Origin of the sequence: Paenibacillus sp. J14 (assembly GCF_000518465.1) — a bacterium.
Lineage (GTDB): Bacteria > Bacillota > Bacilli > Paenibacillales > Paenibacillaceae > Fontibacillus > Fontibacillus barengoltzii.
The window spans coordinates 1-57,671 of sequence record NZ_JADQ01000006.1 but is presented as its reverse complement, the minus strand read 5'-3'; the positions used below and the strand labels follow the sequence as shown (position 1 = coordinate 57,671).

At 52.3% G+C, this 57,671-nt stretch carries 48 protein-coding genes and 1 tRNA gene (1 of these 49 running past the window's edge); 12 read left to right on the top strand and 37 right to left on the bottom strand.

Annotated features, from left to right (window positions below):
* Together M891_RS0102510 and M891_RS0102505 are read right to left on the bottom strand one after the other, a co-directional pair.
* Positions 1-648, bottom strand: partial view of a GerAB/ArcD/ProY family transporter gene (locus tag M891_RS0102510; RefSeq protein ID WP_028537705.1) — the 5' portion only. It extends 459 nt beyond the left edge of the window; only the first 648 of its 1,107 coding nucleotides appear in the window; the start codon lies at positions 646-648; its stop codon lies off the left edge, out of view.
* Positions 645-2,225: a spore germination protein gene (locus M891_RS0102505; protein ID WP_232228272.1), complete on the bottom strand. Its 1,581-nt coding sequence runs from the start codon at positions 2,223-2,225 to the stop codon at positions 645-647. Before M891_RS0102505 ends, M891_RS0102510 begins: the two co-directional genes overlap by 4 nt.
* A 188-nt stretch (positions 2,226-2,413) precedes the next feature.
* Between M891_RS0102505 and M891_RS0102500 the strand changes: the two genes are divergently transcribed.
* From M891_RS0102500 to M891_RS0102485, 4 genes are read left to right on the top strand one after another with little or no spacing between them, the layout of a single operon-like run.
* A complete protein-coding gene (locus M891_RS0102500; RefSeq protein WP_028537703.1) occupies positions 2,414-4,012 on the top strand; it encodes a spore germination protein in 1,599 nt (532 codons plus the stop codon).
* Positions 4,009-5,202: a Ger(x)C family spore germination protein gene (locus M891_RS0102495; RefSeq protein ID WP_028537702.1), complete on the top strand. Its 1,194-nt coding sequence runs from the start codon at positions 4,009-4,011 to the stop codon at positions 5,200-5,202. Before M891_RS0102500 ends, M891_RS0102495 begins: the two co-directional genes overlap by 4 nt.
* 13 nt (positions 5,203-5,215) lie before the next feature.
* Entirely contained in the window at positions 5,216-5,431 is a 216-nt protein-coding gene (locus tag M891_RS0102490) for a hypothetical protein (protein ID WP_028537701.1), read from the top strand.
* A gap of 28 nt (positions 5,432-5,459) precedes the next feature.
* Positions 5,460-6,587, top strand: coding sequence for a GerAB/ArcD/ProY family transporter (locus M891_RS0102485; protein ID WP_028537700.1), 1,128 nt, complete (start codon positions 5,460-5,462; stop codon positions 6,585-6,587).
* 3 nt (positions 6,588-6,590) lie between these two features.
* On the opposite strand, the gene M891_RS0102480 is transcribed toward M891_RS0102485, so the two are convergent.
* Positions 6,591-7,367 carry an ABC transporter ATP-binding protein gene (locus M891_RS0102480; protein ID WP_009225964.1) on the bottom strand — a complete coding sequence of 259 codons (777 nt, stop codon included), beginning with the start codon at positions 7,365-7,367 and terminating at the stop codon, positions 6,591-6,593.
* A 146-nt stretch (positions 7,368-7,513) separates the two neighbouring features.
* Here M891_RS0102480 and M891_RS0102475 point away from each other — a divergent pair, with 146 nt between their 5' ends.
* Entirely contained in the window at positions 7,514-8,353 is an 840-nt protein-coding gene (locus tag M891_RS0102475) for a GNAT family N-acetyltransferase (RefSeq protein WP_028537699.1), read from the top strand.
* A gap of 57 nt (positions 8,354-8,410) precedes the next feature.
* Here the strand turns inward: M891_RS0102475 and M891_RS0102470 are convergent, their stop codons facing one another.
* Positions 8,411-10,135, bottom strand: a complete 1,725-nt coding sequence (locus tag M891_RS0102470) for an ABC transporter ATP-binding protein (RefSeq protein WP_028537698.1) — start codon at positions 10,133-10,135, stop codon at positions 8,411-8,413.
* Positions 10,136-10,338: 203 nt separating this feature from the next.
* Here M891_RS0102470 and M891_RS0102465 point away from each other — a divergent pair, with 203 nt between their 5' ends.
* Together M891_RS0102465 and M891_RS0102460 are read left to right on the top strand one after the other, a co-directional pair.
* Entirely contained in the window at positions 10,339-11,202 is an 864-nt protein-coding gene (locus tag M891_RS0102465; protein WP_016311916.1) for a class I SAM-dependent methyltransferase, read from the top strand.
* Positions 11,203-11,205: 3 nt separating this feature from the next.
* The gene (locus M891_RS0102460) at positions 11,206-11,976 is read left to right on the top strand and encodes an RluA family pseudouridine synthase (protein ID WP_028537697.1); all 771 of its coding nucleotides are present in this window, start codon (positions 11,206-11,208) and stop codon (positions 11,974-11,976) included.
* Between the two features lie 80 nt (positions 11,977-12,056).
* Here the strand turns inward: M891_RS0102460 and M891_RS0102455 are convergent, their stop codons facing one another.
* Positions 12,057-12,467 carry a MarR family winged helix-turn-helix transcriptional regulator gene (locus M891_RS0102455; protein WP_028537696.1) on the bottom strand — a complete coding sequence of 137 codons (411 nt, stop codon included), beginning with the start codon at positions 12,465-12,467 and terminating at the stop codon, positions 12,057-12,059.
* A 119-nt stretch (positions 12,468-12,586) separates the two neighbouring features.
* Positions 12,587-13,654: a branched-chain amino acid aminotransferase gene (locus tag M891_RS0102450; RefSeq protein ID WP_028537695.1), complete on the bottom strand. Its 1,068-nt coding sequence runs from the start codon at positions 13,652-13,654 to the stop codon at positions 12,587-12,589.
* A gap of 151 nt (positions 13,655-13,805) precedes the next feature.
* On the opposite strand from M891_RS0102450, the gene M891_RS0102445 reads away from it, so the two are divergent.
* Positions 13,806-14,726, top strand: a complete 921-nt coding sequence (locus M891_RS0102445; protein WP_028537694.1) for a LysR family transcriptional regulator — start codon at positions 13,806-13,808, stop codon at positions 14,724-14,726.
* On the opposite strand, the gene M891_RS0102440 is transcribed toward M891_RS0102445, so the two are convergent.
* The 6 genes from M891_RS0102440 to M891_RS0102415 all read right to left on the bottom strand — a co-directional run bounded on the left by M891_RS0102440 (position 14,709) and on the right by M891_RS0102415 (position 22,411).
* On the bottom strand, positions 14,709-15,002 hold the full coding sequence (locus M891_RS0102440) for an RNA polymerase alpha subunit C-terminal domain-containing protein (protein ID WP_028537693.1): 294 nt from the start codon (positions 15,000-15,002) through the stop codon (positions 14,709-14,711). The two genes, M891_RS0102445 and M891_RS0102440, sit on opposite strands and share 18 nt — an antisense overlap.
* An 80-nt stretch (positions 15,003-15,082) precedes the next feature.
* The gene (gene parC, locus M891_RS0102435) at positions 15,083-17,521 is read right to left on the bottom strand and encodes a DNA topoisomerase IV subunit A (RefSeq protein ID WP_028537692.1); all 2,439 of its coding nucleotides are present in this window, start codon (positions 17,519-17,521) and stop codon (positions 15,083-15,085) included.
* A 13-nt stretch (positions 17,522-17,534) separates the two neighbouring features.
* Positions 17,535-19,520 carry a DNA topoisomerase IV subunit B gene (gene parE, locus M891_RS0102430; RefSeq protein ID WP_028537691.1) on the bottom strand — a complete coding sequence of 662 codons (1,986 nt, stop codon included), beginning with the start codon at positions 19,518-19,520 and terminating at the stop codon, positions 17,535-17,537.
* A 76-nt stretch (positions 19,521-19,596) separates the two neighbouring features.
* On the bottom strand, positions 19,597-20,586 hold the full coding sequence (locus M891_RS0102425) for an ABC transporter permease (protein WP_028537690.1): 990 nt from the start codon (positions 20,584-20,586) through the stop codon (positions 19,597-19,599).
* Entirely contained in the window at positions 20,579-21,565 is a 987-nt protein-coding gene (locus M891_RS0102420; RefSeq protein ID WP_198032011.1) for an ABC transporter ATP-binding protein, read from the bottom strand. The genes M891_RS0102425 and M891_RS0102420 overlap by 8 nt, the downstream gene beginning before the upstream one ends.
* 42 nt (positions 21,566-21,607) lie before the next feature.
* Positions 21,608-22,411, bottom strand: a complete 804-nt coding sequence (locus M891_RS0102415) for a GDSL-type esterase/lipase family protein (protein ID WP_028537688.1) — start codon at positions 22,409-22,411, stop codon at positions 21,608-21,610.
* Positions 22,412-22,586: 175 nt separating this feature from the next.
* Between M891_RS0102415 and M891_RS0102410 the strand changes: the two genes are divergently transcribed.
* Positions 22,587-22,659, top strand: a tRNA-Lys gene (locus M891_RS0102410).
* A 157-nt stretch (positions 22,660-22,816) separates the two neighbouring features.
* Here M891_RS0102410 and M891_RS0102405 read toward each other — a convergent pair.
* The 10 genes from M891_RS0102405 to M891_RS26050 all read right to left on the bottom strand — a co-directional run bounded on the left by M891_RS0102405 (position 22,817) and on the right by M891_RS26050 (position 33,741).
* Positions 22,817-23,323 (bottom strand): DUF4178 domain-containing protein, encoded by a 507-nt coding sequence (locus tag M891_RS0102405; protein ID WP_028537687.1) that lies wholly within the window; start codon positions 23,321-23,323, stop codon positions 22,817-22,819.
* Between the two features lie 33 nt (positions 23,324-23,356).
* Positions 23,357-24,028, bottom strand: a complete 672-nt coding sequence (locus M891_RS0102400; protein ID WP_016311904.1) for a PspA/IM30 family protein — start codon at positions 24,026-24,028, stop codon at positions 23,357-23,359.
* 568 nt (positions 24,029-24,596) lie between these two features.
* Positions 24,597-25,142 (bottom strand): CAP domain-containing protein, encoded by a 546-nt coding sequence (locus tag M891_RS0102395; protein WP_309599144.1) that lies wholly within the window; start codon positions 25,140-25,142, stop codon positions 24,597-24,599.
* A gap of 146 nt (positions 25,143-25,288) precedes the next feature.
* A complete protein-coding gene (gene mglC, locus M891_RS0102390; RefSeq protein ID WP_028537685.1) occupies positions 25,289-26,299 on the bottom strand; it encodes a galactose/methyl galactoside ABC transporter permease MglC in 1,011 nt (336 codons plus the stop codon).
* A 22-nt stretch (positions 26,300-26,321) separates the two neighbouring features.
* Entirely contained in the window at positions 26,322-27,827 is a 1,506-nt protein-coding gene (locus M891_RS0102385) for a sugar ABC transporter ATP-binding protein (RefSeq protein WP_028537684.1), read from the bottom strand.
* Positions 27,828-27,995: 168 nt separating this feature from the next.
* A complete protein-coding gene (locus M891_RS0102380; RefSeq protein ID WP_028537683.1) occupies positions 27,996-29,033 on the bottom strand; it encodes a galactose ABC transporter substrate-binding protein in 1,038 nt (345 codons plus the stop codon).
* A 273-nt stretch (positions 29,034-29,306) separates the two neighbouring features.
* The gene (locus M891_RS0102370) at positions 29,307-30,296 is read right to left on the bottom strand and encodes a substrate-binding domain-containing protein (RefSeq protein WP_028537682.1); all 990 of its coding nucleotides are present in this window, start codon (positions 30,294-30,296) and stop codon (positions 29,307-29,309) included.
* A complete protein-coding gene (locus M891_RS0102365) occupies positions 30,293-32,083 on the bottom strand; it encodes a sensor histidine kinase (RefSeq protein WP_051416809.1) in 1,791 nt (596 codons plus the stop codon). The genes M891_RS0102370 and M891_RS0102365 overlap by 4 nt, the downstream gene beginning before the upstream one ends.
* Complete coding sequence (locus M891_RS26055) at positions 32,080-32,766, bottom strand: helix-turn-helix transcriptional regulator (protein ID WP_332258758.1); 687 nt, start codon at positions 32,764-32,766, stop codon at positions 32,080-32,082. The genes M891_RS0102365 and M891_RS26055 overlap by 4 nt, the downstream gene beginning before the upstream one ends.
* A gap of 9 nt (positions 32,767-32,775) precedes the next feature.
* Positions 32,776-33,741 (bottom strand): response regulator, encoded by a 966-nt coding sequence (locus M891_RS26050; protein ID WP_332258757.1) that lies wholly within the window; start codon positions 33,739-33,741, stop codon positions 32,776-32,778.
* A gap of 213 nt (positions 33,742-33,954) precedes the next feature.
* On the opposite strand from M891_RS26050, the gene M891_RS0102355 reads away from it, so the two are divergent.
* The gene (locus M891_RS0102355) at positions 33,955-34,545 is read left to right on the top strand and encodes a hypothetical protein (protein WP_036645887.1); all 591 of its coding nucleotides are present in this window, start codon (positions 33,955-33,957) and stop codon (positions 34,543-34,545) included.
* A 251-nt stretch (positions 34,546-34,796) separates the two neighbouring features.
* Here the strand turns inward: M891_RS0102355 and M891_RS0102350 are convergent, their stop codons facing one another.
* From M891_RS0102350 to M891_RS0102305, 10 genes are all read right to left on the bottom strand, one after another.
* On the bottom strand, positions 34,797-35,501 hold the full coding sequence (locus tag M891_RS0102350; RefSeq protein ID WP_028537680.1) for an ABC transporter ATP-binding protein: 705 nt from the start codon (positions 35,499-35,501) through the stop codon (positions 34,797-34,799).
* Complete coding sequence (locus M891_RS0102345; protein WP_028537679.1) at positions 35,498-36,307, bottom strand: ABC transporter ATP-binding protein; 810 nt, start codon at positions 36,305-36,307, stop codon at positions 35,498-35,500. Before M891_RS0102345 ends, M891_RS0102350 begins: the two co-directional genes overlap by 4 nt.
* Complete coding sequence (locus M891_RS0102340; RefSeq protein WP_028537678.1) at positions 36,304-37,599, bottom strand: branched-chain amino acid ABC transporter permease; 1,296 nt, start codon at positions 37,597-37,599, stop codon at positions 36,304-36,306. Before M891_RS0102340 ends, M891_RS0102345 begins: the two co-directional genes overlap by 4 nt.
* Before the next feature lie 10 nt (positions 37,600-37,609).
* A complete protein-coding gene (locus M891_RS0102335) occupies positions 37,610-38,593 on the bottom strand; it encodes a branched-chain amino acid ABC transporter permease (RefSeq protein ID WP_028537677.1) in 984 nt (327 codons plus the stop codon).
* Positions 38,594-38,631: 38 nt separating this feature from the next.
* Complete coding sequence (locus M891_RS0102330) at positions 38,632-39,846, bottom strand: branched-chain amino acid ABC transporter substrate-binding protein (RefSeq protein WP_036699235.1); 1,215 nt, start codon at positions 39,844-39,846, stop codon at positions 38,632-38,634.
* Between the two features lie 294 nt (positions 39,847-40,140).
* Entirely contained in the window at positions 40,141-40,596 is a 456-nt protein-coding gene (locus tag M891_RS0102325) for a GNAT family N-acetyltransferase (RefSeq protein ID WP_016311890.1), read from the bottom strand.
* Between the two features lie 116 nt (positions 40,597-40,712).
* A complete protein-coding gene (locus tag M891_RS0102320) occupies positions 40,713-42,506 on the bottom strand; it encodes an ABC transporter ATP-binding protein (RefSeq protein WP_051416815.1) in 1,794 nt (597 codons plus the stop codon).
* 59 nt (positions 42,507-42,565) lie between these two features.
* Positions 42,566-44,335, bottom strand: coding sequence for an ABC transporter ATP-binding protein (locus tag M891_RS0102315; protein WP_028537674.1), 1,770 nt, complete (start codon positions 44,333-44,335; stop codon positions 42,566-42,568).
* A 252-nt stretch (positions 44,336-44,587) separates the two neighbouring features.
* Positions 44,588-48,301 carry a dynamin family protein gene (locus tag M891_RS0102310; protein WP_028537673.1) on the bottom strand — a complete coding sequence of 1,238 codons (3,714 nt, stop codon included), beginning with the start codon at positions 48,299-48,301 and terminating at the stop codon, positions 44,588-44,590.
* Between the two features lie 159 nt (positions 48,302-48,460).
* Entirely contained in the window at positions 48,461-49,453 is a 993-nt protein-coding gene (locus M891_RS0102305; protein WP_028537672.1) for a helix-turn-helix transcriptional regulator, read from the bottom strand.
* Positions 49,454-49,610: 157 nt separating this feature from the next.
* Here M891_RS0102305 and modA point away from each other — a divergent pair, with 157 nt between their 5' ends.
* The gene (gene modA / locus M891_RS0102300; RefSeq protein WP_028537671.1) at positions 49,611-50,426 is read left to right on the top strand and encodes a molybdate ABC transporter substrate-binding protein; all 816 of its coding nucleotides are present in this window, start codon (positions 49,611-49,613) and stop codon (positions 50,424-50,426) included.
* Positions 50,427-50,432: 6 nt separating this feature from the next.
* The gene (gene modB, locus M891_RS0102295; RefSeq protein ID WP_028537670.1) at positions 50,433-51,110 is read left to right on the top strand and encodes a molybdate ABC transporter permease subunit; all 678 of its coding nucleotides are present in this window, start codon (positions 50,433-50,435) and stop codon (positions 51,108-51,110) included.
* A gap of 107 nt (positions 51,111-51,217) precedes the next feature.
* Here modB and M891_RS0102290 read toward each other — a convergent pair whose 3' ends face one another.
* The 5 genes from M891_RS0102290 to M891_RS0102270 form a co-directional block, all read right to left on the bottom strand.
* Positions 51,218-51,496 carry a hypothetical protein gene (locus M891_RS0102290; RefSeq protein WP_028537669.1) on the bottom strand — a complete coding sequence of 93 codons (279 nt, stop codon included), beginning with the start codon at positions 51,494-51,496 and terminating at the stop codon, positions 51,218-51,220.
* 30 nt (positions 51,497-51,526) lie between these two features.
* On the bottom strand, positions 51,527-52,204 hold the full coding sequence (gene nth / locus M891_RS0102285; RefSeq protein ID WP_009225928.1) for an endonuclease III: 678 nt from the start codon (positions 52,202-52,204) through the stop codon (positions 51,527-51,529).
* A gap of 112 nt (positions 52,205-52,316) precedes the next feature.
* Positions 52,317-55,037 (bottom strand): S-layer homology domain-containing protein, encoded by a 2,721-nt coding sequence (locus tag M891_RS0102280; protein ID WP_028537668.1) that lies wholly within the window; start codon positions 55,035-55,037, stop codon positions 52,317-52,319.
* 74 nt (positions 55,038-55,111) lie between these two features.
* Positions 55,112-55,708 carry a GerMN domain-containing protein gene (locus M891_RS0102275; protein ID WP_028537667.1) on the bottom strand — a complete coding sequence of 199 codons (597 nt, stop codon included), beginning with the start codon at positions 55,706-55,708 and terminating at the stop codon, positions 55,112-55,114.
* A gap of 25 nt (positions 55,709-55,733) precedes the next feature.
* Positions 55,734-57,200, bottom strand: a complete 1,467-nt coding sequence (locus M891_RS0102270) for an N-acetylmuramoyl-L-alanine amidase family protein (RefSeq protein ID WP_028537666.1) — start codon at positions 57,198-57,200, stop codon at positions 55,734-55,736.
* Between the last annotated feature and the right edge of the window lie 471 nt (positions 57,201-57,671).

Sequence of the window (57,671 nt, the reverse complement as noted above, 5' to 3'; positions counted from 1 at the left end):
CTTCGGCTTGTTGAGGATTGAATTATAGAACAATAAAATCTCAAACCCGAGAAATGAAAAGGTCGACTCCTTGGAAGTTATCACCAACTCCCGCCAATCGGTCACAAAAAACGGCATTAGGTTATGGAAATCAAAATGGCTGATATTCATCAATAATAAGACGAAGATCAGCATGATCACGATGGGTAAAAACAATGTATTTAACCGGAACAAGGTCACACTAGGTCCGGATACGCCATAGATGAGCACTAGGAGAAAGACGAGGCTGACGATCTCTACCGGTGTCCGATCGAACAAGTAAAGGCGCGAAATGCTTGCAACGCCTCGGGTCTCATAAGCCACGAATGCTAACATATATACAGCGAACATAAGAGTGATCAGGAGGGCCAGCGGCTTTCCGATGACCGCACCGCCGATTTCATACAGGTTCTGCTTTGGAAATCGGCTGATGAGCTTGGCGACAATCCACGAAAAGAATATGGCACCAACACCGCCGATGAGAATCGATACCCACCCATCAACAGAATGTGTCTTTTGTACGATGATACGCGGCAAAGTAAGCAACCCGAAACCAATGACCATATTCGCAACGGAGGCGAACACTTCATAGGTGCCTACTTCTCGATCTCCGTACTCAAAGGACTTCATGTACCGCCCTCCCTACTTCCCATCCTGGATTCATCTTTGGTTTGCAAAAATTGAGGCCGCTTCGACAACATCGGTAACGGGGCTCGAATGATCATATCCCGCCAGTCGCGATAGAAGCTGGGGGACAACGGTGTAAAATATGGAACCCCGAAGCTATTTAATCTCGACAGGTGAATGCAGATCATAATGAGGGTCAAGATGATCCCGTACAGCCCAAACATGGAAGCGGCAAGCATAATAATAAACCGCAAGATACGGAAAGCAATACCTGCGCTGTAGGCAGGGATGGCAAAGGAAGACATAGCCGTCACTGCAACGACAATGACCATAATTGGACTGACAATCCCTGCCTGCACCGCCGCTTCGCCGATGACCAGACCGCCTACGATCCCGATCGTTTGCCCGACCGGCTTGGGCAGGCGGACCCCGGCTTCACGGAGCAGTTCCAACGTTAATTCCATGAGAAAGGCTTCAATGACAGCTGGGAACGGCACTCCTTCCCGAGCTGCCGCAATCGAAAAGGCCAGCTTGGAAGGAATCATCCCCTGGTGAAAGGACACCAAGGCGATATAGAGTGATGGAAATGTCAGCGAAATAAAAACTGCGGTATACCGTAGGATCCGGATTAATGATCCGATCAGCCAACGCTCGTAATAATCTTCCGGCGACTGAACCAGAGATACAATGGTTGTTGGCATGATTAAGGCAAACGGCGTTCCGTCCAGCAAAATTACAACTTTACCTTGAAGAATGGCAGAAGTCGCCTTATCCGGACGTTCCGTATGCAGGATCAGAGGGAACGGTGACAAGAAGCTGTCTTGGATGAGTTGCTCAATTGTCCCGCTCTCCGGTGCATCGTCGATGTCGATCGATTCGACTCTTCGTTTCACCTCTTGGATCAGCTCAGGGTGCACAATATTATCAATATAAGCGATGACGAGCCCTTTCTTTCCCCGTTCACCGATACGGTAGGTATCGATTCGCAGCTTCGGATCACGGATCGCCCGCCGAAGCAGGATAATATTCGTCTCTATGCTCTCGTTAAATCCTTCACGCGGGCCGCGGACCAGCGATTCTGTCTCGGGTTCCTCCACACCGCGCCCTGTCCATTGCTTACTGCCAATCAGCAGCACCTGATCCACACCATCGATAAACAACGCGGTATCTCCGGACAGCACGCCAACGAGAATATCATCGAGAGATTGCGTTAATTTATATTTTTGTACCGATAGAAATTGCTTGTCCAGCCGCTGGTACAATTCTTGTCCGGTGATAGATTCTGAGCGTTCAAAGGCGGAATACGCCTGCTGGATGGATGTAACGATATGATCGTTGATCATTTTCAAATCTGCCAGACCAGCAATACATACGATGGCGCATACAGGAGCTCCTTCCGCGCCGCTAATAAACCGGGTTACTAAATCATCTGGAGCATCTAATACACGAACAATTTGTGCAACCGATTCATGCACGTTCCGTCCGGTGAAGTTACCATCCGAAGCGCTTCCTTGCGAACCCCCGCTTTTTCGGAGAGGGCTGCGCTTGTTGTGAGTATTCCGGAACATTATTCTTGGCATGAGAACCCTTCCCCACTCGACTAATCCTGTTGATGATGTCGTTACCCTTTATTACCAACTTGCTTCAAAAATAATCTCGTTTCGATTGATGTTGGTCTTCACTCCGGTTTTGCCAAAAAATTAGTATATTTCTCCTGTCAACGGTGCATCTTAACTGGGAATAGTCGGCTAAGGAAGGAGGTAGTTCCATGCCCATCATTAGAAAGCTGCAGCGTCGAAAACACTCCCTCGGGGGGAAGTCAGGCAAAACACCGACACTCCCCCCAAGCCGCACGGATGCGCCAGCCCTCTCTAACGATCAAAGCTTACAAGCTCGGTTAGAGTGGATGAAGCAGGTGCTTAAGGATAGCTCAGACATCATCTATCGCGAATTTACGATCAGCTCGGGTCAATCGTGTGCCCTCGTCTATGTTCGCGGAATGATTGCACAGGAAACGGTCCAGCAATTTATCGTTCGCAGTCTACAGCGAGAATCCGCGTTGCTGCAGGAGAAAAATATTTATCAGTTCCTGTTCGAGGATAAGGCATTAAGCGTATCTACAGCTACCGTCATCGATGACTTAAATCAAGCGATTCAAGCCATCCTGAACGCCGAAGCTTTGCTGATGATCGACGGGGATAAGCGGATGTTGACGTTCTCCATTTCCGCTTACCCGACGCGCAGTATTGATGAAGCTCCCAACGAATCTGTCATCCGCGGGTCTAGAGAAGCCTTCATCGAGGACTTGGAGAAGAATTTGACCATGATTCGCCGCCGGATTAAAAGTCCACATCTGAAAACCCCGACGGTCAATAAAGGTCGGGAAACTCGAACCAGTATTGTGCTGGCTTATATGGAGAACATATGTAAGCCGGAATTGCTGAAAGAAGTGCAGCGTCGCATGTCCAATATCGATATGGACGGAATTCTGGGTTCCGCCTACGTGGAAGAAATCATCGAGGACAACCCTTACACGCCTTTTCCGCAACTTCAGTACACAGAACGACCTGACGTCGTCGTCGCAGCGATTTTGGAAGGAAGAATCGCCATCATTGTAGATGGTTCACCGATCGCATTGCTCGCTCCGGTGACCTTGCCGATGCTGCTGCAATCGGCGGAGGATTACTATCAGCGTTATGTCGCAGCGAACTGGATTCGCTGGATTCGTTATTTTTTCGTAGTTGCTTCTTTAACTCTGCCGTCCATTTATATCGCAGTCACCACGTTTCATCCGGAAATGATCCCTTCCCAGCTGCTGATTACGATCGCTGCTTCACGGGAGATCGTCCCCTTTCCGGCACTATGGGAAGCCTTTGCGATGGAACTTGCGTTTGAAGCGCTTCGTGAAGCTTCCATTCGAATTCCAAAATCGGTCGGGCAAGCCGTATCCATTATCGGCGCCTTGATCATCGGCACAGCTGCAGTTCAAGCTGGGATCGTCTCAGCGGCCATGGTGATCATCGTCTCCTTAACGGGGATCGCTTCGTTTATCATCCCCCATTTCGATTTAGGCTTGGCGTTTCGATTGCTCCGTTTTCCGATTATGATCCTAGCCTCCATGTTTGGGTTGTACGGCGTCACCTGCGGGTTAATCCTGATTTACATCCATTTGGTCAATTTGGAATCTTTTGGACTTCCCTATTTATCCCCGATTGCTCCGCTCATGGGCAAGGATTTGGGAGATACGTTCATTCGGGTTCCTTGGTGGAAGATGCACAAACGACCGATGCAACTCTCGAACAACGAAAACCGGCAAAACTCAAATCCTCGCAGTTGGGTAAAAGAGAAGAAAGGTGATTTCGAGTGACGAGAATCCACCGCGCTATCGCAACAGCAACATTGATTATCTTGCTCTTCATTGGCGTTGGCGGATGCTGGTCCGCTCAGGAGCTTAACAACCGTGCGTTTGTGAACACGGTACTCATCGATCGGACGGAGGACGGGCAGGTGGAATTGACCGTAGGCATTCCGCTCCCGAACCGGATGATTCCCGGGGAAGCCGGCGGGACGGGGCAACACCAAGGGGATCCGTTTAGCTTTATAACTAGACGAGCAGAAAACCTAAGTCAGGCTTTAAATCTACTTCAAATTGACGTGCCTCGGAACATCACTTTTGGTCAAACCCGCATCGTTGTGGTAGGCCGAAGAGAGGCGGAGCATGGCTTGGACGAAGTTGTTGAATTTGTCTTCCGTCAGCCCTCCTTCCGGCTGAGTGCCAGCTTGTTCGTAACCCCGGGTGACGTTAAAGAAATCACGAAGGCACCGATGGTATTCGAACGGATTCTCAGCGACATCCTGCGGAAATACGTCAACAATCACTATGTATTGGATACTACCGTCAAGGATTATAAGCTGGCGCTATACCAAGGCGGGGATATTCTGATCCCGCTGCTGTCCTTCGGAGAGTTACCAGGAATTGCCAAGGAGAATCCAAAAACAAACCGTTGGATGGGCTCCGGAGGTGCAGCGATTTTCAGCGGCGGGAAAATGGCGAAGATCGAGCTCACTCCTCTCGAGCATCGAACCGCGCTGTGGATCAGCTCTCAGCTAAAAAATACAACGCTCACCCTCCCCTCTCCCACCGATGAGAAGGAGATTAGCTTTTACATCGAAGGCATAAAGACGAGTATAAAACCGAAAGTACAGGGAGATCAGGTCTCGTTCAAAGTCGATAGCAGTGCAAAAGCTTATATCGAAGCCTCACTGTCTCGCATCGATTTGAAGGACCCGCAAGTTCTCCGTGAATTGGAGAAACTCCTGAGTAAGGACGTGGAAGAGCAGTTTATCCATGTGCTGGACAAGACTCGGAAAGCCCGATCTGACGCCTTCCTCATGAGCCAATATCTGGATTGGAGTCATCCGAAAATTTGGCATTCGATGCAAGATCAATGGAAGAATTACTACGCCAAGGAACTCCCGATTGAAGTTGATGTGAAGATTAAATTAAACCGTACGGGCGGTGTGTTTCGTTCGGTGGTTCACGAAACCAATAGATAGCGAGGGATTCAATGTGGTCTATATTGGTATCCTGTATGTGCTCATCATACTGGCTGACTGGCTGATGCAGAAAAAAGAAGGAGTTCAGCTAAAAAAACGAATTACCGTTCTGGTCGTCTCCATCTGTTTTTTTGTCATCTCAGAAGTCACATTTAAACTGAAGGATCAATGGAATTTCATCATGATGATGGAATATTTACGCAAGTCGATGCTGGGCGGATCGTTTTGACACGATCCGACATTAGGAGGCGGAATGAATGCTCAAGAAAATTACAACCAATCAAATCTTTGCGCTTTTCAGCTTGCAAACCTTCACCACCGTCATCGCTTTTTATACAGGGATGTTGCTTGGAGGCAGCAAGTATTCTACGCCGGTTGCCGTTGTAGTGGGCGCTTTGCTGGGGCTGCTGTTATGCTACCCCGCCTATAAGCTCGCATCCTCTCGCCCCAACGAATTTTTTGTAGAATTCGGAGGCAAAGTAGTGGGCCGTCCCCTCCATATCCTCTTCGTTCTATATATCGTGATACTCCATCTCTTTCTAGCTGCCCTCAATTTAAGGGAGCTTGCTGATTTCTTGTTATCGGAATATTTGATTGGTACGCCAGGGTGGGCGGTGATCGCCATCTTTGGAGTCTGTGTCGCCTATGCTGTTCGCTGCGGGATCCTGACGATCTTCCGTACGGCTGAAGGTTTTTTCCTCATTTTTGCCGCCGCCTTCTTCTTTATTCCGTTTATCGGGTTTCAGGAAATGGAATTGGATATGTTCAGCGCCTTGATTAACCATCTCTCGGCAAGAGATATGGTTGCCTCAATCCTAGATACGATGGCGATTTTTGGAGAGATGGCATTCTTGTTTTTGCTATTTCCTTATCTAGAGATGCCAAAAAAAGTGTTCCGCACCCTCTTCGGGGCTACGCTCACTTCATTGCTGCTGATCGTGTTGCATCTCATTCCGATCCTGCTGACGTTTGGACCGAACCTGGGAGCCAATCTGGTTTACCCTGACATGGAACTGGTTCGTTTCATTCGTGTCGGCTCATTTATCGAAACGATGGACCCGATCTTAATTATTTTGTGGCTGACCAGCATCTTTGTAAAAATTGCGTTTGTGGTATTCACCGCGGTCTTATGCATTGCCCAATTGACTGGCGTGAAAGATCATAAACCGTTCACGCTGCCGGTTGTCGCCTTTGTGTCCATTTACGCCATGTCGATTGCCAGAACCCCCCCGGAAATTATTTCTTTCCTGTCCTGGGAAGGGGCGCCGATGTTCTTTTTCGCCGAATTTCTCATCCCCAGCTTCTATTGGTTAGTGGCTGCAATACGCAAAAAAGCCTCCGGCTCCAAAACAGCAAAACCCGCCGGGAGTACCCCGACGGGTTAAGGCTTATTTCGTCGACAGCCAAGCTCGTTCCTGATTCCATCGCAAAGCCACCGGCGTTTCAAAGAAATCGGATAACCCGGTTTCGTTCAGGACATCCGACGTTTTCCCTTGCGCGTAGACTTCTCCCCGCCGGAGCAGCAGCGTATGCGTGAAAATCGGCAAAATTTCCTCGGTATGGTGCGTTACATACAGCATATGCGGCGTATTCGGTTCGGCGGCCAGCTGTGCGATGCTTTCCAGCAATCCTTCCCGGGAGATGAAATCCAGCCCGTTCGTTGCCTCGTCCAGGATGAGCAGCTGGGGCGAAGCCATCAAAGCCCGAGCAATCAACAGCTTTTGCTGTTCACCTTGGGAACAGGTCTGGTAAGTTCGTCCATGTAAATGGCTGCAATGGAGCTGGTTCATGAAGGCTGCAGCCCGGTCGTAATCCTCTGACGTTGGTTTCTCGTAAAGTCCGATGGTTGCAAACTTGCCGCTTACCACAAGATCTTCAGCTTTTTGCCCCCCGTGTAGTCTGGCCTGCATCGAAGAACTAACCCACCCAATCGTTTTGCGCAGCTCCCGCAAATCTACTTCGCCAAACCGGTTCCCCAGTACGCTGATATGGCCAGATGTCGGCCAGAGGTAGCCGCTGATCATGTTCAGCAACGTCGTTTTGCCTGAACCGTTCAAGCCTAGCATCGCCCAATGTTCTCCCTCGCGGACCGTCCAATCGATGCCGTTTAATACGGCTTTCCCATCCCGGAACCAAGTCACTTGTTCCATTTCGATGATATTCATTCCTAGTACCTCCGAAAAAATAAGTAGATTTGCAGTACTTTCAAGCTACCCCCGTACTTGCGATATGTCAAGCGCGTCTGCCCACGATTTCACGTGCCAATTTCCTTCCGATCCGCTAGAATACGAATGAAGGGAAGTGAGCTGGCATGAATCTAACATGGACATGGGCTGACGTAGAAGCCCTCCAACAACACGTAGAGCAGCATGACGGAATTGCTTTGAAGTTAAATTGGGACACCTTACACTCCCGCAAGGAAGAGAGTGCCGCAGATTTGATCGAGTTCCGCGACGGGCAACTGGTCGCTTTCTTAGGCTTGTATCCGTTCGGAAGCACGCTGGAGGTCTGCGGCATGGTTCACCCGGATTACCGCAGACAAGGTATTTTCACCTCTCTGCTGCAGCGTGGGTTAAACCTAGCTACGGTGGGTTCGTATCCGAAGATCCTATTGAATGCTCCTGGGAACTCCGACTCGGCCAAGCATTTCCTTGCCGCCTATCCTTGCCGCTATGAATTCAGCGAATTTCAAATGAAGCACTCCCCTGAAGCGGCTTGCACGAATGCTCCGTCCAGAACGGCTCAAATCGCTCTCCGATCCGCGGAGGACACGGACCGACCGCTGCTCGCTCGCCTCGATCAGGAGGGATTTGATCTCCAGGCGGAGGAAGCCCGGTTGTACTACGAGAAGTTAACGGAGGAAGAAATTCGTCAGAACGAGCTCATCGTTCATGAAGGCGAAGCCGTTGGGAAAATTCGGGTGTCCCGTCGTGATCAGGAGGCTTGGATCTACGGCTTTGTTGTTACTTCATCCCGGAGGGGGCAAGGCATCGGTAGTACTGCTTTGCGTCAGGTGGTTGAACGCGAACGTGCCAAAGGCTTTGAGGTCTGGCTGGAAGTCGCACTCAACAACCCCCAAGCCAAGAAACTTTATGAACAGACGGGGTTTCGAATTTGCCGCTCCCAGGACTACTATGCTTATTTGCGTTGATTCTAAAACGAATCAGACCGCAGGCTCTACGGAAGAGCTCCTGCGGTCTTCGTTCATCTAATTATTCAAATGTCCAAACTGGGCCTGATGCAGCCGGCTGTAATGACCACCGGCGGCAATCAGCTCCTGATGGCGCCCCTGCTCAGTAATGCCCTCTTCTGTCATCACAACGATCCGGTCGGCATTTTTGATCGTAGCCAGCCGGTGAGCGATCACGAGTGTGGTTCTTCCCACGGACAGCTCGGCCAGCGATTGTTGGATCGCCTGCTCCGTTTCGGTATCCAGGGCGGATGTCGCTTCGTCCAAGATCAGGATCGGCGGATTTTTCAGGAACATTCTTGCGATCGCCAACCGTTGTTTTTGCCCACCGGACAGCTTGACGCCGCGTTCACCAATCACCGTCTCCAATCCTTCCGGTTGCGAGCGAATGAAATCCTCGAGCTGCGCCCGCCGCGCTGCCTCCCAAATCTCCTCTTCTGTTGCCTCCAACTTGCCGTAAGCGATGTTCTCACGAATCGTCCCCGAGAAGAGATAAACGTCCTGCTGTACAATCCCTATATTGCGCCGCAGTGAGGACAGGGTTAGATCGCGAATATCCATCCCGTCGATGGTGATCCGTCCGCCATCCACATCATAGAAGCGCGGCAGCAAGCTGCATAGCGTAGTTTTGCCGGCACCTGACGGCCCTACGAAGGCGACGGTTTCCCCAGCTCGAATCTTCAAGCTGACGTCCTCCAACACGCGAGAAGCCCCTTCATAACCGAAAGAAACCCGATCGAAGTAAATGTCTCCCTTCAAGGTTCCAACGTCAATCGCATCCGGGGCATCGGCTACGTCCGGCTCCGTATCCATAATTTCCAGATAACGCTTGAAACCGGCAATCCCCTTCGGATAGCTTTCGATGATCGCATTGATTTTCTCAATCGGCCGGATGAACACGTTTGCCAGCAACAGGAAACCAACGAACTCTCCGTAAGTTAACTCCCCGTGAATAACAAACCAAGTTCCGCAAACCATCACGAACAACGAAACAAGCCGCATTAACATGTAGTTGATGGACAAGCTCCCCGCCATGATTTTATAAGCCCACAGCTTCGTAGCACGATAGGCGTTGTTGTTTTCCTCAAACAGCTTTTGCTCGTGCTTTTCGTTTGCAAACGCCTGAACAACACGGATGCCGCCGATATTCTCTTCCACGCGGGAATTGAAATCAGCGAGCGCGGAAAACAAGCCGCGGTAGGTCTTCGTCATTTTTCCATTGAAATAAAGCGCCGTCCAAACCAGCACCGGCACAACGAGGAAGGTCAGCACCGCCAGCTTCCAGTTAATCGACAGCATCAGCAGGAACGAGCCGATCAGGGTCATTCCGGCGATAAAGACGTCCTCTGGTCCGTGGTGCGCCAGCTCTCCGATATTGTCAAGATCGTTGGAGATTCGCGACATCAGTTGTCCGGTCTTATGATTATCATAGAAGCGGAAGGACAGCTTTTGCAGGTGATCAAACATCTTTTTGCGCATGGTCGTTTCAATGTTAACCCCCAGCATATGGCCCCAGTACGTGACGATGTAGTTCAACGCCGTGTTCAGGAGATATACACCTAGCAGCGCAGCCGAAGCCCAGATGATTAGCGCCCAGTCGCGACCCGGCAGCAGCTTGTCCACGAACTGGTTAACGGCGACCGGGAACCCGATCTCCAGCAGACCCGCCACCACAGCACAGGTGAAATCCAGAATAAACAAATGTTTATAAGGCCGGTAATATGAAAAAAAACGACGTAACATTTCCAATGCTCTCTCCTTGATCCTCTAAAACTTAGTGTTTTATTGAAAGACTACCACACCCGCGGAATGAATTGAAGATCGTTTTCACCTTGAAGGTAGCATGCCGATAGAAAAATAAGGTACAATAACTACCGAATCTACAGAACTTAAGGACATGCCCAAACGGGCGGGCCGCAAAAAGCGGTGGAAGGAAGGATCAACACATGTATGTAGCAAATGATTGGCAGGATTATGAAGTCATGGACACCGGAAACGGAGAAAAGCTGGAGCGCTGGGGGGACGTCATTTTGCGGCGCCCCGATCCGCAGATCATCTGGCCGATCGCCAATGAAGATCGCAGTTGGCGCGATGTGCACGGGCATTACCATCGCAGTTCCTCCGGCGGCGGACAATGGGAGATGAAGAAGCAGATCCCCGACCGTTGGACGATTTCCTATGACCGGTTGAAATTTTATATCCGCCCCACCAATTTCAAACATACCGGATTGTTTCCGGAACAAGCTGCCAACTGGCGGTGGATGATGGACAAGATCGCCGGCGCGGGTCGGCCGATTCAGGTGCTGAACCTGTTTGCATATACCGGCGGGGCCACTGTAGCCGCAGCTTCAGCTGGCGCTTCGGTTGTTCATGTCGATGCAGCGAAAGGGATGGTCCAATGGGCCAAAGAGAACCTGGCGCTGTCCGGTTTGGCTGACCGTCATGTACGCTTCATCACGGATGACGTGTTCAAGTTCGTACAGCGGGAGCAACGGCGCGGCAACCGATATGACGCGATTATCATGGACCCTCCGTCCTACGGGCGTGGTCCGGGTGGTGAGATGTGGAAGCTGGAGACGAGCCTCTACCCGTTTGTAGAGTCTTGCTTGTCGATCCTGTCGGACAAGCCGCTCTTCTTCCTTATTAACTCGTATACGACCGGCATTTCGCCTACCGTTCTGAACAACATTCTGACGATGACCGTCAAGAAGCGTTACGGGGGACGGATCTCGGCCGGTGAACTGGGCCTGCCGATCACCCGCTCAGGGCTTCATCTCCCTTGCGGCATTCTCGGACGCTGGGAGGAATAACCGATGGTTTCCGAAGTCAAGCGGACCTCGGGACAGCCGGCGATGGCGATCCTATATGAAGACAACCATCTGCTCGGCATCGAGAAGCCGGTGAACATCCCTACCCAGGAGGATGCCAGCGGAGACCCCGATCTGCTGAATTTGCTGAAGGCGGACATCAAGGAGCGGTATAGCAAGCCCGGTAACGTGTATCTCGGACTTGTGCATCGGCTGGATCGTCCGGTCGGAGGTGCCATGATCTTCGCCAAGACCTCCAAAGCCGCTTCACGGTTAGCGGAGATGGTGCGAAGCCGCCGATTCAACAAAACATATGTCGCCGTTGTACACGGAACGCCGCCGCAGCGGCAAGGGCGTTTGACGGATACGCTGCTTAAAGACGAACGCACCAATACCGTGTCTGTCGTTCCAGCGGGGACGCCCGGCGGCAAAGAGGCGCGGCTCGATTACCGGGTACTCGGCACTTCTGCATCGGAGCAGCTGAGCCTTGTGCAGGTGGAGCTGCATACCGGCCGGCCGCACCAGATCCGAGTGCAACTGAGCCACATCGGCTGCCCTCTGTATGGCGATCAGAAATATGGCGCAGGGTGGAATAAACCAGGCCAACAAATCGCCCTTTGGTCGTTGTACGTTGGATTTCCGCACCCGGTGACGAAGGAGCCGATCGATCTGATCTCCCTCCCGCCGCGTGCGTATCCGTGGGATCTATGGAAGGAAGAAACGTATACCCGCCTTGCAGCGTTGCTGCAGGCTGGGGGCAACGGAATCGAGATGTAAAAAGGCGGGACGTCTGAAGCTGACAAAATCAGCTCCTTGACGTCCCGCCTATTCATTAGACTCCCTCGTAGGCAAGTTCCTTATTTCGTTCCCGAAATTTTGCCCAACAGAAATACCAGCAGTTGTTGATTATGACTTGAGATGCGATTCAACACGCCGCTTAAGTAGGCGTTGCGAACTTCGATCCCCCGGCGGACTTCGGATTGTCCTTTATCCGTAATCGACACCCACACGTTGCGGCGATCGTTCTCATCCCGGTCGCGGCGAATCAGTTCGCCCCGCTCCATACGGTCCAGCAGCATCGTTACTGCAGCCGGCGTCGTGGAGAGATACGGAATCAAATCGGACGGCTTCAGATTGCCCTGCTGCTCCAGCAGCTCCAGAACGGTCAACTGCGACGTCGTTAGTGTGGGAGCCAGCTCCTCCTCCATGTGGGTCTGATAATCCTTCACGATGAGATCAAGCAATCTGGCAAATTCAGCGGTATGCAATCTTATCCCTCCTTGCCTTACATCACCATTTGGATAATTCGCTGCTTCCTTCGCAAATTCCTGCTGCCTTGAAGCAATTATCCAAGGGTTTACGGCAAAGGGGCACCGTCCCGTTGTTTTTAACGGACGGAATACCGCCATCCGAAGGAATCCTCCCGCTCTCCGCGTTGGATTCCAGTCAATGTCTCGTACAGTTTTGCCGACAATGCTCCGGTTTGGCCTCCAGCAATCCCCATGTCATGACCTTCCCACGTCATGCTGCCGATCGGAGAGATGACCGCCGCCGTTCCGGTGCCAAACGCTTCTTCAAGTTTCCCTTCCTTATGGGCCTCGAACAGCTCTTCAATTGAGATCCGGCGTTCCTTAACGGGAACTCCCCACTCCCGAAGAAGATGAATGACCGAGTCCCGCGTGACACCAGCCAGAATACTGCCGTTCAGTTCGGGAGTGACCACTTCCCCGCCAATTTTGAAGAACACGTTCATGCTGCCCACTTCTTCGATATACTTCTTCTCGATTCCGTCAAGCCATAATACCTGGGAAAAGCCCAGCGACTTGACATCTTCCTGAGCTTTGATCCCTGCGGCATAGTTCCCCGAGGTTTTCGCTTCACCGGTACCGCCGCGAACGGACCGAACGTACCGATCCTCCACATAGATGCGCACCGGATGGATCCCTTCGCGATAATAAGCCCCAACCGGCGATAAAATGACGATCAACCGATACTCCTCTGCGGCCCGCACTCCAAGACCTGCTTCAGTAGCGATAATAAACGGTCGGATATACAAAGAATTGCCTTTCCCTTCCGGCATCCACTCTTCCTCTAAAGCGAGCAGACGGCAAATACCTTCCAGCACTTCCTCCGGATCCACTTGAGGAATCCCAAGACGTTCGCACGAATGATTCAACCGGCGTAAGTTCATATCCGGCCGGAACAATACGAGCTCTCCCTGCGGTGTCCGGTACGCCTTCATTCCCTCAAACACCTCTTGCCCGTAGTGGAACACCATCGCCGATGGATCCAGCGAAATCGGTCCATACGGCACGATTCGCGGATCGTGCCAGCCTTGATCTGCCGTATAATCCATAAGCAGCATATGATCGGTAAAATATTTGCCAAAGCCCAGCTGATCGGCAGCCGGCTTCGCTTTTTTAGCCGTAGTTAGTGTGACGGACCAATTTCCCATTTTATTTCCTCTTTCCCTTTATCGGATTCACGAACTGACGAAACAATTTTTACTCTGTCTTTCACTATACCGATTCTTTCTTCATTGATCAATAACATCGTTTCAATTATAATCATTGACAACATCTATGTATTGAGGAGAATGATCCGCTATGGAGCATCGTCTATTGGAATATTTCATCGCGGTCGGGGAGGATTTACACTTCACCAAAGCTGCGGAAAGACTGGGGATTACACAGCCTACGCTCAGCCACCAAATTCGCTTGCTGGAGCAAGAGCTGGGGACGGCCCTCATTCAACGGATTGGTAAAAAAAACTACCTGACCCAAGCAGGAGCAATCCTGTTGGAGCACGCCCGCCGGGTAGTTTATGAGGTAGAGCAGGCGAAATTGGAAATCGGCCAGATTACCGGCGTACAGCGCGGGCAGCTCCGGATCGGATGCTCCGGCAACCACCTGCTGGAAGACAAGCTGATCTCTTTCCACCGCCAGTACCCCGGAATTGAGCTGACGGTGCTTGAGCTCGCCACCGAAGAGACCAGAGCCGGTCTGCTCGCCAACCAGCTGGATCTCGGCGTCGTGTTTCTGCCGCTCCAGGATGAGCAAATCGTCAGCCGGCCGCTGTTCGACGAGGCGCTGGTGCTGGTTGTCTCCAGCGAGCATGCTTATGCGGAGCTGCCGGAAGTGACGCTGGAGCAGGTTGCACAGCTGCCGCTAGTGCTCTTTCCGCCAAAGTTTTACGTGCGGCAACTGCTGGATACGGCATGCGCTGATCAGGGCATTGAGATCCGGCCAGTCATGGAGCTGTCGACGATGGAATCCCAGGTCCAGATGGTCATCCACCACGTCGGAGGTACGGTTCTCCCCGGCTCTTATGCCCGGACGTTAACTAGCACGAACCGCCGCGGCGGAATCACCGTTGTCCCATTGGCACAGCCCGTTCCGCACAAAAACGTCGGGTTAGTCTATCGCAGAAGTACGTTTATGGATCCTACGCTCCAAGCATTCATCGATCATCTTACCGAGGATCATGAGGGAGCAGTTCAAGGCTCGATTTTAGCTCCGAAACGTTAATCCTTGCGCACGCAAAGCCTCTCTCAGCTTAGGCAAGGAAGCGGGGCCCATGCCATGAAATCGCAGCACCTCTTGCTCACTCAGCTCAGCCAACTTCTCCAAAGTCGTTACGCCATTTGCTTCCAAGGCTCGTCTAGCCGGCGCGGATAACCGCGACAGGAAATACGCTGCCGGTTCCCGCTCCTGTTCGCAGATCGGACAGGTTGGACAATCACTGCTTTTGTAGTAGATATGCCCTTTGGGGCAGGTCCTTTGTGTTTTTGTACTTGCCGCCATTCTCCATCTCCTTTCCATCACCACGCATTGTTTTTAAAAAAACTCCGGGGAAGTTTCAAGCCTTCCCCGAAGTTGATCGCTTATTCTTTGACGAAGAGATCCACGATCTCGTCGTTTTTGTCTACGGACATCATCGCTTTCCCTATGGACTTCCGGTCCGCGATTGGAGATTCTTCCGAGCTGAAGGTGTGCATTTGCCCTTCCTTCGTGACGGCCTGTAACAACACCGGCTCCTTGCAATGAATACCGCCAACTAAGCGGCTGCCGTTTGGTTTGACGCGTTTTCCTTCCTTAAATTCAAACGTCTGGACACCTTTGCCGCCCCGGCTTTGTACCGGATAGTCCAGCAGCAGGCTGCGCTTCGCGTAAGCCAAGTCGGATACGACAAGGACTTCGCCTTCCTCGCCTTCGACCCAGAGCGCGGCAACAACCTCATCGTCATCCTTCAGGTTGATCCCGCGTACCCCTGCGGATACCCGTCCCATCGGGTTCACTTCATCTTCGGCGAACCGGATCGCCATTCCCTGCTTCGTTAATAGCAGAATTTCCTGATTGTTCCGGCTGACCGTGACACTCAGCACTTCATCGCCGTCGCCAACCTTGCAAGCGGCTACCGCGCCGGAACGCTTCGTCTCGTATTCTTTCAGCTCGGTCCGCTTCACTTGACCGTTCTTCGTCACGAAGACCAGACTGAGCTCTGGATTCTCGTCGAAGCTCTTCACCGGAATCACGCTGACAATGCGATCTTCCTTGGCGAGCGGGATCACATTGACGATCGCCGTTCCGTTATCCTTCCATTTGAACTCTGGAATCTGGTGCACTGGCAAGAGGAAATATTGCCCCCGCTGCGTAAAGATCAGCAGGTTCTGCAAAGTATCTACCTCCAGCAGATACTTCATGTAGTCGCCTTCTTTGACCCCGGAGCCATCGCGCTCCCCGCCGGATCGCGTAAACGACAACATGCTGGTACGTTTGATGTACCCCTCATGGGAAATCGTAACCAGTACATCCTCTTGGGCCACCAGCACTTCAAGGTTGACCTTCAGCTCCTCAACCTCGTCCTGAATGTGCGAACGGCGATCAATTCCGTATTTGTCGCGGATCTCGAGCAGCTCTTTCTTGATCAATGCGATCAGCTTCTTATCGCTTTCCAGGATACCGCGCAACACGGTGATTTTCTTCTGGATGTCCTCCAACTCTTTCTGCAGCGTCGTAATCTCCAGATTGGTTAAACGATACAGCTGCAGGGTCAAGATCGCATCGGCCTGCCGTTCGGTGAAGCCGAACATCCATTGCAGGTTGTTTTGCGCATCTTGACGGTTCTTGGAGGCTTTGATCGCTGCGATGACCTCATCCAAAATGTTAAGCGCCTTGACCAAGCCCTCCAAAACGTGAGCACGGTCCTCCAGCTTCTCCAGCTCATATTGCGTCCGGTAGGTCACAACCTCGCGCTGGTGAGCAATGTAAGCTTCGAGCATCGCTTTGAGCCCCAGCTGACGCGGCGCCTTGTTAACGATCGCCACCATGTTAAAGTTGTAGGTGACTTGCAGGTCGGTTTTTTTCAGCAAATAGGCCAAAATCCCCTGAGCATCCGCATCCTTCTTCAACTCGACAACGATACGCAGTCCGTTCCGGCCGCTTTCGTCCCGCACTTCGGCAATGCCGTCCACCTTTTTCTCCAGACGGATGTTTTCCATTGCCGTTACCAAGCGCGACTTCACCACCTGATAAGGAATCTCGGTGATAACAATCTGCTGCTTGCCGCCGCGTAGCGTCTCGATTTCTGTCTTGGAGCGCAAATAAATCCGGCCTTTACCGGTCTCATAGGCTTCCCGAATGCCTTCCTCGCCCATAATAATTCCGCCCGTCGGAAAATCCGGCCCTTTCACGAACAGCCGAATTTCCTCCAGCGTCATTTCCGGCTTCTCCATCAAGGCGATGCAGGCATCAATCACCTCGCGCAGGTTATGCGGCGGAATTTCGGTGGCAAACCCTGCGGAGATCCCGCTGGCCCCGTTGACCAGCAGGTTCGGAAAACGGGCCGGCAGGACGACGGGTTCCTTCGCCGTATTGTCGAAGTTGTCCTTAAACGGCACGGTCCGTTTCTCAATATCTCGCAAGAGCTCCATCGCGATCGCCGACAAGCGCGCTTCGGTATACCGCATCGCTGCAGCCGGGTCATCGTCCTGCGAACCCCAGTTGCCGTGACCGTCGATAAGTGCATGGCCCATCTTCCACGGCTGCGCCATCCGTACCATCCCTTCGTAGATCGAAGAGTCCCCGTGCGGATGGTAGTTCCCCATAACGTCCCCAACCGTCTTCGCCGATTTCCGGTACGGTTTGTCCGGGGTATTACCGGAATCGTACATCGCATACAATATCCGGCGTTGGACCGGCTTCAACCCGTCGCGAATGTCAGGGATCGCCCGGTCCTGAATAATATATTTGGAATACCGGCCAAAGCGGTCGCCTACAACCTCTTCCAAGAACGCCGGCAAAAAGTTTTCCAGCATGCTCACATCAATTCACCTTCTATTCCTCAAACTCCGTGAAATCCACGTTTTCCACGATCCATCGCTTGCGCGGATCGACCTTGTCCCCCATCAGCGTAGACACGCGGCGCTCCGCTTTGGCGGCGTCTTCGATCTGCACCTGCAGCATGGTCCGCGTTTCCGGATTCATCGTCGTTTCCCACAGCTGTTCGGGATTCATTTCTCCCAAACCTTTGTAGCGTTGCAGCTCGAAATTTTTGCCGAATTCTTTCAGGTAGTTCTGCAGCTGCTCGTCGGTCCACGCATATCTCACCGTCTCCAGCTTGCCGGAACGGCGGGTAATCTTGTACAACGGCGGTTGCGCGATATAGACCCGTCCCGCATCGATCAGCGGCTTCATATAACGGTAGAAGAACGTCAGGAGCAACACTTGAATGTGCGCACCGTCTGTATCGGCGTCGGTCATGATGATGATCTTGGAGAAGTTACTGTCCTCCAGGGTGAAATCCGGCCCGATGCCTGCGCCAATCGCCGAAATAATCGCCCGGTACTCGTCGTTTTTGAGAATATCCGCCAGCTTGGCCTTCTCCGGATTCATCGGCTTCCCTTTCAGCGGCAAAATTGCCTGAAGCTTCGAATCACGCCCCTGCTTGGCCGAACCGCCAGCGGAATCCCCTTCCACAATAAACAGCTCTGTGCGCGTATAATCCTTCGACTGCGCCGGCGTCAGCTTGCCGCCAAGGTTGGAGCTTTCGCTCCGCTTCTTGCCCGAACGCATTTCGTCGCGGGCTTTGCGGGCGGCCTCCCGTGCTTTGGAGGCTTGGACCGCCTTCTTGATCAGCGTCTGAGCAACCTGCGGGTTCTCCTCCAGGAACACCGCCATTTTCTCGCCGACGACCGATTCCACCGCACTGCGAGCCGATGCACTTCCGAGCTGGTCTTTCGTTTGACCGACAAACTCCACCTCGGACATCTTGACGCTGATGACAGCCATCATGCCTTCGCGCAAATCGTTGCCTTCGAGGTTTTTGTCCTTTTCCTTGAGCAAGCCGTTCTTCCGAGCATATTCGTTCATGACGCGGGTGTAAGCTGTCTTGAATCCGGTTTCATGCGTTCCCCCGCCCCGAGTTGGGATGGAGTTGACGAACGATACCAGCGTTTCGGTGTACCCTGCATTGTATTGCAGCGCCACTTCGACTTCGATATCCTCCCGCTCCGCATAGAAATGGATGACATCATGCAGCACGTCCTTCCCGTCATTAAGGAACTCCACGAACTGACTGGCTCCGCCCTCGTAAAAAAACTCGTCGGAACGGCCGACCCGCTCATCCTTCAAGGTCACCTTCAGGCCCGAATTCAGAAACGCGATCTCCTGCAACCGTTCCGCGAGCGTATCGTAGTTTAATCCGATCCCGCCGGTGAAGACGCGAATATCCGGTTTAAACGTTACCTTCGTGCCGGTCTTGTTCGTGTTGCCGATCACTTCAAGTCCTGTAACCGGCTCACCCACGTGTTCAATGCCTTGGTCATCAACCCAATATTCGAAGCGCATCCGGTGGATTTTTCCGTCCCGATAAATTTCCACTTCGAGCCACTCGGACAGCGCGTTCGTTACCGAAGCCCCAACGCCGTGCAGGCCGCCGGATTTCTTGTAACCCGATCCGCCAAACTTGCCGCCTGCATGCAGGATCGTATAAACGACTTGCGGCGTCGGTATCCCGGTTTTATGCATGCCGGTTGGAATCCCCCGGCCGTTATCGAGTACAGTGACCGATCCGTCCTTGTTCAGCGTAATGTCAATTTTCGTGCAGTACTTCGCCAGATGCTCGTCGACCGCGTTGTCAACGATCTCCCATACCAGATGATGTAGTCCCGACGAGCTCGTACTGCCAATATACATCCCTGGCCGTTTGCGTACCGCGACAAGCCCTTCGAGCACTTGAATGTCGTCCGCGTCGTATCCCGAAGACGGGCCATCGGCATTCGTGCCGGGTACGTCCTCGAACAAATCGATTTGTTCGGCCATTCATGCTCCCCCTTTAATTCTTTAGTCTACCTTTGTATGTAGTAGTCGAACAGATGTTTTGGTGCCTTTGTCCATTTTAATTCAAAATATCTTGTTTCGTAAAGACAAGGAATGAAACGACGAGGGCGCATAGGCCCCAAATCGCCAGCACAGCCAGCGAAAATCCCAGCGTCATTCCCTCGATCGGAGCCGGTGTCCCCGCCAAATAATTCGTTAAACCGAGATTCACCATAAATAAATATTTGGCGCTGGTCCAGGAAGAAGCCATGTTCGTCAAAATATTGCCAGCGATCAGCGTCGCCATCATAATGACGATGCTAGCCGATGTGCTGCGCACAAGCACCGACACCATAAACGCCAGGGCAGCTACCACCACGCTGACGAACCAGATCAGGCCGGCCTGCATGAATATATACAACCATTGCGGCACGGCGTGTACACCCGAAATGTCTACTTCGGCCCCCCGCAGCTGGAATCCTGTAAATACCGGCATCGTCCATCCACGGTAACCAAAAAATAACCCTGAGATGAAATAGCAGATCACACAGGTTGATACAATGATCAAGGACACAAACATCATCAGCGTGATCAGCTTGCTCAAGAGAACTTTCCATCGCCTTACCGGCCGGGTGAGCAGCATTTTGACCGTTCCGCTCGTCCGTTCCGAAGAGACGATATCCGATCCTACGCCCATAATTAACAACGGAATGAACAGTGTGGCTGCGTTATCCAAGAACTCCCGGGTAAAGGAGACGCCGCCCGGTTCTCGCGGATTCACATCATGCTCCAAATAATATTTCAACTGCTGAATATAAATTTTACGATATTTCTTCCATTCCTCCGGCACCCGGTCACTGCCCAGCGAATTCTGGTTGTCCGTGATCGCTTGCTGTACTTCCCTGCGCCAGTCCGTCCCGAACTTCTCCCGTTTATCCTCCGCTTGTCGCAGCTGGGCATAAGCAAACATCGGAACCAGCACGATCAACACGAGCAAGATGACGTAAAAGCGTTTCTTTTTGATCATCTTGATCGTTTCATTTTTTACTAAAGGAAGAATGTTATTCAATGCTTTCACCTTCCGTCATCTCCAGGAACAGCTGCTCGAGCGTTGGATTCACCCTCTGCACCGCCTCAACCCGGATCCCTTCCTGCACCAGACGCTGGACGAGGCTTGGGATCAATTCCGGCTGCATTTGAGTGACGATCGCCTGCCCCTGAATCCCTGCGATAATCGTATCGTCCAGGACGTTTCCAACTTCGGTGATCACATTGATCCCGCTTGTCGACCGCAGCAGCTGCTCGCCGGGTTCCCGAGGCTCCAACTCCCAGACGACATAACTTCGATTCGCCTGGATCAGCTCATCCACTTTGCCGACGGCGAGGACGCGCCCGCGCCCAATAATGGCCACCCGGTCGCACAACAACTGTATTTCGCTAAGCAGGTGGCTCGAGACAAATACAGCCATCCCTTCTTCCGCGAGTCGGCGGATGAAGCTGCGCATTTCTTTGATCCCCTTCGGATCCAGACCGTTTGTCGGTTCGTCCAGAATCAGAAGCTTTGGCCGGCCTAACAACGCTTGGGCAATGCCCAGTCGCTGACGCATACCAAGCGAATAGGTTTTCACTTTATCATCGATCCGGCCAGTCAACCCAACCATTTGCACAACTTCCTCAATCCGCTTTCCATCGATGCCCGGCATCATGCGGGCGAAATGCTCGAGATTCTCCCGTCCAGTTAAATAGTTGTAAACCTCGGGATTTTCCACGATGGAGCCGACGCAGCGCAGCGCCAGCTCCGGTTCCCGCTGTACATGATATCCGCAAATATGTACTTGGCCTTCGGTTGGCCGAATTAAATCGACGAGCATGCGGATCGTGGTTGTTTTGCCAGCTCCATTCGGGCCAAGGAACCCAAAAATCTCCCCGGCATACACCTCAAAGTTCACATCGTGGACGATCCACTTCCGTCCGATTTTCTTCTTAAGCCCCTGCACCCTGAGGACAGGTTGAGGCTGCTCAGCAATGATCGGCTGCCGTGCTCCCATGCCGTTCACTCCTTCATTGTAAACTCCAGCATTACACCGTCATTAGCGCGCGATGCTTTGGACCATCCGTTCGGCAATCGCCTGGTAGCCATCCCCGTTCGGATGAAAATGGTCGCTCGACAAATACCGGGACGCGTTATTCGTAAACAAGTCATAGGTCGGCACGACCAACGTCCCTTCATATTCCCCAAGCGTCTTCATCGCCATTGCGTTCCAGCGCGCGACCGCATCGTTTCCGATTTCGCGCATCCCCTCAAGATCGCTGAACGGGTTATATAACCCAACGTAGACGAGGAGCGCTTGCACGTTGATTTTCTTGATATGTGCTACGATTTTTTCAAAATCCGCCGAGCTCTTCTCAATCGCTGCTTCGATTTCCGCCTGAGATGGGACTTGCTGCCCTGAGGTTAATGCCTCCGTGCCGTCAAACAGATCATTGCCCCCAATCGACAACAGGATAATCCCCGACTGCTGCAGGGCATATTTCACGCCGGGATCGTCCAGCATCGGCAGCAGTTCCTTCGTGGTCAGACCGTTAATTCCCAAGTTGTTGATCAGTTTAGACGTGGCGCCCTCTTTATTAAAAAGTTCTACCGTCCGGCGGGCAAATCCGCTACCTGTATCGTCTCCAGTCCCTTTGGCCAAGGAATCCCCAATGGCCGTCACATCCCAAGCTCCTGCTTTCACAGCGGGTTTCGTTTGGGACGATGGAGCCGGCGAATGACCCGCAGCTGCCGACGGATCGGCAATATCCGACACCGCATATACGAATCCAGCGAGCAGAATTAATGTCGATACCAGTGACGCCAATCCCGCCCACCGCCAAATCCGGGACGTTCTGCTCATACAATCCCTCCTGTTTCCACGCAGTCCCTCATTCGCTCACGATGAGTCATTCTCCAACTTATGTAAATAACATAAAACTTCTTGCAAAGAGATGCAAATTTTCTCGAAAAAAAGACTAGCATTTTTAGAACGGCAGAGTTATAATTATTCTTGTCCTTAAGAAACCTTACATTAAGGGTTATTAGCTTAGCTGGTAGAGCAGCCGACTCTTAATCGGCAGGTCGCAGGTTCGACCCCTGCATAACCCATTTATAGCATCCTCCACTGCATGGGCAGCTTGGGGGATGTTATTTTTTTGTGTACTTTTGGCGAAAAAAAGCGCGGGAATCGAGGGGATCACCTCGTTCTCGCGCTTCATCAGGCTTCATCACGTTTTGAACCTAAGTTGCTTCAACGCTTACGGCCTTAATTGGCTCGAATGACTTTAACATCGGCCGGAATCACTTTAGCGCCTTCGTATAACATAAACCGCCCGTTCTGCCACTCGATCCGCAGCAGCTTGCCATCGTCTGATTGATACTGCCAGACATGCTGCTCCCCGCCTTGCAGGAACGGCGTCTTACCAACCACCGTCACATAACCTCCGTATTCTTCTTCCAAATAATACAGAGTCCCGTCAAGGTCCATCTGGCCTGGCACCTCGGTTGGATCGTTGAGCCGTCCGTCAATCGGCTCATAAAGGTGATACTGCAGCGACTCACGCTCCTCGACCAGCAGATAGCGGATCTGACTGCCGTCCTGCAGCGTCAGCATCACCGCGTTACGCCCGCGATTACCGACCCGGCCGGTCACTTCGTAGGAAACGAGCGATACCTCACAGATGTCCCCCGGGGCCAGCGAGAGCATGCTCTTCTCCATGACGGGCGGCGCCGGTTTGGCAAACAGATTGCCGAGTCTTTTCCATACGCTCATGTTTGGTCTAGCCTCACTTTAGAATCAAATCGCTTATTTTTTATCCTCATAGAGCTTCATCAGCTCGGCCAATTCTGCTTCCACGGCTGCATCCTTGTTCAGGCTTTCGAACTCCTCATCCAAGGATTTCGCCTTCGCGTTTAGCTCATTGCTTGCTTCGGCTTGAGCTTCCATTTGCAGCATCTTCTCTTCCATCCGCTTCAGGCCGCTTGCTGCCGAATCGGAGTTAAACCCGGACATCGTCTTGTTGATTTCATTTTGTGCTTTAGCTGCATTGTAACGGGCAACCAGCGTTTCGCGTTTGTTCTTCATTTCCGTCAGCTGCTTGCGCATTTCCTCAAGCTTCGAACGGAGATTGTCAGCTGCGGCCTTGTTTTGCTCGTAGCTTGCCTTGTATTCCGCCATCTTCGCCTCAGCGGCTTTCTTCTCTTCGAGCGCGCGGCGAGCCAGGTCAACGTTTTGCGCCTGAGCTGCCTGATGCGCTTGCTGGGTGCGCCGCTCAACCAACGCTTGCTGTTCTTCATACAAGCCTTTAAACTTCTTCTCGATCGCGATTTGGGCGGCAACGGCCTTCTCCGCATCTTCGAGATCTTCTTGCATATCGCGGATATATTGGTCGGTCAATTTGATCGGATCCTCCGCTTTGTCAATCAAAGCGTTGATATTAGACATGGTCAAATCGCGTAATCTTTTGAAAATGGACATTTGCTCTTTCCTCCCGATTGAAATATCAGATTATGCTTATGTTTACGCTGCAAAGTTCGGGAGGTTTCAATAAAATATCGTAGAGACCTTATTTACCCATTTCCCGGCTATTTCCCGCTCTAACGGAACCAGAAGACGTTATTCACCTCAAGATGGCCCTTCTCCAGCCCCAATCCCCCAAATAAGGTCTTCTCGTTCCGTTAGAGTTCCCGATCCCGCCTGAACCGCCAAATAGCGTCTCTCCGTTCCGTTAGAACTCCATTATCCCGTTGAATCCCCCACCAACACAGCCCAACACCCGACTACTCACAAACACACTTCCCTCTCCCCAGACTCCGCTAAAATACAACAAAGAGCCCAGCTCCCAAGCCGGGCTCTATCCTGCATCTGCCCACATTTCCTACGTCCTATTGCTTGATGAAAAAGAATAACGAACCTAAGGGAGTCTACGTCCGCATTTGGGAGCCGCTTGTCTTCCTTCCATTCGCATCAATGGACAAGTGGCGGACAAGAGCGGCCCGTGGTCGTTATTCTTTTTCACGGTCAGCAATAGGGCGAAGGAATCCCTCTACTTCCCAATAAACTCCTGTACCCAATACCCATTATAATATCCAACGCCAATTAGCTTGTATTTCGGGTTCAGGATATTCGCTTTATGGCCAGGACTGTCCATCCAATCCTTAACCACTTCCTCGGCGGAACGTTGCCCTTTGCCGATATTCTCTCCTGCGTAGATGTAGGTAATGTTGAACGCATCCATCATGTCGAAGGGAGAGCCGTATTTCGGCGACGTATGGCTGAAATAATCGGTTTTGAACATGTCGATGGCTTTGATTTTGGCCATTTTGCTCAGATTGGTATGTACAATCAGCGGCTTCAGACCCGCTTTCTTCCGCTCCTTGTTGACGAGCTCAACTACCTTGGACGCGTTCTCCGTCTGGATCTTCAAGTAGACCGCTGCAAGTAACTTCGACTGCGAGGAGTTGCTGGCGGCTGCTGCAGCATGCGCCGTTTCCGTTCCGAAACCGGTTCCTCCTTGCCCCGTCGTCATCACCAAAACCAAAGCTGCCACCAACAGCCCGGACAAACCGATTTTGCTCCACTTCTTCATCATGGCGTGCTCCTCCCAGCCGAATTTCCTATCGCCGATTCCAGTTTTCGTTTCTTCTCAAATTTTAACATATTTCGACGCCATCCGCTTGCTAAAAAAATGGAAAAAGGACGGCTCCAGAGCCGCCCTATCCACATCCTAAAAAGACCTTATTTCTTGCTTGCGTATTTCCGCATATCGAACGCTACCGCAGCCACGATAATGGCACCTTTAATGATTTGTTGCCAGTAAGGTCCTACACCTACGAACGTCAAGCCATAGTTGATGACCGTAAAGATCAGCACGCCTGCCATAATGCCTGGAACCGTACCAATCCCGCCGGTGGTGGACACGCCGCCAACGACGCAGGCTGCGATCGCATCTAGCTCGTACATGTTCCCATAGTTGTTCGTAGCACCACCGGTTCTGGCTGCTTCCAGCACACCAGCCAAGCCATAAAGCGCCCCGGCAATCGAGTAAATCATAATCAAGTTTTTGGAGACGTTAATCCCTGATACTTTTGCAGCTTGTTGGTTACCGCCGATGGCGTACATATTTTTGCCAAGCCGGGTTTTATTGAACATCACCCAAACAATCGCACAAACCACAATCGCGATAATGACGATATAAGGAATCGAGAAGCTCCAGTTACTGAACAAGGAACCAGAACCCAACGTAGTAAAGTCGTTGCGCAAACCGCCAATCGGCTGGGATTGGTTCGGCTCCGTATCGAAATACAGGGAGTTGATCCCATAGATGGCAACCATGGTACCGAGCGTCGCGATAAACGGTGGAACTTTAAACTTGGATACGATGACCCCGTTGATCAGACCAAAGATCAGGCCGACGACAATTGCGATCAAAATCGGCACAAACAAAGGAAGTTCCGGCAAGTTCGGGAAAAAGCGCCGAGCATAATCAGCCTCTTGCAGCATAGAGGCAGAGACGACCGCCGTCAAGCCAACCATCCGGCCCGCGGACAAGTCCGTACCGCCGGTAATAAGGATAAATGCAACCCCAAGGGCGATGATTACCCGAGTGGACGATTGAATCAAAATATCACGCAATGTATTGAGTCCGATAAAGCTTGGATCATAAGCGGCGATGCCAATAAGCAACACGGCCAAGACGATATAAATTGCATTCTCGGTTACAAAGCTCTGAAGTTTCTTTGTATTCATGATTTTCTCCTCCTTCAAATCCTTAGTGCTGGGCTGCCAGACGCATAATTTCTTCTTCCGTAGCCTTATCTCCATCCAATATTCCCGTCAGACGGCCTTCGGACATTACCATGACACGGTCGGACATCCCAAGCAGTTCAGGCATCTCGGATGAAATCATGATGATGCTTTTGCCTTGCTGTGCCAAATCCGCAATAATGGAATAAATTTCGTATTTTGCCCCGACGTCGATCCCACGCGTCGGTTCGTCCAGCAGTAAAATTTCCGGGTCGGTAAGCAGCCAGCGTGCCAGCAGCACCTTCTGCTGATTCCCGCCGGAAAGGTTCATGATCAGCGTTTTCGGCGACGGCGTTTTCGTCCGCAGCTTCTCTACCATTTGGTTGGCTTCCGCCTTCTTCTTCCGTTCATTCAGCAGGCCAAAAGGCGTTACATAACGATCGATGTTGGCAATAGCCGCATTCTCATGAACAGACAATACCGGGAAAATACCGGTCGTCCGGCGCTCCTCCGTCAACAGTGCCAAGCCGTACTTCTTCGCTTCGCTGGCGCTGCGGATCTTCACCTCTTTGCCGTGAATCGAAATCGTGCCGGATTGAATTTCACGAAGGCCAAACAACGCTTCGATTAACTCGGTGCGCTGCGCCCCAACCAGACCGCCCACGCCAAGGATCTCTCCTTTGCGCAGTTCAAACGAAACATCCTTAAACGATTTTGGATCAATAGACGTCAAATGCTCCACTTTCATAATGACGCCGTTAGGCTTGTTGTGGCGATCCGGGAACCGCTGCGTGAGATCGCGCCCGACCATCTTGGAGATAATGAGGTCTGTCGTCATCTCCGATGCCGGCCACGTCCCGATTTTCTTACCGTCACGCATGATCGTTACATCGTCGGAGATCCGCAAAATCTCCTCCATTTTGTGCGAGATGTAGATGATCGACACCCCGCGCTTCTTCAAGTCGTTGATGATCCGGAACAGGTGCTCCACCTCGACGCTCGTCAAGGAAGAGGTAGGTTCGTCCATCACGATGATTCGCGAGTTGAACGATACCGCCTTCGCGATCTCAATCGACTGGATTTTGGAAACGGACAGCTTGCCGACAATCGTATCTGGTTCCAAATCGATATCTAATTGTTTGAACAGCTCTTCCGTATCCTGATACATCTTCTTATGGTCGACGAATTGGAAGGGTCCCCATCCTTTCATCGGGAAACGTCCGAGCCAGATATTTTCCATCACATTGCGGAAAGGTACCGGATGAAGCTCTTGGTGAATCATCGAAACCCCAAGCTTCAGCGCATCGCTGGAATTGTTGATTTCCGCCTTTTGACCATTCAAATAAATTTCGCCGCTGTCCGGCTTATAAATCCCGAACAGACATTTCATCAACGTGGATTTACCGGCCCCATTCTCGCCCATTAACGCGTGAACGGTCCCCGGTCGAACCTGCAGTGTTACGCCATCCAGCGCTTTAACGCCGGGAAATTCCTTGGTAATGCCCATCATTTCGAGCATATATTCAGACATCGTTTTCGCCCCCCGATCATTTCTTCCGCATTAGAGGCACAGCATCGTTTCCTCCTGTGTTCCTATCCCCTGTGAAAAAACAGGAGGTCCGTACCTTTCGGCATCGAACCTCCCATGTTGTTCTAGCGAATATGAGAAGTCCTGCTGATTAACCTGCTTGCCGTACTCTTATTTGAAGTCAGCAGCGTTTTCCTTCGTTACTTTTTGGTAAGGAATCCACACATATTTATTGTCGGTGATATCAAAGCCTACGTTGTCTTTGCTGATCGTTTCGCCATTGGCCAGCAAGGAAGCCAGAGTCACCGCTGCTTTCCCTTGGTTCTCTGCATCGTTCAGAACCGTCCCCAGCAAGGTACCTTGTTCAAGCGCTTGCAGGGCTGGTGCCGTTGCGTCAACGCCAACAACCGGCATGTATTTATCGCCTGTGAAGTAACCCGCTGCTTTCAATGCTTCGATAGCACCGAGAGCCATGTCATCGTTGTTCGCAAGTACGGCTTCGATTTTGTCGCCATTCGCTGCCAGGAACGCAGCCATTTTCTCTTGGCCTTTTACGCGATCCCACATCGCGGTGTCTTCAGCAACTTTCTCTACCTTGATACCGGCATCTTCAATGGCTTGGACTGAATATTGCGTACGCAGCTCCGCGTCTTGGTGGCCCGGCTCGCCTTTCAGCATGACGTATTGCAATACGCCGTCGCCGTTCTTATCTGCTTCCGGATGAGCTTTCCAATAGTCCACGATAATTTGTCCGGACAGTGTACCGGACTCTTCCGCCTTTGCACCAACGTAATAAACTTTATCCCATTTCTTCATATCTTCCGGCAACGGTTCGCGGTTCAAGAATACTACCGGCGTGTCTTTCGCTTTCGCTTTGTCGATAATGACTCCTGCCGCCGTCCGGTCAACCGGGTTCACGATCAATGCATTCGTCTTCTTCGTTAAGAACAAGTCGATTTTATCGTTTTGCGTAGGTTGGGAGTTTTGGCTGTCAACGATGTCCACTTTCGCGATCCCGTCGGCATTTTTCTCGATCGAGTTACGAACACCTGTCATGAACGTATCGTCAAATTTGTAAATCGCCACGCCCACGTTAGGAGTAGAACCCCCGTTGGCTCCGCTGCTCTCTTTATCGCCGCCGTTGGAGCAGCCGACCATCGTCGCTCCCAGCATAGCTGCAGCCAGCATGACCGTTGTAAGCTTCTTCATATTTTTTGACCTCCTGAATGTGTATTTCTTATGTGATATCCTCTTGGATACGTTTTCATTATGCATGGTTTGGGGAGTATTGCGAATCCAAAATTCTAAGGTTTTTCTATCAAAATTCTGATGATGTCGAATTGAATATCTAAATCTTTATAGCGATCATCGCAAAAAACATCAAACAGCAAGCGCCCCGGACTCCCGGTGACCACTTGCTGTTTGCTCGTTCCATCTTTCATTCCAGAACACTTGACTATGATTACCGTCTAAACTTCGCTATCATTTCACAAACGGAAACAGTAGCTTCTGGTTTTCAGGCCACAGCATATTATTCAGATCAATCAACTTCGTATCCGTTGGAATGCGATCCTCCAGCTTCTCGCCGCGCGCCGCCTGAACAGCGGCAGCAACGGCCATGTATCCATTGTTAAACGGGTTCTGTACGACCATCGCCTGTACCTTCTCCTCCTGCAAGAGTTCAAGCATCTCCGGTGGATTGTCGAAGGCGATCATCTTCACCTTGCCTCCGTATCCAAGCTCGTTAACCGCCCGGCCGGCTCCAATCGAAGATTCGGCGCTTAACGAAACGATGCCGTCCAGATCCGGGAATCGCTTCAGCATATCCGCCGTCAACTTATAGGCGAGGTACTCGTCCGAGCCGCAGTATTGAATATCGACGACATGGACATCGGGAAAGCGGGCGACGTAATCCAGGAATCCTTCCTCACGCTGGTTTGCGTTACGGGCGCCTTTCGCAAAATTAATAATCCCGATTTCACTCACGGGCCCGGTGAGTTCAACCAACCGTTCGGCTGCTTTCTGGCCAGCCTCATAGTTGTTGGCCCCTACGAAAGTTTTGACCTTGGTGGAAGCGACCTCCGAATCCATCGAAATCACCGGAATGTCGTAATAGGAGGTTCGGTCGGTCACTTGACCCAACGCTTCATAGTCGGAGGCCGCCAGGATAATGGCGTCCGGACGCCGCTCAATCGCCTCTTCCATCAGTCGAATTTGGCCTTCGACATCGTTTTCGTTCTCCGGGGCGACAAAATTCAACCGGACATTAAACTCCTTGGCCGCAACCTCCGCTCCCAGCTTGGTCGTCTTCCAATAATCACCGCGATCCATCTTGACGATCATATCCACGTCATAAAATTGCTGATGATCCACCCCGCTCCCGGGACCACCGCAGGAGGTCAACATCGTAACCAGTGCCCCTGCCATTAACAGGACCCCTGCTCGATAGATGCACTTCGGCTTACGCTTCATGGCTGCATCCCGCCTTGTTCCAGACTATCCGGCGGTACAGCCGGGATCGTAATCGTGACCGTCGTCCCTTCCTCCGGTTCACTTTCGAAATGAAGCCCATAGCCAGGGCCGTAATAGAGCGTGATGCGTTCCTGCACGTTCCGCACCCCCACCCCTGAACCCCTTTCACTGCGGATGTTTCCACTGAGGAGCTTTTCCACCGTATCCGAGGTCATTCCAATACCGTTGTCTCGGATCCGGAAGATCAGGTTATCCCCTTCCAAACGAGCCTCGATATCAATAATTCCTTCCTCGGCCGATTTTTCGATCCCATGATGAATGGCATTTTCGACAAGCGGCTGCAAGATCAGCTTTAGGGTTGAGCATTTCAACGCAGCTTCATCCGCCCGAATCTCATAACGGAACTTGTTCTTGAACCGGATCGTTTGAATGATTAAGTAATGCCGGACGTGTTCCAACTCGTCCTGCACGCTGATGATATGTTTCCCCTTACTCAAGCTGATCCGGAAAAACCGCGACAAGGACGTAATCGTCGTGACAACCTCCTCGTTCCGTCCCAGCTCGGCCAGCCGGGTGACCGAATTTAACGTATTATAGAGAAAATGCGGATTGATTTGCGATTGCAATACATCCAGCTCACTCTTGCGTTTGGCTTCCTGCTCCTGAATAATCTGATCCATCAGCTCACGGATCCGGCGCAGCATCAAGTTAAACCGTTTAGACAACTGCTCGACCTCATAAGCCCCGCTAACATAGACATTCGTCCCGAAATCTCCGCGTTCCACCATTTGAACCGAACGTTCAAGCTTGCGAATCGGCTGCGAAATCCGGGCCGAAACATAAATGCTAACGAACAGAATGATGGCGATAGCCAGAGGCAAAAACCAGGACAGAAAGTCGCCAACCTCCCGTTTCGTCGTCAAAAATTCATCCGCATAAGCCACCCCAACGATTTTCCAGCCAGCCGGCTTTACCGTCTGAATCGTGATAATCCGCGGCTCCCCTTCCAACTCATCGTAATAACGGCCATACGAATAATTCAGCACCGGCTCCAGATTTTCATATTTCAACCCGGCATAAATGAGCTGTTGCTGCGGATGGTATACGATATTTCCCACGGCGTCTATGATGTACACGTACCCTTTTTTGCCTAAGCTGATCCGCCCGCTAAGTTCGTCGATGGTACGGAAGTTGATATCAATCACCAATACGCCTTGCTTCATCTGGCCTTGATCCCGGTAGTCCACGGTTTTGCTCATGGATACGACCCAGCGGTACTGCCATTTGAACAGGTTCTGAATATGCGGCGGAGTAAATTGCAGCTTCCCGGGATTCTGAACCGCAGATTCGAACCATAATTGCTCCTGCAGCCGTGTGTTTTGCCGCATCGGAAGCGTCGGCACGTTGCGCACCAGCTTCCCATCCTCGGTAAACAGCGCCATGGAGACCAGATCTTCGCGAGTACTGAGTACGGTCTGCAACTGTTCTCCAAGCTGATCGTTGGTGGGCAAGTTGGGGGAAACGGAGATTTTTTGCTCCACGAGGTCAAAAATATCCTGCATCCCGCTGACATACAGCTCCAGGTTGGAATGAACCTGTTCAATAATTTGCTCCAGGCTTAAGTAAACGTTCTCTTCCGCAACCTTAGAGAAGCGGTTGTATAGCAACGTCGTGACTAATACAACCGCCAATACGGTAACGGTAATCGAAGATAGAGAAATAAGCACCTGAATATTACGAACATGAAACCCTTGAAACAGACGCGTGAACGAACGCCACAACTTCATGAGCTTCTCGCTCCGATACGATATTCTTTCGGGGAGATGCCGAATTTTTTGCGGAAGCAGAAGCTGAAATAGTTCGGATCGGCAAACCCCACGCGCTCGGCGATCTCAAAAGCCTTCAGATCCGTCGTTGCCAGCAGGTCCTGCGCGGCATCCATCCGTACGCCCATCAGGTAATTGACAAAGGTCGTCTTCGTTTCTTTCTTGAAAATGTTACTGAAATACCCGGTACTGATATGGAGATGCTGACATACCTTAGCGATGGAAATATCATGGTCACCGTAATGCGCCAAAATATATTCCTTCGCCTCGTCCACCAGCTTGTTGTAGCTGGACTGCCTGTCCGTGGCGATGGATTGCTTCAGCTTCATGCATATATCCAGGAACCAGGCTTTTGCTTCATCGGCATGCGAAAATTTGACGAACTGTCCGAGAAATCCAGCCCCATCTCCAAACAATTTGTCGAGGTCAACACGGATGTCCTTGGCGACCTTGATCACTGCGGTCAACAACTCCAGCAAATACAATTGGAAGTCTTGATACGATGCTTTGCTGTCCGTTAATGCCTTGAACAGTTCCTCCAGAAGATTAACCAACTCCTGGTCACTGCCAACCTTCAAGCAACGGACCAGCTCTTTCTCCTTCATCTCATCCAACGACAACGGGTCCGTTTGCCGCGATTCCACGTCCTCAATCTAAATCACTTTGTTTCCCCCGAGAATGACGCGGTAATCGAGTGCCTTCACCGCCTCTTCATAGGAGCCGGCAAGCTCGCTTAATTGCCCCACCTCAGAACCGGCGCCAATCGTCACCGTCAGCTTGAGGAAGCGCTCCACGCTAAAACGGATTTCTTCCAATAATTGCAGCGTTTGATCCGCAAGCGGTTTGTCCGCACCGGGTTCCCCTACGCTGAGCACCACCACCTCGTCATGATGGATGAATGCCCTGCCTTTCGGATGGAGCCGGACGATTTCCTCCGCAATGTTAAAGACAGCAAAAAGCTGCAGCTGGGTGTCATTCGTATCTTTCAGAGACAACGCTGTACCGTTACCGGGTTCGTGGCTTCCGTCTGATCCCCGCCAAGCTGGCGCGGAATCGATGCGGATCGCAGAAACCATGTATCGATCCCCGCTGAGGTCTAGATCATAATGCTCACATTTCTCACGAATTTCCGCTTCTTGCAGCCGCCGGGATACGAGTGAAGACAAAAATAGACTTTGCAGGATCGGCAGATTTTTACGGTAGTGCTCGGTCAGCAGCTGCACATTTTCCTTCGCAGCCACTTCCTCGTCGAGCTGCAGCTTCACCTTACGTAAAATTTCGGCCAATTCTCCTGCCGAAAACGGTTTCAAAACATATTCATCGATTCCCAGTCGGATGGCCTTCTGTGCATATTCAAATTCCTCGTATCCGGTTAATATGATGATCTTCGTTGCCGGATACCGTTCACGGATCCACTCGGAGAGCTGCAATCCGTTCATAAACGGCATTTGAATATCCGTCACCACAACGTCCGGCGCATGCTTCTCCACGAGCTCAACCGCTTCCTTGCCGTTCTCCGCCGTCTCTTGGACGACGTAACCGAGACCTTCCCAATCGATTAGGCTTAATAGGCCTTCCCGCACATCTTCTTCATCATCGGCTAAGATCAATTTATACATCGATGGACCATCCTCTTCCATGCCCTGATTTCCCCCCGATTTTAACGTATCGGTCCGCAAAAGTAAATTACGGATCACACGGAGCGGCTAGAAGGAACCAAGACCTTAGTCTAGTTTGTTTTCCGCCTTCGGTCCGTTTTGGGATTCCCATAATCCAAGTACCATGTTAATATTCAATGGAACTATCATCAACAGTAAATGGTGGTCGAAATGATGAACAATGAGAAGAAAATTTATGTCCTGCTAAGCAATCCGACAACACTTGTGGCCAAAATGATCGGCCTATATACAAGAGCGCCTTACAATCATGCCTCGATCGCATTTGATCCCGAACTGCGTGAGGTTTACAGTTTCGGGCGCAAACACCCTTTCATCCCTATCTTTGGCGGCTTCGTCAGAGAGGACATTCATTCCGGAGTATTCGAGAAAGCAACCTGCGCTGTATACAGCTGCAAGGTTAGCGCGGAAAATTACATGCGCATGCGAAATTTTGTGAAAACCTTCGAGGATAACGACGAGCTTTACACCTATAATTTCTTGGGACTCTTAGGGATCATCTTAAATATGGAGCTTGGCGGAAAAAATTCTTTCTTCTGTTCTCAGTTCGTCAGCCGGGTATTCCAAGAAGCCGGCGTCAACCTTCTGGAGAAATCCGCGGGATTAACAACGCCGTCCGATCTTTGCGGCTGTCCGCACCTCCAGCTCGAGTTCCGCGGGCGCCTCGATACGTACCGCGAGCGGTACTGCTATTCGCGCCGCACGGCAGCAGCATACGAGCAAAGCCGGTATTATGCGGCAAATTAATATTCGGCAAAACAAAAACCACGTAGTTTAGGCTACGTGGTTTAATCTGAATTCGGAAGGATTTTTTCGTTAGCCATAAGGTACTTACTCTCCGTGCTCCTTTGCAGGATTATCCCTTTTGATAAGGAGGGACTGTACTCTCTGTTTCTTCGCTCTCTTATTCTATCTAATCAGTTTTACATTCTCCTGATCCAATGGGATAATCGTGCAAAAAGTGTCCGGACAACGATAGGGATCGACCTGCAGCAGGGCTAAGCCAAATAAGCTTCCTTCACCTGCTCATTGGAGAGCAACAAATCGGCTTCGTCCTCCATCAAGATTTCTCCGGTTTGCATCACATAACCGCGGTGCGCGATTTGCAGCGCTTGAAAAGCGTTTTGCTCGACGAGCAGCACCGTCATCCCCTCGCGGTTCAACTGCTGGATCATCTCAAAAATTTGCTCGACGATAATCGGAGCAAGTCCCATCGATGGTTCGTCCAACAGCAATATTTTCGGTTGCATCATCATGGCCCGGCCGATGGCCAGCATTTGCTGCTCGCCGCCGCTCATCGTCCCGCCCGTTTGCGTCATCCGTTCTCTGAGACGCGGGAAGTGGTCGAACACCCGCTCCATCCGCTGCTTGATCACCTTCTTGTCTCGCACGGAAAAAGCGCCCATTTCTAGGTTCTCCTTCACCGTCAAACGCGGGAAGATCCGCCGTCCTTCCGGCACATGTGCAATTCCCGCCAACGCCGCTTGATGCGGAGGCAAGTTGGACATCTCCGTGCCGCTAAAGCGAATGGTGCCGGTTGTGTTGACCTGACCGCAAATCGCTTTGAGCGTCGTGGACTTCCCGGCTCCGTTGGAGCCGATCAACGAAACGATTTCCCCTTCTTCTACGGTTATGGATATACCTTTTAACGCTTCAATTGCCCCATAATAGGCGTGGACATCTTTCAACTCCAGCAAGCTCATGATATCACCTCGACTTGTACGGCATTGCCGTTGCCTTGAACCGCACTTTTGCCCAAATAGGCTTCAATCACTTTAGGGTGGGAGCGAATATGATCCGGCCCACCTTCCGCAATTTTCGTTCCGTAATCAAGCACCAGGATATGCTCGGACAACTCCATCACCAGCTTCATGTCATGCTCGATCAGAATAATCGTCATCCCCGTTTCCTCCTGGATGCGTCGGATCAAGCTGATCAGCTCTGTTGTCTCGCGCGGATTCATCCCGGCAGCCGGTTCGTCCAGGAGCAGCACCTTCGGCCTCGCCGCTAACGCCCGGGCAATTTCAAGCCGCCGCTGTGCACCGTATGGCAGACTCGCCGCCTGTTCGTTCAAAAGCTCTTGCAGCCCGACGAACTCCAGCAAGCGGTACGCCTCTTGATGCACCTGTTCCTCCTCGTGTCTGGCTCGAGGCAGTGAGAGCAGTGTCCCGAAAATGCCTGTCTTCAGATGGGTATGCATCCCCACCATCACGTTTTCCAGCACGGTCATACTGCCAAACAACCGGATATTTTGAAACGTCCGGGCGATACCTAAACTGACGATTTGATGGGGCTTAACGCCAACGATCGATGCACCGTCCAACTCGATCGTGCCCTCGTCCGGGGTATAAATGCCTGTGATCATGTTAAAAAATGTTGTTTTCCCCGCGCCGTTTGGGCCGATGACCGCGGAAATTTTGCCGCGCGGGAACGAGAAGTCGACGCCTCCAACCGCCGTCAGTCCGCCAAAGCGCTTCACCAGCTTGCTTACCTTCAGAATCGTCGTCATTGGCTCACACCTCCGCTTTGTTGATTGGCGGGCGGTAATGTGGCTAACGAATTGCCGGAACGATGAGCCTTAAGCTTCGCGGCATCTACTTTCTTGTTCTTGGCGGCGATCAAGCCGTTCTGCCTGAAGATGGCAACGAGCAACAGGATCACACCAAAGATCAGGCGTTGCATCTTGGAAGGCGAGATCGAGCTGGGAAGCTGGATTACTCCCTGCAGCGTCAACTGGTTTAGCCAGTTGGTGAGCTCCGTCAGCACCTGCAAATTCAGAATCGTAACCAGCGCCGCGCCGAGAATAACGCCGGGCACGCTGCCCATGCCGCCCAGCAGCACCATGACCAGAATCGTGATCGATTCAAGCAGCGTAAAGCTTGTCGGATCGATAAACGTTTGCTTTGCCGCAAACACCACGCCCATCATGCCTGAAAAAGAAGCGCCAATCGCAAAAGCGGTCAATTTGGTGCGAATGAGCGGAATGCCCATCGATTGTGCGGCGATCTCGTTCTCGCGAATCGCCTTCCAAGCCCGCCCCAGCCGGGAATGCTCCAGCCGTTTCACGCCAAAAATCACGATCGCCAAGATAAACAGCACGATAAAGTAAAACTGGTTCGGAAACGTAAAGGATAACCCAAACAAGCTTGGCGGCTGAATCGAGGACAACCCCATCGCTCCGTTCGTAATATTCACCGGTTTATCCAGGTTGTTAAAGATAATCCGGATAATTTCCCCGAACCCCAGCGTAACGATCGCCAGGTAGTCGCCCTTGACCCGAAGTACCGGCAAACCAAGCAGCAGTCCAAACAAGGCTGCCATAAAGCCGCCAAGCACGATAAAAATCCAAAACGCGCCTCCAGGCAGCGGAAACAACTGGCCGGAGATGAATTCGTTGGCCTGCGGCGTGGCAAAAATGGCGTACGTATAAGCACCTACCGCGAAGAATGCAACAAATCCAAGGTCAAGCAGGCCGGCGAATCCGACGACGATGTTTAGCCCTAACGCCATCGCAATGTAAATGCCGCACTGCGTCGCCACCTCCATATACGATTGATGAGCCGGGCCGCCGGAAGTAGCGAACGGAATAACTACCTGCAGCAGCATCGCACCAACCGCCCATTTAATCGAGGTTCGGAAGGTCGTTAAGTATAGCAGCAGCAAGGAGCCGAGCAAGAGCAGGAAGGCGATGACCGATTTATTCGAAAAATATACGCTTGCCGCTGTAACAAAGACAAACAATGTCAATAACAAGGCTTGGGCAAGCTGGCTTTGGCCCAGCCAGAGCTTCAGTTTGTTCATAGCCGATCACCTACACTTTCTCTTTCACGGCTTTGCCGAATAACCCTTCCGGCTTGAAAATGAGTACCGCAATCAGGATCAGAAACGCGACAACGTCTTTATACTCCCCGCCCAGCGCACCGCCTGTGATGACAGACAGGTTCGCGGACGAGAACATTTCCAACACACCAATGAACAATCCGCCAAACATCGCGCCGCGGATATTGCCGATACCGCCAAGCACCGCTGCCGTAAAGGCCTTCATCCCCAAGATAAAGCCGATATAGGGATCGATGGTACCATACTGCTGGGCGAACAGAACGCCCGTCCCGCCGCCTAGCGCCGATCCAATAAAGAAGGTCAGCGCAATGACCTTGTTGACATTAATGGACATCAACGACGCCGTCTCCCGGTCCTGGGCAACCGCCCGCATCGCGGTTCCCCACTTGGTGCGGTTGACGAAAAAGTCAAGCCCCGCCATCAATACGACGGCCACCGCCACCACAATGATGGTATTGGTCTTCAGAAAGGCATCGTCAAACCCGCTCCATAAAGAGGATGCGCCCAGCTTCAGGTTTTCTCCGTAAAGCGAAATGCCGGTAACGATAAAATTCCCGGTACGGAGATCCGCGATAAAGCGGACGATATCCTGTAATAGAAAGGACACCCCGATCGCTGAGATCAATGAGATCAGCTTGGGAGCCCGGCGGAGCGGGCGATAAGCCACCCGTTCGATCCCGATCCCCAGCAACCCGGTTGACAACATCGCCATCGCTAGGATCAAAAAATAAGTAACGGCAGCGGGCAACCCGCCGAGCCAACCGGCCGAGTTCATCGTCAACAAGGCTGCGGTGCCGACAAATGCACCGGTCATAAAGATTTCTCCATGCGCGAAATTAATAAATTCGAGAATGCCGTATACCATCGTATAGCCGATGGCCACTACCGCGTAGACCGCACCTAACGTTAATCCGTCCACCAAAACCTGGGGGAGTGTTTGCAGGATCATATCCATTTGTCCTTACCCCTTCTGCGTTATTGCCGTTCGTCCAATTACTTCGGCTGTTCGATTTCGGATACCATCGTGCCAGGATAAGTTGGTGAATCGAATTTATAAATGAAGACCTTGGCGTATTCGTTATCGCCTTTGTCGTCAAAGCTGACCTTCGTAGCAATCCCGTCGAAATCAGTGGTCGCCCGGACCGCATCGCGGACTTGCTCACGGGTCGGCAGCTTGCCGCTATTGTCCTCAATCGCTTTTTTCACCGCGTTCAAAATAATGTTCATCGAATCATAGGCATAAGCGGAGTAGTTCTCCACGGATTTGCCAAACTTCGCTTCGTATTTCTCCGCCCAGTCCTTGTTGGATTTCGTAACGTCCGTAGATACCGAGCTGTAAGCGACTTCCGTCAACTTATCGCCAGCGATGTCCACCATCCCCGAGGAATCCAGCGCATCCCCACCCATGATCGGCACCGTGATGCCCTTCTCACGAGCCTGTTTAACAATCAATCCAGCCTCGGCATACATCCCGCCGAAGAAGATAAAGTCCGGTTTTTTGCTCAGCACTTGGTTCAGAACACCGTTAAAGTCTTTTTCACCTACCGTGATCCCTTCGTACCCGGCGATCTTCGCTCCCAGCTCTTCAGCGGAGCTGCGAAAAGCATCGGCCAACCCTTGGCCGTAAGCAGTTTTATCTTGGATAATGAAAATATTTTTCGCCCCGACCGTCTTCACGGCATATTCGGCACCCGCCGGTCCCTGGAAGTCGTCGCGAGCGACAATCCGGTTCGCAATCTTCAGCTTCCGGTCTGTAAAGTCCGTTGCCGTACTAGCCGGCGAAACCATCGGAATATTGTATTTCTCATAAACAACCGAGCTCGGAATCGATACTCCGGAGTTTAAATGTCCAAGCACCGCCAATACCGCTTGATCCGCGCCGATTAATTCAGCGTTGGCGACACCTTTCTTCGAATCGCCTTGGTCATCGTAAGGAACGAATTGCAGATCAAATCCCAGGTCCTTAAATTCAGCCTGACGCTCCTCCAGCGCCATCTGTCCGCCCAGCTTAATCGATTCCCCTTGAATGGCCGAGCCACCGGAAAGCGGAGATTGCGAGGCGATCTTGATGACCGTACCTCCCCCTCCAGAAGCGCTGGTATTTCCAGCCGCCGGTTTTGCCGCGTTGCCGGTCGAATTACACGCCGAGAGCAACCCGATGATGAAACATGCACTAACCAGCCAGGCAATTCTTTTTTTCCCCTTCATACACATCCTCCTCAGATCAATCTTGTTCTAGGGCTTCGCCCCGGTTATGTTATGTATCAGTCATATTATCTAACATAAATCACTTACTAGCTCGCTATTTATGTTAGTAATCGTGACATCTGAAATCACCTTACTCCCTCGACTACGTAAAACTACAATTTCCAACTTGATTATCAGTCAAGAAAGTAAAATAATTTTACACAGATGTCTTCTCCGTAGAACACAAAAAAGCCCCGCCCTTCTTCAAGGGCGGAGCGAGATCGCTTACAACGCAGTTTGATTTGTTTTCTAAGCTTAGTTCAACGGCTTATTCATTCGGTAGCCGGTGCATCTGAAGCCGCAATGTTCATAGAACGCTTTGGCGGCAAGATGGTTCTCGCGGGCTGTAGATAATACCAGATCTGTGCTGCCCCGTTCACGGGCCCACATCTCCGCCGCTTCGATCAACCGTCTTCCGATCCCTGTGCCGCGGTGTTTCTCATCAACAACCAATGCTGTAATCCGGGTTACCGGTCTACTCATGTCGTGTGTCTGAAGCTGCTTGAGAAAAGCTGTCCCAACGACCACGCCGTCAAGTTCCGCAACCAGGTTGCCTAGCAACAGCTGGCCTTCCAACATCTCTAAACGTTCCTTCAATACACTGGCCGTCATTGGATAACGCAGTTGACGCATTAAAGGAAGCATGTGTGGAACATCGTCGCAACAAGCCTTGCGAATGACCAAAGCCGGAGCTAACGCCTCACTACTCAATTGGACCAAACCACCTTTAATAAATTTGCCGTTTTAGTATCCTACTCTATTTTCCGGCTTTACGGGCAAGATTGCAATAGTTCTAATTAAAAATCTAAATATTTTTCGATAAAAAGTTACAAATAACGGAACTGTGCTTGGACTAAGCCGTAATAGATTCCCTTTCGTTCCATCAATTCCCTGTGGGTGCCCATTTCTTTGATCTCACCATGATCCAGCACGATGATGTTATCAGCACTTCGAATGGTGGAGAGCCGGTGAGCTACGATAAACGACGTTCTTCCATTCAGCAACACCTTCAACGCCTCCTGGATCTTCAGCTCCGTTTCCGTATCGATGCTGGCCGTGGCTTCGTCGAGGATCAGAATCCGCGGATTGGCGAGCAGCGCCCGGGCAAACGACAGCAGCTGACGTTGTCCCATGGACAATACGTTCCCCCGTTCCTCTACTTCCGTATCGTAACCGTTTGGCAGTTTCACGATAAAATCGTGGGCATTTACCGCCTTCGCTGCGGCTTCTACTTCCTCATCCGTAGCCTCCAATCGACCAAAACGGATATTCTCCCGAATCGTTCCAGAGAAAATAAACGTATCCTGAAGCACGACGCCAATCTGACTGCGGAGGCTTTGGACCGTCACGTCACGGATGTCATAACCATCAATGACAACTGAGCCGCCGCTAGGATCATAGAACCGGCTGAGCAGGTTGATGATCGTGCTTTTTCCCGAGCCGGTGTGGCCAACAAGGGCAACCGACTGACCGGGTTTCACCTCCAGATCGATGCCTTTTAGGGCAGGACGCCCTTTTTCATATTCAAAGACGACGTGGTTAAAGCGGATCTCGCCCGTGATCGCAGGCATCGGTTTGGCTCCTGGCTTATCCGCGATATTTGGCTCCTCATCGATAAACTCGAAGATCCGTTCCGAGGAGGCCATCGCCACCAGCAGCTGGTTGTACATTTGCCCCAAGCGGTTGATCGGGTCCCAGAAGTTACCCACATAGTTGCTGAACGCCACCAACAGACCAATCGTCAGTTCTCCCGACTGAATCAGGTAGACGCCCAGTACAAACAAGACAAATGTACCGATGCCCCCGGTTATTTCGATCAAGGGGCCAAACGCCTGGTTCATCGCTGACGCTTTATCCCATGACTTCTTGTTGCTCAGGTTCATCGAATCGAAATAGCGCATATTCTCCCGTTCTTGCGTATAAGCCTGAGTGACGCGAATCCCCTGAATCGACTCGTTCAAATGGGAGTTGATCCGCGAGTTCTTCATCCGGACTTCCTGCCAGGCCATCCGGATTTTTTGCCGCAGTTTGGTGGAAATGAGGAACATGATCGGGACGGTAACCATCACCGCCAGCCCAAGCTTCCAGTTAATCAGCAGCAAAATCACGACGATCCCGGCCAGCTGCACACAATCGATCATCAGGTTGACGACCCCGTTGGTAAACAGATCCTGCAGGGAATTGACGTCATTGGTGACCCGCACCAGCACCGAGCCCGCCGGGCGTTTGTCAAAGAAGTTAAATGAGAGCTTCTGAATATGTTTAAACAAGTCGGCGCGCAAATCATAGATTACTCTCTGCCCAATGATATTCGTATACTTAATCCGGTAGACACCGGAAGCCCATTGAATGAGGTACAGAACAAGGACGGAGGCAGTAATTCCGTACAGCAACGATAGGCTGGTCTGTCCGTTCGACGGGGCGATCGCGCGGTCGATGGCCAAACTGGTCAAATAAGGTACAGCCAACTTTGTCACGGTACCAAGCACAGTCATCACGATGATCAAAGGCAACATTTGCTTGGCATATGGCTTCATATAAGCAAAGAGCCTACGGAATTGCTGCCAGTCAAACGCTTTATCAATCAGCTCATCGTCCTGATACACAAACCGTTCTTCGATTTTACCTAGGCCGGCATCCTTGCCGGACTTCGATTTCGACCTGGTCGCGGTATAGGTATTCACGCCTCTCCCTCCCCTTCATGCCCAAGGGCTCCAGCCAAATGGTCTGCATATTGGATACGGTATACATCCTGGTATGGACCTGGGATTTTAATTAATTCCTCATGTTTCCCGCGTTGGACTACCCGTCCTTCGTTTAAGACCAGAATTTCATCGGCATGTCGCAACGAAGAGATCCGATGGGCGATAATAAACGTGGTCCGTCCCCGCATCACTTCTTTGAACCCGGATTGGATCTCCTGCTCGGTCTCCATGTCCACCGCACTGGTGGCATCGTCCAAGATCAGGATTTTGGGATTCTTGAGCAAGGCGCGGGCGATGGCGATCCGCTGCTTCTGGCCCCCGGACAATCCCAGTCCCCGTTCCCCAACAACAGTATCGTAACCGTCCGGCAGCTCCATAATAAAATCATGTGCTTTCGCCAGTTGAGCAGCACGAATGATTTCTTCCATCGTGACGTCGGTCATGCCGTAAGCAATATTGTTTTTAATCGATGACGAGAACAGGAATGTCTCCTGAAACACCGTCGCAATTTGGCTGCGCAGACTGCGTACGCTCAGCTCCCGAATGTCTTGGCCATCCAGTAAAATGCAGCCTTTATTCACGTCGTAAGCACGCATCAGCAACTGAATGATCGTCGATTTGCCGGAGCCGGTGCCGCCAAGAAAGCCTATGACGGAGCCGGGCGGGGCATGGAAGTCGATATCTACGACCGCCGGCATTTTGTTCCCGTAAGCAAACGTCACTCGATCGAACCGGACATCGCCGCGAACCTGATCCGGGTCCAGCTCTACCGCTTGCTCGTTGTCCTTCACATCGATCGGTTGATTGAGAATTTCCAGCACCCGTTCCCCGGACGCTTTAGATTGCGTATAGTTGTTGATATGAAAGCCTAAGCCCCACATCGGACCAATAATAAACCAGATTAAACTAAAGAACGCGACCAGATCGCCGAGCGACATTGAGCCCTTAATTACCAAGGTCCCGCCGACCGAGAGCAGCACCGCAACGCTGATGGAAGCCAGCAGCTCCATGACTGGAAAGAATCGGCTCCACAGCGTGGCTGCGAAGATCTGATTATCTTTATAGCGCTCATTGCGAAGCGAGAATTTCTCCACTTCGTGCGGCTCCCGGGCGAACGATTTGACGGTACGTACGCCCGTCACGTTCTCCTGTACCGCGGTCGTTAAGGAACTGAGCGCCAGACGCATTTCCTGAAAGGCTGGATGAATTTTAGACTCAAATTTGAGAGCCACGCCAGCCAGGAAAGGGATGGTAATCATCGTGATTAACGTAAGCTGCCAATGAATGGACAGCATGACCGCTGATCCAAATGTGACCATCAAGATCAGATTCAGCAGCTGGGCAAAGCCAAACCCTACAAAGTTGCGAATGGCTTCCAAATCCCCCGTCAACCGTGACATTAAATCCCCGGTCTTCGCCGTGTCATAGTAGCGGAACGATAAAAATTGCAGTTTCTCGTAACATGCGTTACGTAACCGATACGCCAAGTAGTTCCCCAGTCTTCCGCCAAAAAAACCGTGCAAGAACTGCAGACACGCCTTCACGGCCACAACCGAAACTGCCGTCGCGGCAAGCCATACGACCTCTCCATAATTCCCCGGCCAAATGACATCATCGATCAGCTTGCGCAGCAGCATCGGGTAAACTAACCCCAGCCCAGTCGCAGCTGCCAAGCATATAATCGACAACACCAAGTAATTCAACTTAGCCTGGTAATACACCCGAAGTTGCCTAAGAACCTCCATGTCTCTCCTCCTACACCCGTTTGTGAACTGTACTTCAAATACCTCTTCACAACCAAACGGTTCCGGACGTCTTAGCAGCTGGATCAGGGAGAGTCGTCTGAACGCCGCGAAACCTGTCACAGCCAGAAAGCATGCGCTTTCAGGGCTTTAGTCCCTTGCAGTTTAACATCATGATTTTTCCGCGGCAAAGCGTAGAAAAGCCTAATATCCGGTAAATTCGAATATTAGGCTTCTATCACGGGTGAAACCCGCCTATTTATCATAAAAAGCTTTCATTTCCTCCACATCCCGCCCGATTTGAGCAAGGATGCTTTTCCAATGCGTCAGCTCCTCCGGAGAGACTTTGGAACCTTGAATACTCTGCTCCCATTCCGTCCATAAACCGCGGAACATTTCAGCGGTTTGCTCCTTCCGCAACGCGATTTCACGCTCATAATGCTCCTGGAAGAAGGTTTCCATCTCGTTAACGATCGCCTTCAGCTTGGCGAGCAGGGGCTCCTCCAGCTTCGCCCGCAGCTGCAAACGACCGCCGCCTTCAAAGAACGCTTTGGGATTTTTGAAATACGGCCAATAGTCTTCCGGCGCCAACGATCCGCTGTCCAGCAAGCCTTCCGGAATCGCTGGCGTATTCCAGCTCGTCTCTGCACTGGAATAGCTGAGCGGCATATCCAGGGCCGCCTCATACCGACGGCACCAGCTTTCAGCTTCCCGGCGAAGCAGCGCCTCCGCTTTGCGCTCCAAGCGAAGCGAGGTCGCAAGCAACTCCCGCTCCAATTCGCCTGAAACCTGATCCAGCCACCCGCGCAGTGCAACGGTAAAGTTCCGTTTCAACGAACCGTTATGCTCCTGTAACAAGGAGGGGTGGAAAAATTCCGCAAACAGCTCCAGCGCCTGCAGGCGTACCCGCTGCACGACATGGAACAGCAGCTCGGCGTTCTCCTGGCTCCATTCCCGACCGATATCGACCTGAAGAAACTCGGCAACCGCCTGCTCAAACAGATCCCGGCGGCCACGCAAGGCGGCAAGCTGTTGCTCCGCATTTTCCGCGCTTTGCCCAGCAGCTTCCGTCCATTTGGACAACCGTTCTTGCATCTGCTTCATCATTTCCACCGCGGACGACACCGCCAGATTCCCAAGATCCTGCTCCAGGAACGTCGAGAAGCGTTGCCGGAACAGGGAGAAGCCTGGGTCGTCCGCCGTATTCTCCCGTCTTGCTGCCATCGCTCGCATACTGGATACTGCATATACGTTGGGCTGCTGGATGCCGGCGCTGCGAAGGCCGTCCCTTACATGCTCCACAACAGCCGTCAACTCTTCCTCCGAAGACGCCAGATCGGCGGCATTGACGACAAAGAACATTTTGTCGAGAGCGAAGCTGCCCTTCATTCGTCCCAACTGGCTCAGGAGCTGCTTATCGGCGCGCGAGAACGCGTGGTTGTAATACGTCACGAAGATGATCGCATCGGAATCCTTCATATATTGGAACGTAACCCCTGTATGGCGAGCGTGGATTGAATCGGCCCCCGGGGTATCCACCAGCACGATGCCTTGTTCCGTTAACGGACAACGGTAATAAAAATCGATTTCCGCCACGAAGCAGGCTTTCGTCTCGTCTGCTGCATAGCTGCGGAATTGCTCGGCTTCCACGACCTCCACCTGTCCGAGCCGATCGGCGGTTTCTGCCCAACCGGCAGCGGCGGCCTGCAGGAAGCTGTAATGCGCCCGGCCGGCCGCCGGAATGTCTTCGGGCTTCAAGCGCCGGACCGCCTCCATCCAAGCCGTCTCCTTCCATTCCCCTAAGCCCAGGGCTTGGAAGGAGTAGGCCAAGTCTTCGCGGATCGCCTCGGCGCTCTTGAATTTGACGGCGGCCGTGTTATGGCGCTGATCGTCTGCCGGCGCCATCACGCGGATGATCGCCGCGGTGGTCGGATGCGGCGAGACGGGCAACACCGCTTCGCCAAGCAAGGCGCTGGCGAAGGACGATTTGCCGGCGCTGAACGCCCCAAACAGCGCCACGGTGAACACGCCGTCGCGCAGCTCGGCAGCGCGACGGGTCAGCGCCCGCACCCCGGTGCCAAAGGCCGGGTGGGGAGCCAGCCGCTCCGCCGCACCCGCCAGGCGTGCGGCGGCGGCCAGCGCGCGCCCGCGCGCAGGCGCAGCCGGCGGCTCTTGCGCCGCCGATGCGGGCGCGGGCGCCGTTGCCGCCGGGGCATCGCCCCCGGCGGCCCTCGCCTGCGGCGGCGATCCGGCAGCGGCAGCGGTGCTGCCCGCTGTCCCCGCCGCCGCAGGCGCTCCCGCGCCGCTTGCTGCGTGCGGCGCGGCAGCCACTGCCCTCACCTCCGGCAGCAGGCCGGGGGTGAGGGGCACGGGCGCGCCCAGCAGCGCGGCACAGCGCGCTGCGCGCGCCTCGGCGGCCGCGTCCAGCTGCGCCAGGGCGCGGGCCGCGGGCAGGCGCGCCGCCAGCTCGGCGCGCCGGGCGAGCGCCGCCTCCGCTGCGGCGGCGCGGCGCGGCGACGGCGCGGCGAGCAGCGCGTCGATCACGTCCACAGCCGCGCGGCGATAACGCGCGGCGATGCCGGCGCCTACCGCTGCCGCGTAATGCAGCGTCGACTCGCCGGACAGCATTGCCCCGCCGGGTAGCGGCTCCGTGATCCACGCCTCCGCCGGCTTCGGCATCCGTTCGTCGAGCTGCTGCTCCCAAGTCTCGCCCCAGAGCTCCAGTTCCTGGCCGATCACCCGCAACTCCTGGCGCACATGCCAGTCCAGCTGCGCTTCAACTTGTTCGGCCAGCGCCTGCAAAAATTCGCTTTGCCGCTTCTGCTTCTCCACTTCCGTCTTCCCGGCAGCGAACCAGCCTTTCACTTTAAAGCCCGGCGCCTGGCTCTCTAAATAACGTCCCGCCTGCTCCCGGAGCGGCGGCGTCATCAGTTGGGCTGTCTCCAGCAGGCTGCTAATGCGGCGCAGCCATTCCTGCTTTCTCGTCTCCCATAGCTGCTCACCTGACGGACCCGCCAGTTCCAGCTGCCGCAGCTCCTCCTCCATCGCGGAAACGTCCGTCTCTCCGCCGGCTTCCGCCTCCAGCTGCTCACGTTGGGACTGCTCCGCCGCAGCCGCACGAGCCAGATATCCTTCAACCGACTGGGCAGCTGAAGCATAAGCACTGTACTCCAGCAAACCTTCTCCCCGTGCAAACAAATGGCCGATCACTTCCCGCAGCTGCGGAAGCATATTGCCAGGGGCGTCCTCTTGTTTCAGCGAGATATAAAAGATCCCCTGCGCCTGAATATTCCAGTTCCGGAACGCCTGACTGACGGAAGCCTGATACGCGGTAAAGGGCAGTTCCTCTTCCCGATGCTTATCAATTTGGTTTACGATCATATAAACAGGTTTACCGTAATCACTTAACGATTTGGCAAAGCTTAAGTTCGTCTCCGAAGATACATGGTTATAGTCCATCACGTAAAAAACGACGTCCGCCAAGTGCAACGCCGAATGCGTGGCCATCGCGTGGCCGGCGTCATTGGAGTCGACCCCTGGCGTATCCAGCAGAACGCCGCCGCGTGGCGGCAGCTCCACCCGATCCCACAGTTCAACGCGGGTGTATTCCTCCCCATTGCGGCAATACGCAGCCACCTCGTCCACCGGCACCTCGACCTTCGGTTTCCCCGGATCGGCTGGCGTCAGCAGCGCGCGCGGCTCCCCTTCCCGGATCAGGACCACATTGGCGCTGGTAGGCAGCGGGCTGGCCGGCATCACCGTCTTTCCGCTTAACGTATTAATCAGACTCGACTTCCCTGCAGAGAAATGGCCGCAAAACGCCGCGACCAGCTCCCGCCGTTCCAGCTTATCGCCCACTTCTCGAAGCTCCGCCGCCGAAGTAGCATCTCCTTCCTGCTCCAGCAAGTGTTGCAGCTGATGCAGCCGCTCCTGCAGTTCGTAGTCCGTTTTCGTCATCGTCTGATCCATCCATGCCCCTCCGTTTTCCACGCTGCGAAATCAAGTTTCATTTTAATTATTCATATTTTAACATTTCCCCGGGCGGTTGGAAACGCTCCCTATTTGCAGCTTCCTTACGGGCTTTCTGTACAACAAAACCGCCCCCAAACGGAGACGGTTCAAGATGTATTAATATAACCCGGCCTCTCGATCCGCCAACACCTTTCCGGTGAGCGACAGATCGTAGTCGCCTAACGAGGAGAGCACCCCGCGCAACGCGTCGGATTCCAACGTTTCGCGCAGCTTGGCAATCCACTCGCGATTTTCCGGCTTGTTCATGACGACGAGATCCACCCGCTCCTGAGTGAGCGGAATAAACTCAAGTCCGGCAATCTTCGCCGGTCTTTCACTGCCGACTCCAACGTCTGCCTGACCAAGAGTAATTCGTCCGCCCAGCCCCATATGCGATGTTTCCTCTTGATCGTATCCGTTAATGGAATCCGGTGAAATCCCGTGCATGCGCAGTTGCTCATCCAATAGCACCCGAGCGCCGGAGCCTTTTTCCCGATTAATTAACCGAATTCCCGGCCGCGCCAGATCCTCCCAGGAGCGAATCCCCAGCGGATTGCCCTGCTTGACGTAAAATCCAGCCCTCCGCGTCGCAAAGTTCAACACCATATAAGGAAGGGAAATAAACAACTTGCGAATATACGGCAAATTATACTCTCCCGTATCTCCGTCATACAGATGGGTACTCACGATATCTGCCGCACCATGATACATGGCCACCAAGCTGTCCATACTGCTGGCAAAAGAACGCAGCGGCCGGCACCCCCGAAGTCTGGATTCCAGTGCTTTCGCCAGCAGATCCAATCCCGTGTCCTGCCCGGTAATGACCAGCGTCTTCGCACCATTCGGCATTTCTCCCCTATCTACATCCGACTGAGGCGGCATAGTATAGGGCGCCGCTTGGAAAGCCGGTATACCGGCGGCAGCATGAGGTGCTGTCCAGCCTTTGGCTCTCTGCTTATAAGCTTCCAGATCAGTGGAATCCACTCGCATCTGTTTACCCACCCGGTAAGCGGGAAGTTCTCCTTTTTTGATCAGGTCATAGACCGTTAGCTTAGACACCTTCAACAGTTTGGCGATTTCCTCGGCGGTATATGAGATCGGTTCGGTCATAGCGCACTCCTTCATCCGTTCCACATCAGTTCATGCAACTAGACTCATCTTACCGGGGATTCCTCTTTTTTTCAATGAAGATTCCCTAGGGGTCTATACAATTCGTTATGTTTTGTATAATCTAGTTATAATTAGATATAACTAAGGTGGTTTACCTATGCATAAATTTATGAAAGAGCCTATCTTAGCTGTACTCTCAGCCATTCTGATCATTCTATCTTCCGGTTGCGGCCATCCTGCTGCCTCGTCTGCACCGGTCAAGGACCCGTCTGATTCTACGGAAGAAGTCGAGTTGCTCATCTCCGCCGCTGCCAGCTTAACTGAGAGCCTAAGTGAACTTCAGAGCTTGTATGAAGCCGAGCATCCCCAAGTGAAGCTGACTTTTAATTATGCGGCTTCCGGCACGCTTCAGCAGCAGATTGAACAAGGCGCACCGGTTGACCTGTTCCTGTCTGCCGGAACGAAACAAATGAACGTCTTGCTTGACAAAGGACTCATCAACGAGAGTCTCACCACCAACCTAGTGACGAATAACTTGGTCCTGATCGTCCCTAGGGAAGATGCTGTGGTGATCCAACGCATGGACGATTTAAGCAAACTCGGCGATATCGCCATGGGCACCCCTGAATCGGTTCCAGCCGGAAAATACGCACAGCAAGCTCTAGCCTACTATCAGCTTTGGGACACGTTGCAATCCCATTTGGTGCTGACGAAGGACGTCAAACAGGTGCTGTCTTATGTGGAAACCGGCAATGTTGACGCCGGGTTCGTGTACAAAACCGATGCAGCCCTTTCCGACAAAGTGAAGGTGGCCTTGACCGCAGAACCTGAAAGCCATGACCCGATTGAATATCCGATCGGCGTGCTTAAGGGCAGCGCCCATCCCGACGAAGCGAAAGCTTTCTACGAATTTATATTAAGCGATCAAGCCCGGCAAGTATTCATCAAATACGGGTTCACCCCGATGGAGTAACCATATATGCATACATTTGAATTCTCGGACTCCTTCTGGGAGCCAGTCACCTTATCTCTGCAAGTGTCCATTGCCGCCACGATCATTGCCTTTGCGGCAGGATTGCTGGTGGCGTGGCGCATGTCCGCCGCCACTTTTTATGGGAAGACGTTGGTGGAAACCGCCTTTCTCCTTCCGCTGGTCCTTCCGCCAAGCGTGGTCGGCTTTATTTTATTGGTGGTGTTGGGGAAAAACAGTTGGATCGGCCAGGCCGCGGAACGCCTGTTCCACATCAGCTTTGTGTTTCAGCCGCTTGGTGCCGTGGTCGCGGCGGCTGTTGTCAGCTTCCCGCTGATCTATCAAACGTTGAAGTCCGGCTTCCTTGAAGTGGATAAGCATCTGAAAGACGCCGCTCGTTCGCAGGGCGCCGGGGAATGGCAGGTGCTGATCTATATCGTGCTTCCGCTCGCCGCGCGTTCGCTGCAGGCGGCCTTTATTCTCGGGTTTGCCCGTGCGCTGGGGGAATTTGGGGCAACGATGATGATCGCCGGCAACATTCCCGGCCGCACTCAAACGATACCGACGGCTATTTATTTTGCCGTTGATACCGGTAACCTTCAGCTGGCTTGGGCGTTAACAGGCTGCACGATCCTGCTCTCCTTCGGACTGCTGATGATCTCTTCGCGCCTAAGAAACGATAGGTGAACGAACAAGCTCTAACAACAAAAATCCCCTCGAATGTGCGTGAGTTTCACAAGCGCATTCGAGGGGATTTCATTTTCTCTTTTTTGAAAAAAAGAGGGATATAAGCTCTACTTCACCGCAACTTCTGCGGTTTCAGTTGGAAGCAGGACTTCAAACACCTTGCCGTGCTGTAAAATGGTAATGCCGCGTGTTTTATCCTTCATCACGACAACCTCAGGCTTTGCGGACATCCGCTCCAAATAATGCTCAGGCACTTCACCGGAGTCGCTGACCATCAGCCCGTCCACTTCACGTTCGTCATTTTCACCTAAATTCAAATCAAGAACTTGTTCAAATACGTCCGAGAACTGTTCAAAGTTGTCGGTATACACAGAAATGCATCTCATGTGGTCTCTCATCCTCACCTATGGGTTATCTTATTTTGCCGCATTTTTCTTAGGTTTTCTGTTTTGCGGCGTTTTCATACGTTTTTTGCCCTCCCGGCAAACGTCAAGCAGCGGGCAAACATCACATTTAGGGGCTTGCGCCTTGCAGTGATACCTTCCGAAAAAGATTAAGCGATGATGCGTTAACGTCCACTCCTCTTTAGGTACCCGTTTCATCAGCTTCTTTTCCACTTCGAGAACGGAATCGTTCCATCCGGCTAAACCTAACCGTTTGCTGACGCGCTCCACATGCGTGTCAACGGCAATTGCCGGAACCCCAAAGGCGTTGGATACGACAACGTTGGCCGTCTTACGCCCCACCCCGGGCAGTTCAACCAACTTCTCATGTTCCCTGGGCACCTCGCCGCCGTACCGTTCCAGCAAGATCCGGCACAAACTTTGAATATGCTTGGCTTTGCTGCGGTACAAGCCAATTTTACGGATATCTTGTTCCAGTTCCTCCAACGGAACCGAGACGTAATCCTCCGGCGTTTTATACTTCTTAAATAAATCAGCCGTAACTTTATTGACCGTAGCGTCGGTGCACTGCGCGGACAGGAGGACGGCAATCGTAAGCTCAAAGGCATTCTCGTGGTTCAACTCACAGCGCGCATCCGGAAACATGGCACCGATGGTGTCTAAAATATGGCGGACATCAGCCGCGTTCATGTCTCCACTCCTTTCCTGGAGGCCCTGCTGGCCGCTTGGTTTTATCCGCGAAAAAACCGTCTTGACTCGGGAAACATCCCGCATCAAGACGGTTGATCTCACGAAATAATGATTATTGCTTTTCGACTTCAACCAGCTTGTCTCCGTTGAAATACAAAACAATTTTATCATTAATCTGGAGGGATTGCACGGATATTGTCGTGTCACCTTGGTGAAAATACGTATCCGCTGTTACCGCAAAGCGATAATTGTTGTCAGACGTGGAGGACCGCAAGACAATAATTTCCTTGCTTACCCCATCGTAACGGGAGAATTTGCGTTCTTGCGCCGTCAGCACCTTCACGACAACTGCACCGTTTGGATCTTTGCGAACTTCAACATGATCATTGGTCGTTAGCGATGTCACGCTTGTGCTGACTTCTGTCCCACGTTGAACTTTCACGCCGTTAGCTAAGGAATAAGTTTCCACATTGCCGGCAAAAGATTTCACCAGCAAGCTCGAACCATCCACACTTTGGATCTTTCCTAACGTCAGCTTCACGACTTGCAGCGAGATCGCTGATTGTCCGGTAAACGTAACATTGATTGTTTGTCCCGCTTTCAGGTCGCTGACTTTAATGGCCCCGCCATTTTCGCCAAGCAGTACAGCTTGATCTACATAGAATTCAGAGGTTACGCCGTTCGCTGTTGCCCGAATGCGGCTGTTCGCGGTATTCACCGAAACGACCTCAAACTGAATGGTGCTCTTCACCGCCAGCGTTTGCAGCGCATCTTGATTCGCTGTCAGCATCGCGGTAACTGGATCCCCGGCTTTGAGATCAGCCAGCGAGGCATTCGCTTTCCCATAAATGCTGATCGTTGGCGTCGTTCCTTGATAAGGAACTTCTACGGTTTTGCCATTGTTCTGCAAAATCGTAATTTTCTTCGCGGAGGTATTGGCCGATACATAAGTGCCTTCGTACTTGTAGGTCACATCCACATTAACTGCGCGTGAACCTACAACGGTCAGATCCACTTTGCGGCCTTTGGACAGCAACGACTCCAGACCGGATAACGTTGGGTTCGTTGTGTTGTAGCTGTATTTCGTCTTCTCATCGATGACGAACACATACGGTTTCTCCGCCGCATCCAGGACGGTAAGCGCCTTGGTTTTCGCGTCATAGTTGATCACCGTTGCGCTCTCCAATTTCTCGGATTGACGCCCCGTAACTACGATCTTCGTCACTTCGTCATCGGGATTCAGGGTCAATTCAACCTTGTCCCCGCCCTTTTCATCCGTGATCAGATCGTCCAGGCTCGCGTCTGCGATCCCGTTGATTTCCACGGTCACGTTCTTCGCAAGCCGCTTGATTTCATCACGTCCGCCGGCATTGGTGTAGCTCAGCAGCGTATCGCCAACGAGATCCAGCAAGGTCCCGGTTACCGTTCGTTCTGTCGCTTGGGTCACAACTAAGGAGGACAGCACGCCATCCTTCACTTCAAACGTAACCGATGCCCCTTCTTTCACTTCGCCCATCTGACTCAGAACTTGGTTTTGGTAGAGCAAAATCGTCTTATCGTTGTATTTGAACGTTTCTTCATTGCCGTTGGCAAGCTTGATCGTAACGTTCTTCCCGGTAAGATCAATCTTCGAAACCGTACCGTTGCCGGAAATATTCGCCACAGATTGCAGCTGAATAATCACTGGCTTCTTGTCAGGCGTAAACGTCTCACGTTGAACAACGACCGTGCTCTCCGGGGTTAAATCGCTGACTTTGATGGAGTTCCCGTACTGATCAACAAAAGTTGTATTGCTGTCATAGGTCAAAGTCAACGGATTGTTATTCACCAATAAGAGCAATTGGTTGTTCCCGAGAACACGCAGGAGCGTACCTTCCGAGCGCTCCAGCTGTTGGTTCGGATCGGTAACCTCCACATAAGCGGCAGAACCTACCTTGTCCACAGCCAGCACTTTCGTATACAGCTTCAAGGCGCTTCGGGTGGTTCTTGTTTCAGAATCCTTCGTGAAATAGACCGAACGGTTATCCAATGTGAAGCTCTTCAGCTGACCGTTCGTATACAACGTCATCTTGTTGTCTGTAAGCTCTGTTACAATCCCCTCGTAGACGTTGGCATAGCCCGGGTTGACGTATTCACTACCGCGGCTAAAGAAGGTCGCGATTTGAGCCCGCGTCACTTTGCCCAGCGGATCGAACCGGTTCCCTTCAACCCCGTTGGTTAAGTTCAGTTGAACCGCAACATTCACGTATCCACGCGTATTAGCGGAGATGCTGGTTTGGTCGGCAAAGCCGGTTGGCAGCGTTGCAGAAGCTTTCGCTTCCGCGTCTTTCCCCAACGCGCGAACGAGCAGCTTGGCTACCCATTCCCGGGAAGCCTTCTTCTCGCCCCAAGCTTCGCCATCCTTCGTGGCAGCGATCTCTTCGTTTTTATCAATCAAATTTTTCGACAGGGCCAGCTCCAAATAAGGTTTAAAATAATTGCCCACTTTCAGATCTTCTGGAGCTCCGGCACCATTGCCGAGTTGCGAATCCAGGTTCATGAACCGGATAGCGATCGTAATGGCTTCTTGTTGCGTAACGTTATCGCCTGGACGGAACTTGCCGGCATCGCCTAGCAGAATGCCTTCAGCTGCTAATTTGTATATGTGTTTCTCCGCCCAGAATCCGCTCTGTACGTCGCTGAACAAGGATACGGCTGCGACGTTTTGCGTGGTTACGGCCGGCGTTTCCTCGGCGAATGCCGCCGTTGTCCCACCCAAGCACATGGCCGTGACTAGCATCGCGGAGACTGCTTTCCGGGTACTGCGTTGAAACGTGCGTTTATAGGATGCCATCAAATTCTTCCTTTCTACAAAAAAGATCTCCTTAAACCATTCGACGGCGAACGGGAGAGTTCCTCCCCGATCTCTTAATTTCTTACCAATGGATGCGTCAGTTCGACATGCCCCATCAAAGTATCCACGGCAGCGCCGTCAACCAGCACATCGATCGCCTCGACTTCGTCGAATTGGAACAACGTGTTTTTCAGCGCATCTATCGCTAACGCCTCCCCGCCAGCTCCAAGGCGCGCTTCATCCGGAAGCGTTAAATCAACGGTAACCGTTCCGTCCTTGAAGTCCGCCGAATGAAACTCCGCTTTGCCCCATAGAGAGAATTGGCTTGCGGTATTAGGGGTTTGCAGCGCTTTGAGGGCGGCTAAATATTTGTCTTGCTCCGCCGGATAAGAGATCTCACGGCTCTCTTTGCTGAGCTCTAGCATCTGTTCATCGGTAAAATAAACCTCAATGCTCTCCGTCTTCAGCTGCGGTTGATCCACTCCACCCGCTCCTTGCGTTGCATCGGAATTTTGCGGGGTTGCCTCGTTTGGTGCCTGTACACTTCCTAGGTTCGCCTCGGCATTCCCTGCTCCAGCATCCGGAGCAGCCTGCGGCTTCTGCCCGCAGCCGCTACTCAAGGCGAGCAGAAGTACCAGGATTCCGAGGATGATGCTTCTTCTTCTGTTCACGGTGACTTCCTCCTTCGCCCGGCGATCACTGAAGGCCGAGATATTCTTTAATACCGTCAACGATACCCTGGGCAACTTTACTCCGGTACGCATCGGTTGCCAACAGCGCATCATCGTTCTTGTTGCTTAAGTACCCGCATTCCAGCAGCACGGCCGGCATCGTCGTTTCCCGGGTCACGTGCAAGCTTTGCGTACGGACTTTGCGATCGGCCAAGCCGGAGGCTTGAACCAGATGCTTATGCATAACCTTCGCCAGATCCAGGCTGGCTGCCCGCGTATAATAGGTCTCCACGCCGCTGGCCGAAGCAGAGCCGGAGTTCGCATGTACGGAGATAAAAATGTCCGCTTTAACGTTCTCGGCAATCTTCACCCGGTCAGACAACGTTGGATACGTATCGCTCTCGCGCGTTAGCACCAGATTGATGTTCGGATCATTTTGCAGCAGTTCCTTCACCTTCAGCACAACCGCCAGGTTAAAGTCTTTTTCCTTCTTCTTCGTAACACTAATGGCGCCCGGGTCGCTTCCCCCGTGACCGGCATCCAGTACGACCGTCTTCTTCCCGCTGCCGCCGGAGGTTCCTCCGCCCTGACTTGGATCCGTGTTCAAATTGACGAAAATCAAGCCGTCATTCTCATTGACCAGCTGGTAATTCACCTTATGGTTCAAATCCAATACAATTCGAACCGTCGATGGATTGTTGCTGAACAACGCGTATCTAACCTTGGAAACATCCGGGTAATCCGTGATTTCAAGGCTCCCGCTCTTACTTGCGTCCAGCGGAGCGCCGTTAGCCAACGTTTCGGCAAATTGAGCTTGCGGCAAATCGATCACAAGCCGCTCGGGACCACTCATCGTGAAGACATTAGGTGTTACATTCTTATCGACCGCAATCATTAAGCTGTTGTTGTCAAACGCGATCCCGGTCACATTCGCCAAATGGCTAGTATCTACTGGAGGCATAACCGTTCCCGGTTGCTCTCCGTCAGTTCCGTTGCCGTTCCCGGAGTCGTTGCCAGACCCGGCATTGCCGGTATTCCCGCTTCCGCTGCCAGAGCTTGGCGTTGTCAAATAAGCAGCCTTCGCTGTGTTATCCCATGCAACTTGCAGCCCCATTTGCTCACTGACAAACCGCATAGGTACGAGCGTAGTATCTTGAGCAAGCTTTGGCGCGACGGGCAGTTTGATCTCGCTTCCATTGACGGAAGCGGTGGTTTGATTCACGACAAGAATAAGCGTTGTACCGGGTTGCTTTATGGTTACCGTGCGCGTCTTCTTCTCATAGTTGACGTCAAAACCTAGCTCCTCCGCGACGACACGAATTGGAATCATCACATTTCCATTCACATTTTGGACTTGTCCATTTTGGGGCAAAGCGAGTGCTTGCCCATCCAGATAAATACTCGTACTACCGGACGCTGCATGACCGGTTTGCGCCATTACGAAGAGCAGCAACCAGCCGAACATGAGCGTCACCAAACTTTTTTTCTTCATCCGTCACCCCTACCTTTAGAATTTTTGCCTTGTGTTGCCGTAGGCGTTCATTTCCATTTCGACATCACCAGACGACATATTAGACGCCAATCGGCTTGGAAAGTTGCGAAAATCTGGCATTTTTCTGCTTAACATTTGCCAGTGTTTCCTATGAAAATCCTGTGTTTCCTGAATGCGGCAGAGAGACGAACGAAGCTGGACAGCTTCACTGTGGCAGCACTGAGCGAGCCGTTGCCATGTGAGTGAGTCAAACTCTCGGCGAGAGGGTCGCGGACGCTGTGGGGGAACACGTGTGCATAGATGGTCTCCGGCGGACAACGTTGAGGCCAACCTGCGCTCTAACGCTTGCCAGCAACGCTATTTGGCCCAAAACGGAGGCGTTGCGATTCTAACGCTTATGCGAAAGCTTATTTGCCCGTTCCACCCTCCAAATGGGGCCATTTGGCGCAAATAAGCTCGCTGGCAAGCGTT

Coding starts and splice junctions, on each gene's coding strand:
- M891_RS0102505 (WP_232228272.1), bottom strand. CDS start 2,225: ATGCCAAGAATAATGTTCCGGAATACTCACAACAAGCGCAGCCCTCTC.
- M891_RS0102500 (WP_028537703.1), top strand. CDS start 2,414: ATGCCCATCATTAGAAAGCTGCAGCGTCGAAAACACTCCCTCGGGGGG.
- M891_RS0102485 (WP_028537700.1), top strand. CDS start 5,460: ATGCTCAAGAAAATTACAACCAATCAAATCTTTGCGCTTTTCAGCTTG.
- M891_RS0102480 (WP_009225964.1), bottom strand. CDS start 7,367: ATGAATATCATCGAAATGGAACAAGTGACTTGGTTCCGGGATGGGAAA.
- M891_RS0102475 (WP_028537699.1), top strand. CDS start 7,514: ATGAATCTAACATGGACATGGGCTGACGTAGAAGCCCTCCAACAACAC.
- M891_RS0102470 (WP_028537698.1), bottom strand. CDS start 10,135: ATGTTACGTCGTTTTTTTTCATATTACCGGCCTTATAAACATTTGTTT.
- M891_RS0102465 (WP_016311916.1), top strand. CDS start 10,339: ATGTATGTAGCAAATGATTGGCAGGATTATGAAGTCATGGACACCGGA.
- M891_RS0102460 (WP_028537697.1), top strand. CDS start 11,206: ATGGTTTCCGAAGTCAAGCGGACCTCGGGACAGCCGGCGATGGCGATC.
- M891_RS0102450 (WP_028537695.1), bottom strand. CDS start 13,654: ATGGGAAATTGGTCCGTCACACTAACTACGGCTAAAAAAGCGAAGCCG.
- M891_RS0102445 (WP_028537694.1), top strand. CDS start 13,806: ATGGAGCATCGTCTATTGGAATATTTCATCGCGGTCGGGGAGGATTTA.
- M891_RS0102440 (WP_028537693.1), bottom strand. CDS start 15,002: ATGGCGGCAAGTACAAAAACACAAAGGACCTGCCCCAAAGGGCATATC.
- parE (WP_028537691.1), bottom strand. CDS start 19,520: ATGGCCGAACAAATCGATTTGTTCGAGGACGTACCCGGCACGAATGCC.
- M891_RS0102420 (WP_198032011.1), bottom strand. CDS start 21,565: ATGGGAGCACGGCAGCCGATCATTGCTGAGCAGCCTCAACCTGTCCTC.
- M891_RS0102415 (WP_028537688.1), bottom strand. CDS start 22,411: ATGAGCAGAACGTCCCGGATTTGGCGGTGGGCGGGATTGGCGTCACTG.
- M891_RS0102405 (WP_028537687.1), bottom strand. CDS start 23,323: ATGAGCGTATGGAAAAGACTCGGCAATCTGTTTGCCAAACCGGCGCCG.
- M891_RS0102400 (WP_016311904.1), bottom strand. CDS start 24,028: ATGTCCATTTTCAAAAGATTACGCGATTTGACCATGTCTAATATCAAC.
- M891_RS0102395 (WP_309599144.1), bottom strand. CDS start 25,142: ATGATGAAGAAGTGGAGCAAAATCGGTTTGTCCGGGCTGTTGGTGGCA.
- mglC (WP_028537685.1), bottom strand. CDS start 26,299: ATGAATACAAAGAAACTTCAGAGCTTTGTAACCGAGAATGCAATTTAT.
- M891_RS0102385 (WP_028537684.1), bottom strand. CDS start 27,827: ATGTCTGAATATATGCTCGAAATGATGGGCATTACCAAGGAATTTCCC.
- M891_RS0102380 (WP_028537683.1), bottom strand. CDS start 29,033: ATGAAGAAGCTTACAACGGTCATGCTGGCTGCAGCTATGCTGGGAGCG.
- M891_RS0102370 (WP_028537682.1), bottom strand. CDS start 30,296: ATGAAGCGTAAGCCGAAGTGCATCTATCGAGCAGGGGTCCTGTTAATG.
- M891_RS0102365 (WP_051416809.1), bottom strand. CDS start 32,083: ATGAAGTTGTGGCGTTCGTTCACGCGTCTGTTTCAAGGGTTTCATGTT.
- M891_RS26050 (WP_332258757.1), bottom strand. CDS start 33,741: ATGTATAAATTGATCTTAGCCGATGATGAAGAAGATGTGCGGGAAGGC.
- M891_RS0102355 (WP_036645887.1), top strand. CDS start 33,955: ATGAACAATGAGAAGAAAATTTATGTCCTGCTAAGCAATCCGACAACA.
- M891_RS0102350 (WP_028537680.1), bottom strand. CDS start 35,501: ATGAGCTTGCTGGAGTTGAAAGATGTCCACGCCTATTATGGGGCAATT.
- M891_RS0102345 (WP_028537679.1), bottom strand. CDS start 36,307: ATGACGACGATTCTGAAGGTAAGCAAGCTGGTGAAGCGCTTTGGCGGA.
- M891_RS0102340 (WP_028537678.1), bottom strand. CDS start 37,599: ATGAACAAACTGAAGCTCTGGCTGGGCCAAAGCCAGCTTGCCCAAGCC.
- M891_RS0102335 (WP_028537677.1), bottom strand. CDS start 38,593: ATGGATATGATCCTGCAAACACTCCCCCAGGTTTTGGTGGACGGATTA.
- M891_RS0102330 (WP_036699235.1), bottom strand. CDS start 39,846: ATGAAGGGGAAAAAAAGAATTGCCTGGCTGGTTAGTGCATGTTTCATC.
- M891_RS0102315 (WP_028537674.1), bottom strand. CDS start 44,335: ATGGAGGTTCTTAGGCAACTTCGGGTGTATTACCAGGCTAAGTTGAAT.
- M891_RS0102310 (WP_028537673.1), bottom strand. CDS start 48,301: ATGGATCAGACGATGACGAAAACGGACTACGAACTGCAGGAGCGGCTG.
- M891_RS0102305 (WP_028537672.1), bottom strand. CDS start 49,453: ATGACCGAACCGATCTCATATACCGCCGAGGAAATCGCCAAACTGTTG.
- modA (WP_028537671.1), top strand. CDS start 49,611: ATGCATAAATTTATGAAAGAGCCTATCTTAGCTGTACTCTCAGCCATT.
- modB (WP_028537670.1), top strand. CDS start 50,433: ATGCATACATTTGAATTCTCGGACTCCTTCTGGGAGCCAGTCACCTTA.
- M891_RS0102290 (WP_028537669.1), bottom strand. CDS start 51,496: ATGAGATGCATTTCTGTGTATACCGACAACTTTGAACAGTTCTCGGAC.
- nth (WP_009225928.1), bottom strand. CDS start 52,204: ATGAACGCGGCTGATGTCCGCCATATTTTAGACACCATCGGTGCCATG.
- M891_RS0102280 (WP_028537668.1), bottom strand. CDS start 55,037: ATGGCATCCTATAAACGCACGTTTCAACGCAGTACCCGGAAAGCAGTC.
- M891_RS0102270 (WP_028537666.1), bottom strand. CDS start 57,200: ATGAAGAAAAAAAGTTTGGTGACGCTCATGTTCGGCTGGTTGCTGCTC.